Origin of the sequence: Massilia sp. CFBP9026 (genome assembly GCF_034045165.1) — a bacterium.
Taxonomy (GTDB): domain Bacteria; phylum Pseudomonadota; class Gammaproteobacteria; order Burkholderiales; family Burkholderiaceae_D; genus Telluria; species Telluria arenae.
Map to the genome: position 1 here is coordinate 1 of NZ_JAXCWH010000016.1, position 57,378 is coordinate 57,378.

At 66.2% G+C, this 57,378-nt stretch carries 47 protein-coding genes and 2 pseudogenes (1 of these 49 only partly in view); 29 read left to right on the forward strand and 20 right to left on the reverse strand.

All coding sequences use genetic code 11. The annotated features are described in order from the left end of the window. Window positions 1-286: 286 nt before the first annotated feature. The 4 genes from SOM28_RS25470 to SOM28_RS25485 form a co-directional block, all read right to left on the reverse strand. Window positions 287-628, reverse strand: a complete 342-nt coding sequence (locus SOM28_RS25470; RefSeq protein WP_320469877.1) for a DUF1840 domain-containing protein — start codon at window positions 626-628, stop codon at window positions 287-289. A gap of 76 nt (window positions 629-704) precedes the next feature. After that, window positions 705-2,252, reverse strand: coding sequence for a putative ABC transporter permease subunit (locus tag SOM28_RS25475; RefSeq protein WP_320469878.1), 1,548 nt, complete (start codon window positions 2,250-2,252; stop codon window positions 705-707). Then, entirely contained in the window at window positions 2,249-2,983 is a 735-nt protein-coding gene (locus SOM28_RS25480; protein ID WP_320469879.1) for an ABC transporter ATP-binding protein, read from the reverse strand. The genes SOM28_RS25475 and SOM28_RS25480 overlap by 4 nt, the downstream gene beginning before the upstream one ends. Before the next feature lie 7 nt (window positions 2,984-2,990). Next, window positions 2,991-3,485 carry a hypothetical protein gene (locus SOM28_RS25485; protein WP_320469880.1) on the reverse strand — a complete coding sequence of 165 codons (495 nt, stop codon included), beginning with the start codon at window positions 3,483-3,485 and terminating at the stop codon, window positions 2,991-2,993. A 217-nt stretch (window positions 3,486-3,702) separates the two neighbouring features. Between SOM28_RS25485 and SOM28_RS25490 the strand changes: the two genes are divergently transcribed. The 4 genes and pseudogenes from SOM28_RS25490 (at window position 3,703) to SOM28_RS25505 (ending at window position 8,698) form a co-directional block, all read left to right on the forward strand. Further along, window positions 3,703-4,167, forward strand: a complete 465-nt coding sequence (locus tag SOM28_RS25490) for a (2Fe-2S)-binding protein (protein WP_123070496.1) — start codon at window positions 3,703-3,705, stop codon at window positions 4,165-4,167. Continuing rightward, the gene (locus tag SOM28_RS25495) at window positions 4,160-6,316 is read left to right on the forward strand and encodes a xanthine dehydrogenase family protein molybdopterin-binding subunit (protein WP_320469881.1); all 2,157 of its coding nucleotides are present in this window, start codon (window positions 4,160-4,162) and stop codon (window positions 6,314-6,316) included. Before SOM28_RS25490 ends, SOM28_RS25495 begins: the two co-directional genes overlap by 8 nt. Window positions 6,317-6,447: 131 nt before the next feature. Beyond that, on the forward strand, window positions 6,448-7,401 hold the full coding sequence (locus tag SOM28_RS25500) for a GlxA family transcriptional regulator (protein WP_320469882.1): 954 nt from the start codon (window positions 6,448-6,450) through the stop codon (window positions 7,399-7,401). A 200-nt stretch (window positions 7,402-7,601) separates the two neighbouring features. After that, window positions 7,602-8,698, forward strand: a pseudogene (locus SOM28_RS25505) (MFS transporter). 2 nt (window positions 8,699-8,700) lie between these two features. On the opposite strand, the gene SOM28_RS25510 reads toward SOM28_RS25505, so the two are convergent. Then, on the reverse strand, window positions 8,701-10,218 hold the full coding sequence (locus SOM28_RS25510; RefSeq protein ID WP_320469883.1) for a YifB family Mg chelatase-like AAA ATPase: 1,518 nt from the start codon (window positions 10,216-10,218) through the stop codon (window positions 8,701-8,703). A gap of 238 nt (window positions 10,219-10,456) precedes the next feature. Here SOM28_RS25510 and SOM28_RS25515 point away from each other — a divergent pair, with 238 nt between their 5' ends. The 4 genes from SOM28_RS25515 to SOM28_RS25530 all read left to right on the forward strand — a co-directional run bounded on the left by SOM28_RS25515 (window position 10,457) and on the right by SOM28_RS25530 (window position 16,587). After that, a complete protein-coding gene (locus SOM28_RS25515) occupies window positions 10,457-11,374 on the forward strand; it encodes an ABC transporter ATP-binding protein (protein ID WP_320469884.1) in 918 nt (305 codons plus the stop codon). Between the two features lie 10 nt (window positions 11,375-11,384). After that, window positions 11,385-14,966 carry a M1 family aminopeptidase gene (locus SOM28_RS25520; RefSeq protein WP_320469885.1) on the forward strand — a complete coding sequence of 1,194 codons (3,582 nt, stop codon included), beginning with the start codon at window positions 11,385-11,387 and terminating at the stop codon, window positions 14,964-14,966. Window positions 14,967-15,046: 80 nt separating this feature from the next. Further along, window positions 15,047-15,421, forward strand: coding sequence for a YfeK family protein (locus SOM28_RS25525; RefSeq protein WP_183407558.1), 375 nt, complete (start codon window positions 15,047-15,049; stop codon window positions 15,419-15,421). A gap of 167 nt (window positions 15,422-15,588) precedes the next feature. Continuing rightward, window positions 15,589-16,587, forward strand: a complete 999-nt coding sequence (locus tag SOM28_RS25530; RefSeq protein WP_320469886.1) for a tetratricopeptide repeat protein — start codon at window positions 15,589-15,591, stop codon at window positions 16,585-16,587. A 21-nt stretch (window positions 16,588-16,608) separates the two neighbouring features. Here SOM28_RS25530 and SOM28_RS25535 read toward each other — a convergent pair whose 3' ends face one another. The 3 genes and pseudogenes from SOM28_RS25535 to SOM28_RS25545 all read right to left on the reverse strand — a co-directional run. Continuing rightward, on the reverse strand, window positions 16,609-16,989 hold the full coding sequence (locus tag SOM28_RS25535; RefSeq protein ID WP_320469887.1) for a SirB2 family protein: 381 nt from the start codon (window positions 16,987-16,989) through the stop codon (window positions 16,609-16,611). A gap of 82 nt (window positions 16,990-17,071) precedes the next feature. Continuing rightward, window positions 17,072-19,546 (reverse strand): adenosylcobalamin-dependent ribonucleoside-diphosphate reductase, encoded by a 2,475-nt coding sequence (locus tag SOM28_RS25540; protein WP_320469888.1) that lies wholly within the window; start codon window positions 19,544-19,546, stop codon window positions 17,072-17,074. A 191-nt stretch (window positions 19,547-19,737) separates the two neighbouring features. After that, window positions 19,738-19,968 (reverse strand): annotated as a pseudogene (locus SOM28_RS25545) (accessory factor UbiK family protein); the annotation flags it as partial. Between the two features lie 254 nt (window positions 19,969-20,222). Between SOM28_RS25545 and SOM28_RS25550 the strand changes: the two are divergent. From SOM28_RS25550 to gshA, 4 genes are all read left to right on the forward strand, one after another. Further along, entirely contained in the window at window positions 20,223-20,957 is a 735-nt protein-coding gene (locus SOM28_RS25550; RefSeq protein ID WP_147936626.1) for a TorF family putative porin, read from the forward strand. 19 nt (window positions 20,958-20,976) lie between these two features. Then, on the forward strand, window positions 20,977-21,315 hold the full coding sequence (gene glnK / locus SOM28_RS25555) for a P-II family nitrogen regulator (protein WP_109345130.1): 339 nt from the start codon (window positions 20,977-20,979) through the stop codon (window positions 21,313-21,315). A 14-nt stretch (window positions 21,316-21,329) separates the two neighbouring features. Continuing rightward, the gene (amt, locus tag SOM28_RS25560; RefSeq protein WP_123071210.1) at window positions 21,330-22,730 is read left to right on the forward strand and encodes an ammonium transporter; all 1,401 of its coding nucleotides are present in this window, start codon (window positions 21,330-21,332) and stop codon (window positions 22,728-22,730) included. Between the two features lie 257 nt (window positions 22,731-22,987). Next, window positions 22,988-24,289, forward strand: coding sequence for a glutamate--cysteine ligase (gene gshA, locus SOM28_RS25565; RefSeq protein WP_123070764.1), 1,302 nt, complete (start codon window positions 22,988-22,990; stop codon window positions 24,287-24,289). A 73-nt stretch (window positions 24,290-24,362) separates the two neighbouring features. Here gshA and SOM28_RS25570 read toward each other — a convergent pair whose 3' ends face one another. After that, on the reverse strand, window positions 24,363-25,076 hold the full coding sequence (locus SOM28_RS25570; RefSeq protein ID WP_320469889.1) for a class I SAM-dependent methyltransferase: 714 nt from the start codon (window positions 25,074-25,076) through the stop codon (window positions 24,363-24,365). Between the two features lie 170 nt (window positions 25,077-25,246). On the opposite strand from SOM28_RS25570, the gene gshB reads away from it, so the two are divergent. The 8 genes from gshB (at window position 25,247) to SOM28_RS25610 (ending at window position 32,552) form a co-directional block, all read left to right on the forward strand. Continuing rightward, complete coding sequence (gshB, locus tag SOM28_RS25575; protein WP_313171585.1) at window positions 25,247-26,191, forward strand: glutathione synthase; 945 nt, start codon at window positions 25,247-25,249, stop codon at window positions 26,189-26,191. 4 nt (window positions 26,192-26,195) lie between these two features. After that, window positions 26,196-26,597, forward strand: coding sequence for a PTS sugar transporter subunit IIA (locus SOM28_RS25580; RefSeq protein WP_005667799.1), 402 nt, complete (start codon window positions 26,196-26,198; stop codon window positions 26,595-26,597). Between the two features lie 81 nt (window positions 26,598-26,678). Further along, window positions 26,679-26,948 (forward strand): HPr family phosphocarrier protein, encoded by a 270-nt coding sequence (locus SOM28_RS25585; RefSeq protein WP_005667800.1) that lies wholly within the window; start codon window positions 26,679-26,681, stop codon window positions 26,946-26,948. 38 nt (window positions 26,949-26,986) lie between these two features. Further along, on the forward strand, window positions 26,987-28,756 hold the full coding sequence (ptsP, locus tag SOM28_RS25590; protein ID WP_320469890.1) for a phosphoenolpyruvate--protein phosphotransferase: 1,770 nt from the start codon (window positions 26,987-26,989) through the stop codon (window positions 28,754-28,756). A 73-nt stretch (window positions 28,757-28,829) separates the two neighbouring features. Further along, complete coding sequence (gene metX, locus SOM28_RS25595) at window positions 28,830-29,966, forward strand: homoserine O-succinyltransferase MetX (protein ID WP_320469891.1); 1,137 nt, start codon at window positions 28,830-28,832, stop codon at window positions 29,964-29,966. After that, window positions 29,963-30,580, forward strand: coding sequence for a methionine biosynthesis protein MetW (metW, locus tag SOM28_RS25600; RefSeq protein WP_123070759.1), 618 nt, complete (start codon window positions 29,963-29,965; stop codon window positions 30,578-30,580). The genes metX and metW overlap by 4 nt, the downstream gene beginning before the upstream one ends. 138 nt (window positions 30,581-30,718) lie before the next feature. Next, window positions 30,719-31,603: a M48 family metallopeptidase gene (locus SOM28_RS25605; protein WP_123070758.1), complete on the forward strand. Its 885-nt coding sequence runs from the start codon at window positions 30,719-30,721 to the stop codon at window positions 31,601-31,603. A 7-nt stretch (window positions 31,604-31,610) separates the two neighbouring features. Further along, window positions 31,611-32,552: a pseudouridine synthase gene (locus tag SOM28_RS25610; protein WP_320469892.1), complete on the forward strand. Its 942-nt coding sequence runs from the start codon at window positions 31,611-31,613 to the stop codon at window positions 32,550-32,552. Here SOM28_RS25610 and SOM28_RS25615 read toward each other — a convergent pair. Next, window positions 32,549-33,319 carry an exodeoxyribonuclease III gene (locus SOM28_RS25615; RefSeq protein WP_123070756.1) on the reverse strand — a complete coding sequence of 257 codons (771 nt, stop codon included), beginning with the start codon at window positions 33,317-33,319 and terminating at the stop codon, window positions 32,549-32,551. The genes SOM28_RS25610 and SOM28_RS25615 overlap by 4 nt on opposite strands. A 216-nt stretch (window positions 33,320-33,535) precedes the next feature. Here SOM28_RS25615 and SOM28_RS25620 point away from each other — a divergent pair, with 216 nt between their 5' ends. Then, entirely contained in the window at window positions 33,536-35,503 is a 1,968-nt protein-coding gene (locus tag SOM28_RS25620) for a hybrid sensor histidine kinase/response regulator (protein WP_320469893.1), read from the forward strand. Window positions 35,504-35,536: 33 nt separating this feature from the next. Continuing rightward, complete coding sequence (pyrE, locus tag SOM28_RS25625; RefSeq protein ID WP_320469894.1) at window positions 35,537-36,211, forward strand: orotate phosphoribosyltransferase; 675 nt, start codon at window positions 35,537-35,539, stop codon at window positions 36,209-36,211. 482 nt (window positions 36,212-36,693) lie between these two features. On the opposite strand, the gene gatB is transcribed toward pyrE, so the two are convergent. The 3 genes from gatB to gatC all read right to left on the reverse strand — a co-directional run bounded on the left by gatB (window position 36,694) and on the right by gatC (window position 40,060). Beyond that, complete coding sequence (gene gatB, locus SOM28_RS25630; RefSeq protein ID WP_320469908.1) at window positions 36,694-38,157, reverse strand: Asp-tRNA(Asn)/Glu-tRNA(Gln) amidotransferase subunit GatB; 1,464 nt, start codon at window positions 38,155-38,157, stop codon at window positions 36,694-36,696. A gap of 88 nt (window positions 38,158-38,245) precedes the next feature. Then, window positions 38,246-39,721: an Asp-tRNA(Asn)/Glu-tRNA(Gln) amidotransferase subunit GatA gene (gene gatA, locus SOM28_RS25635; RefSeq protein WP_320469895.1), complete on the reverse strand. Its 1,476-nt coding sequence runs from the start codon at window positions 39,719-39,721 to the stop codon at window positions 38,246-38,248. Window positions 39,722-39,760: 39 nt separating this feature from the next. Further along, window positions 39,761-40,060, reverse strand: coding sequence for an Asp-tRNA(Asn)/Glu-tRNA(Gln) amidotransferase subunit GatC (gene gatC / locus SOM28_RS25640; protein WP_147936597.1), 300 nt, complete (start codon window positions 40,058-40,060; stop codon window positions 39,761-39,763). A gap of 315 nt (window positions 40,061-40,375) precedes the next feature. Here gatC and SOM28_RS25645 point away from each other — a divergent pair, with 315 nt between their 5' ends. From SOM28_RS25645 to SOM28_RS25670, 6 genes are all read left to right on the forward strand, one after another. Further along, window positions 40,376-41,419, forward strand: a complete 1,044-nt coding sequence (locus SOM28_RS25645; protein WP_005667820.1) for a rod shape-determining protein — start codon at window positions 40,376-40,378, stop codon at window positions 41,417-41,419. A gap of 100 nt (window positions 41,420-41,519) precedes the next feature. Beyond that, the gene (mreC, locus tag SOM28_RS25650; protein WP_320469896.1) at window positions 41,520-42,617 is read left to right on the forward strand and encodes a rod shape-determining protein MreC; all 1,098 of its coding nucleotides are present in this window, start codon (window positions 41,520-41,522) and stop codon (window positions 42,615-42,617) included. 6 nt (window positions 42,618-42,623) lie between these two features. Next, the gene (gene mreD, locus SOM28_RS25655; protein ID WP_123070366.1) at window positions 42,624-43,142 is read left to right on the forward strand and encodes a rod shape-determining protein MreD; all 519 of its coding nucleotides are present in this window, start codon (window positions 42,624-42,626) and stop codon (window positions 43,140-43,142) included. Between the two features lie 28 nt (window positions 43,143-43,170). After that, entirely contained in the window at window positions 43,171-45,117 is a 1,947-nt protein-coding gene (mrdA, locus tag SOM28_RS25660) for a penicillin-binding protein 2 (protein ID WP_123070365.1), read from the forward strand. Window positions 45,118-45,120: 3 nt separating this feature from the next. Then, window positions 45,121-46,239: a rod shape-determining protein RodA gene (rodA, locus tag SOM28_RS25665; RefSeq protein ID WP_123070364.1), complete on the forward strand. Its 1,119-nt coding sequence runs from the start codon at window positions 45,121-45,123 to the stop codon at window positions 46,237-46,239. A 201-nt stretch (window positions 46,240-46,440) separates the two neighbouring features. Then, entirely contained in the window at window positions 46,441-47,475 is a 1,035-nt protein-coding gene (locus SOM28_RS25670) for a septal ring lytic transglycosylase RlpA family protein (RefSeq protein WP_123070363.1), read from the forward strand. Window positions 47,476-47,539: 64 nt separating this feature from the next. Here SOM28_RS25670 and SOM28_RS25675 read toward each other — a convergent pair whose 3' ends face one another. Both SOM28_RS25675 and SOM28_RS25680 read right to left on the reverse strand, forming a co-directional pair. Beyond that, on the reverse strand, window positions 47,540-48,508 hold the full coding sequence (locus tag SOM28_RS25675) for an IS1595 family transposase (protein ID WP_320469897.1): 969 nt from the start codon (window positions 48,506-48,508) through the stop codon (window positions 47,540-47,542). Window positions 48,509-48,646: 138 nt separating this feature from the next. Next, a complete protein-coding gene (locus SOM28_RS25680) occupies window positions 48,647-49,432 on the reverse strand; it encodes a PEP-CTERM sorting domain-containing protein (protein ID WP_123071007.1) in 786 nt (261 codons plus the stop codon). Window positions 49,433-49,681: 249 nt separating this feature from the next. Between SOM28_RS25680 and SOM28_RS25685 the strand changes: the two genes are divergently transcribed. After that, entirely contained in the window at window positions 49,682-53,956 is a 4,275-nt protein-coding gene (locus SOM28_RS25685) for a DUF3857 domain-containing protein (RefSeq protein ID WP_320469898.1), read from the forward strand. On the opposite strand, the gene SOM28_RS25690 is transcribed toward SOM28_RS25685, so the two are convergent. The 5 genes in view from SOM28_RS25690 to SOM28_RS25710 are tightly spaced (at most 7 nt apart) and all read right to left on the reverse strand, a layout consistent with a single transcriptional unit that may run on beyond the window. Beyond that, window positions 53,953-54,687, reverse strand: a complete 735-nt coding sequence (locus SOM28_RS25690; RefSeq protein WP_320469899.1) for an SPOR domain-containing protein — start codon at window positions 54,685-54,687, stop codon at window positions 53,953-53,955. The genes SOM28_RS25685 and SOM28_RS25690 overlap by 4 nt on opposite strands. Next, complete coding sequence (locus tag SOM28_RS25695) at window positions 54,681-55,424, reverse strand: type III pantothenate kinase (RefSeq protein WP_320469900.1); 744 nt, start codon at window positions 55,422-55,424, stop codon at window positions 54,681-54,683. Before SOM28_RS25695 ends, SOM28_RS25690 begins: the two co-directional genes overlap by 7 nt. Next, window positions 55,421-56,185 carry a biotin--[acetyl-CoA-carboxylase] ligase gene (locus tag SOM28_RS25700; RefSeq protein ID WP_320469901.1) on the reverse strand — a complete coding sequence of 255 codons (765 nt, stop codon included), beginning with the start codon at window positions 56,183-56,185 and terminating at the stop codon, window positions 55,421-55,423. Before SOM28_RS25700 ends, SOM28_RS25695 begins: the two co-directional genes overlap by 4 nt. Next, a complete protein-coding gene (locus SOM28_RS25705) occupies window positions 56,182-56,964 on the reverse strand; it encodes an SDR family oxidoreductase (RefSeq protein WP_320469902.1) in 783 nt (260 codons plus the stop codon). The genes SOM28_RS25700 and SOM28_RS25705 overlap by 4 nt, the downstream gene beginning before the upstream one ends. Before the next feature lie 7 nt (window positions 56,965-56,971). Beyond that, window positions 56,972-57,378, reverse strand: partial view of an SPOR domain-containing protein gene (locus tag SOM28_RS25710; protein ID WP_123070797.1) — the 3' portion only. Its footprint extends 262 nt past the window's final position; the window shows 407 of its 669 coding nt (coding positions 263-669); its start codon lies beyond the right edge, outside the window — the gene reads right to left on this strand; it ends in the stop codon at window positions 56,972-56,974.

Sequence of the window (57,378 nt, forward strand, 5' to 3'; positions counted from 1 at the left end):
CGAACAGGACCGTGAAACGACTTTGCGCCGATGATAGTGCTGCAACCAGTGTGAAAGTAGGTTATCGTCAGGCTAGTTATAAGAAAAACCCCCACCGGCCTACGCGCGCTCAAGATCGCGCGTAGTGCAGGCGGGGGTTTTTTGCTTTCTGGCTCGGAAGATCGTCGTGGATCCCATGCAGATGGGTCACTCATCGAATAGTTGGACGCGTGGATGGCAGAGCCATCCACCCTACGGCGCGATCAGGTATCGGATCGGCCTTGGCCAGCGTCAGATCGCGAGAACGTCAAACACCCCACAAGATATCGGTTTTGTTATCTCGCGCCGAGCGCATCATTTCCAGCAGCGGATACATCCGTGCCGAGAACGTGACCACCTCGATCGGCTGATGCTCGTGGTCATCTTCATCGCGATGGTGCGCGTGGACATCTTGCGCCACCTGTTCGGTCGCCTGGTGCTTGCGGCTCTCTTCGATCTCGGCCTCGAGCCGTGGGATCACTTGTTCCGCTTCTGCTGCGGTGATGACACCGCGTTCCGATTCCTTGTGCAACAGGTCGAGGATGCGCTTGGCATGCTCCTGGTACATCAAGACCTCTGGGTAGGATCTGCATTTAAAGGTAATTAACATGGCTATCTCTTGGTTTTGTTAGTGTCTAAACGATAGCACGACTGACGCAAGCTCACAGTGCGCTCGCTCGCACAACTCAGGTACGTTTTACTCTCAGGAGCCAGGCCGCCCCAAGCACGACGACGGCCAGCGAACCGCTCCCTACCACCGCCAGCGCGCCCGCATCCGACAAAGGCGCGCGCGTTGCCCCGGACAGGAACCAGCCCAGCGCTCCCCAGGCCAGGCTGTTGAACAGCTCGAGCATATTCATCACGAAGCCGCCCTTGCCGCGGCCCTTGAAATTGCTGCGCACGCCAGGTCGGCCGCACCAGAACACGATCAACCCGGCGCCCAGCACGGCGCCGCATACGGCGAAACAGACGATCAGCCCCGCAGCCGGCATACGAACGGTCAGCCACAGCAGCGGGATGGCTACCAGCGCGAGCACCGGCATGATGGCCGCGGCCAGCTTGGCGCGCCGCACCGTGCGCTGCGACGCGGGCGACACCAGCAGCAGGTCCGGCGCGTCCTCGGCCGACAAGGCGACCCAGGCCAGCGCGCCGGTCAGCGAGCCGCACAGCAGCGTCAGCCCGGCGTCCAGCGCCTGCACCTGCAAGTCGGCGCGCTGGAAAACAAGGAAGAACAAGGGCAGCAGGAACAGCAGCTGCAACAGTACCTGCGACAGCAGATGCGGATCGCGCACGATCAGGCGCCACTCCTTGACCACGACGGTATGGAACAGGCTGCGGCCGAAGCGCAAAGTCAGCGGCGCGGTGCGCGCCGTGCCCGCGCGCGCCGCCGACGCCGCCAACTGCAGGCCGTGCGCAAAAAAGCGGTGGGTACGCCGCGCCGTCAGCACGAATACCACGGCAGCCAACGCGGCCAGCAGCAGCATCGGCAGCGGCTCACCCAGCATGGCGCGCGCCGGCAGCAGCAAAGGGAGATCGCCCACGCCATCCTTGCGCAGCAGCCCGTCCAGCATCTCGCGCACGCGGCCTTGCGTATCCCTGGACGACAGCGCATGCAGCTGGGATGCGATGACCAGCAGGGCGCCAGCCAGCGCCCCCATCACCTGCGCCACCACGCGGGTGCGGCGCGCACCGAGCACACGCACCAGCCCGAGCGTGAGCAGCATCGCAAGACAGCTGCACAGCACCGCGACCGAAATCACGCCCGGATAGATGCCGAGCCAGCGCCACTGCCCCTGCAGAAGGCCGGCATGGGCGAACGGCGCCAGGAAGAACAGGTACACGGCGGCGGTGCTGGCCGCCACGCCGGCCAGGCGCACGGTAAAAATGCTGTGCGAGGGCAGGGGCGACGACAGCAGCAGATCGAGGTCGCTGCGCTCGAACAGCACCAGCACGCTCGACTTGATTGCCGACGACAGCATGAAGGTCGCGCCGCCTGCCAGCACGGCCGAGATGGCGAGCAGGATGCGCGGATCGTCGCCCGCCAAGCCGGCGAGATCGCGCACGGCCACCCACGCCAGCAGGTGCAGCGCGGCCCAGCCGACCAGCGCCAGGCCGATCGCCGCATTGGCGGGCCGCCGCTTGCCGCCGCCTTCCTTGCCGCCCGAGGCATTGAACCAGGCCAGCCGCAGCTCGTGCCGCAGCAGCCAGCCGACGCTGCCCGGCGCGGTCATCATGGCGCGGCTGTGAGTTGCAGGAACACGTCTTCCAGGCTGCCGCCCCGGGTGCGGGCGCGCAGCTCGTCCAGCGTGCCTTCGGCGATCAGGCGGCCCTGGCGGATGATCCCGATGCGCTGCGCCAGCCGCTCCGCCACTTCGAGGATGTGCGTGGTCAGGATCACCGTGCCGCCCTTGGCGACGTGGGCCAGCAGCAGGTCTTTTACCTGGCGCGCCGCGACCGCATCCAGGCCGGTGAGCGGTTCGTCCAGGATTAATAATTCCGGTTCGTGGATTAGGGCCCCTGCCAGGGCGAGCTTCTGCTTCATCCCGCGCGAGAATCCTTCGGTCAGCTCGTGCGCATGCTGGCTCAGGTCGAGCCAGTCGAGCAGTTCACGCGCGCGCGGTTCGGCGTCTTGCGCGCGCACGCCCCACAGCCCGGCCACGAATTCCAGGTACTCGAAGGGCTTGAGTTTCCCGTACAACATCGGCTCGTCCGGCAGGTAGGCCATCCTGGCCTTGGCCGCGTCAGGCGCGCCGGCCAGGTCGATGCCGAGCACCTCGATGCTGCCGGCGTCCGGCGCCAGCAGGCCGCTGACCAGCCGCAGCGTGGTGGTCTTGCCGGCGCCGTTGGGGCCGAGCAGGGCATAGAACTCGCCGCGCCGCACGAGCAGGTCGAGGCCATCGACGGCGGGGCGGCCGAAATCCTTGCGCAGGCCGGCCAGGCGCAGGGCGGGGGGATGCTCAATCATGACGGTCTCACTGGGGCGCGAACGAGGACAGGAACTGGTCGACCTGCTCGGGCGGCGCCGCGTTCGCCGGGCCCAGCACGATGACCTGGTAGAAGCGCTCGCCGCGCGTCTCGAAGCGGCCATGCAGGTGCATCGGCTTGCCGTTGGCGGCGCCCGTCGCCTCCACGCGCAGGCCGTCCTGCGGCGCAGGCGCCGCATCGTCGTCGGCGCCGATATTGCGCAGCAGGGCCTGGCGCATCGCCGGCAGCGCGGCGCGGGCGCGCACGGCATCGGGCGCCATGGCGGCGCCGACGGCGAAGGTGGCGCCGTCGACTTCGGCCGCCGTCATGGTCATCTGCACCCGCAGGCCGTCCAGGTCCACCGCGCGCGTGAAGGTGGCCGGCTTGGCCGGGAACAGGATCTTGTAGTGTCCCTCCTGGCTCGTGTGTTCGCGCCAGTTATAGGTGGGATTGCAGCCGCCCAGCAGGCTGGCCGCCAGCAAGGCCGGGACGAGGATGCGCAAGCGCGCTCGGAGCGGATTGGTTGGTCGCATTGTCGGGTGCATAGCGCGATAGTAGCAGCAGTGTCTATCTCCTTTGCCGTTTTTTGGGGGAGGGCGGCAACGGTATTCTTTGGACATGGCGGCATGGCCAGATGTCCTGAATCGTGGGGTTTACGTCCGCTCCAGGCGGGCCAGTTCTGCGACCATTCGCCAAATAAACCAAGTCCAGGGGGATGGCATGAAGGTCAACGGAAAGAACCACGAGGTGGACGTCGACGGCGACACGCCGGTGCTGTGGGTGCTGCGCGACGTGCTGGGCATGACGGGGACGAAATTCGGCTGCGGCATGGGCTTGTGCGGCGCTTGTACCGTGCACGTGGACGGCGTGCCGACCCGCTCCTGCCTCACCAGCGTCGAGGCGGTGGGCAAGGCCGACGTCGCGACCATCGAGACGCTCGGCGCCTCGCGCATCGGCGCCGCGCTGCAGAAGGCCTGGCTCGACCAGGAGGTGGTCCAGTGCGGCTACTGTCAATCGGGCCAGCTGATGTCGGCCGCGGCCCTGCTCAAGTCCAATGCCAAGCCCACCGACGAAGACATCGACGCCGCCATGAGCGGCAATATCTGCCGCTGCGGCACCTATCCGCGCATCCGCGCCGGCATCAAGGCCGCCGCGCTCACGCTGGCAGGAGGCCGCCATGCGTAACGATCTGCCCAACCTGCCGCGCCGCGCTTTCCTGGTGGCCGGCGCCGCCGCCGGTGGCGGCCTGCTGCTGGGCGTCGTCCTCGATGGCGCCAGCCGTCCGGCGATGGCCGCGACCGCCCGCACATTCGAGCCGAACGCCTTCGTGCTGATCGGCGCCGATGGCCTGGTCACCATCACCATGCCCTATATCGAGATGGGCCAGGGCACCTATACCTCGATCCCGATGCTGGTGGCCGAAGAGCTCGAGGTGGGACTGGAACAGGTGCGGGTCAGGCATGCCGGCGCCGACGACAAGCTGTATGGCAACCCGCTGCTCGGCCTGCAGATCACGGGCGGCTCGACGTCCATGCGCGCCGCCTGGCTGCCGATGCGCCAGGCCGGCGCCGCCGCGCGCATGATGCTGGTGCAGGCCGCGGCCAGCCAGTGGAAGGTCAGCCCGTCCGAGTGCCAGGCCCGCAACGGTGAAGTTGTGCACCGCCCCAGCGGGCGGCGCCTGAAGTATGGCGCACTGGCGGCGCAGGCGGCCGCCTTGCCGGTCCCGGCGCCGGCGGACGTCAAGCTCAAGGAGGCCGACTTCGTCCTGATCGGCAAGCCGGGCAAGCGTCTCGACACTCCCTTGAAGGTCAACGGCAGCGCCAGATACGGCATCGACGCCATGGTGCCGGGCATGAAATTCGCGGCGCTGGCGCAGTCGCCCGCCTTTGGCGGCAGCCTCAAAAGCGTCGACGAGCGCCGCGCGCTGGCGGTGAAAGGCGTGCGCCAGGTGGTCAAGCTCGACGACTGCGTGGCCGTGATCGCCGACCACACCGGCGCCGCGCGCAAGGGACTGGCGGCGCTCGAGATCGTCTGGGACGACGGCCCCAACGCCAAGGTCGACAGCGCGGCCTTGTCGACCGCGCTGGCCAGGGCGGCCGAAGGCCCGGCGGCGAAGGTGCGGCAGGAGGGTGAGCCGGCCAAGGCGGGCGGCAAGCGCATCGCGGCGACGTATGAGCAGCCCTACCTGATTCACGCCGCCATGGAGCCGCTCAACTGCACCGTGCACGTGAAGGACGGCAGTTGCGAGCTGTGGCTCGGCACCCAGGTGATGACCCTGAGCCGCGCGGCGGCGGCCAGGGCGGCGGGTCTCGAACCGGACCGAGTGACGGTCCACAACCACTACCTGGGCGGGGGCTTCGGCCGCCGCCTGGAGGTCGACATGGTGACACGCGCGGTGCAGATCGCGCGCCACGTGAAAGGCCCGGTGAAAGTCACCTGGAGCCGCGAGGAAGATACCCAGCACGACATCTACCGCGGGGGCTTTTACGACCGGATCGAGGCGCGCGTCGACGGCGAGGGCATGCCCCTGGCCTGGAGCCACCGCATCACCGGCCCGTCGACGATCAAGCGCTTCTTCCCGGCCGGCTACGTCAACGGCTTCGACGAAGAGGTGGTCGAGGGCGCCATGCATCCGCCGTATGCCTTCCCCAGCATGCTGGTCGAGTACGTGAACCACGAGCCGCCGGTGCCGACCGGCTTCTGGCGCGGCGTCGGCCCGGCGCACAACCTGTTCGTGGTCGAGAGCTTCATCGATGAGCTGGCGGCCACCGCCGGCAAGGATCCGGTCGCCTATCGCAGCGCGCTCCTGAAGGACAATCCACGTGCGCTCGCGGTGCTGCGCCTGGCCGCCGACAAGGCCGGCTGGGGCAAGCCGCTGCAGCAGGGATCAGGCCAGGGCCGCGGCGTCTCGCTGCAGCACGTATTCGGCACCTATCTGGCGCTGGTGACCGACGTTGCGGTGAGCAAGGAAGGCAAGGTCGCGGTCAAGCGCGTGGTCGCGGCGGTCGATACCGGCGTCGCGATCAATCCCGATACCATCCGCGCCCAGCTCGAGAGCGGCATCAACTTCGGCATCTCGGCCGCGCTGTGGGGCAAGGCGACCGTGGCGGGAGGCCGCATCCAGCAGTCGAACTTCCACGATGTGCGGGTCTTGCGCATCAACGAGGCGCCCGTGATCGAGACCCATATCGTGGCCAGCCGCGAAGCGCCGGGCGGCATCGGCGAGCCGGGCACCGCCGCGCTGTTCCCGTCGCTCGCCAATGCCGTGTTCGCGGCCACCGGCAAGCGCGTGCGCACGCTGCCGATCGGGCCCGAACAGCTGCAGGGTGCATGAGCACCGCCTGAGCCCAGCCGCAACGGGATGGTCGCGCCGCGCGCGCCGGTCTCCTTCGAAAGATGGAGGACTTCGGCCCGCCCGGCGCTTCTTGGCGTATTATTTTCCATGTTGCGCATTCTAGGACCATCATGAAACGCAGAATCGGATTCCTGTTCCCGCCCGGCTTCCAGGCGCTCGACCTCATGGCCACCACCGTATTCGAGATCGCCAACGGTCTCGATGGAGGGCCGTTCTATGACATGACCATGCTGTCGGAGCACGGCGGCGTGCTCGCCAGCTCGTCCGGCGTCGGCGTGTTCACCGAAGCCTTCGACCGGCGCGACTACGACACCATGATCGTGGCCGGCATCATGACCCCGGTCGGCTTCAAGTCGAGCGCGCCCTTCCTGGGCTTCCTGCGCGAAGCCAGCGATGCCTCGCGCCGCACCGCCAGCATCTGCACCGGCGCCTTCATCCTGGCCGAGGCCGGCCTGATCGACGGCCGCCGCGCGACCACCCACTGGGCGCTGGCGCGCGACCTGCAGCGCGCCTATCCGAAGTCGCGCATCGAGGAAGACCGCATCTACATCAACGACGGCCGCGTCTGGACCTCGGCCGGCATGACCGCCTGTATCGACCTGTGCCTGGCGATGGTGGAAGAAGATCTTGGCAAGGACGCGTCGAAGCACATCGCGCGCCAGATGGTGGTCTACCACCGCCGCAGCGGCGGCCAGTCGCAGTTCTCGGCCCTGCTCGAGCTGGAGCCGAAATCGGACCGCATCCAGCAGGCGCTCACCTACGCCAAGAGCCACCTGCGGCGGCCGCTGTCGGTCGACGAGCTGGCCGAGGCGGCCAACCTGAGCACGCGCCAGTTCAGCCGCAGCTTCCGCCTCGAGACCGGGCAATCGCCGGCGCGCGCGATCGAGGTGCTGCGGGTCGAGGCGGCGCGCGCCATGATCGAGACCAGCAACCACTCGATCGACGTGGTCGCGCGCGAGACCGGCTTCGCCGACCCCGAGCGCATGCGGCGCGCCTTCCTGCGCGCCTTTGGCCAGCCGCCGCAGGCGATCAAGCGCGCGGCGCGCGAGCAGGCGCTGGCCTAGCAGTCTGCCTCGCCGTCACGGCTGTCCGGAATCGAGGGATCCCCGTCCCACGACGCGGCGATGCTTCTGCAAAGATGTCTTATCGCGCCAATGGCGCAGACATCGCAGGAGCACCCATGGACCATCCTCAGCGCCCACTACCGACCGCCATTCTCTATCTGCTGGCGCTGGGCATGTTCGCCATCGGCACCGAAAGCTTCATGATCGCCGGCCTGCTGCCGGGCATCGCCAGCGACCTGGGCGTCGGCGAGGCCTCGGCCGGCCAGCTGGTGACGGCGTTCGCCCTGACCTATGCGCTGGGCGGTCCGGTGCTGGCGATCGTTACCGCCAACCTGCCACGCCGCGCGCTGCTGGTGATTGCGATGGCGGCATTCGCGCTCGGGAACGCGCTGGCCTGGGCCAGCCACAGCTATGCTGGCCTGATGAGCGCGCGCATCCTGCCGGCCTGTATGCGCCGGCCGCAATGGCGCTGGCCGGCACGCTGGCCGCGCCGGCACAGCGGGGGCGTGCGCTGGCCATGGTGAGCGGCGGGATGACGGTGGCGATCGTGCTCGGCGTGCCGCTCGGTACGCTGCTCGGCAATGCCCTGGGCTGGCGCGCGATCTTCGGCGCGGTGGCGCTGCTGTCGCTGGCGGCGACGGCCGGGCTGGCCATCGGGCTGCCGCGGTCCCTCGGCGCGGGCACGGCGCCACCCGGCCTGCGCGCGCGCATCGACGCGGCGCGCCTGCCTGGCGTGCTGCCGACCCTGCTGGTGACGCTGGCCTGGGGCACCGGGACTTATGCCACCTTGACCTATCTCGCTCCCTACCTGGAACAGGTGAGCCATCTGCCGCCCGAGCGCATGAGCGCCGTCATGCTGGTGTGGGGCGTCTCGGCCGCGATCGGCCTGGCCCTGGGCGGGCGCGCCAGCGATCGCTTCGGCGCGCGGCGGGTGGTGCTGTTCTCGCTGGCGCTGCTGGCGCTGTCCTTCGCCTACCTCGGCATGCTGGCCGGGCTCGGCCACTGGGGCATGGCGGCGGTGGCGCCCGGCATCGTCATGTGGGGCATGAGCACCTGGGGTTTCTTTCCCGCCCAGCAGAGCAGCCTGGTGGCGCGCAGCGGCGTGGGCCTGGCGCCGGTGGTGCTGTCGCTGAACGCATCGGTGCAGTACGCCGGCTTCGCGCTGGGCGCCATGCTCGGCGGCCTGGCCGTGGCGCGCTGGTCGGCCGGGCAGGTGGGCTGGGTCGGCAGCGGCTTCGAAGTGCTCGCCCTGCTGCTGGCGCTGGCCGCCGGCGGCCGCGCGGTTGCGCGCAAGTGACTTCAGTCGTCACGCAGCGCGCGCCGATAGCCGATCGCCTCTGCCACCTGCTTCGACCGCACCGCGTCCACGTCCGCCAGGTCGGCGATCGTGCGCGCCACCTTGAGCACGCGGTGATAGGCCCGCGCCGACCAGTGCAGATGCCGGGCCGCGTCGTGCAGCAACCGGCGCCCGGCCTCGTCCGGAGCGCAATGGCGGTCGATCTCGCCCGGCCCCAGCTGGCTGTTGGGCCGACCCTGGCGCGCTAACTGACGCGCATGGGCCTGCGCCACCCGCTGCGCGATCGCGGCGCTCGGTTCGCCGTCGGCTTGCGCGCCCATGCCGTCGGGCGCCATGGCCGCCACCGGCAGCTGGATGTCGATGCGGTCGAGCAGCGGGCCCGATATGCGTCCCTGGTAGCGCAGCACGGCGTCCGGCGTGCAGCGGCACTTGCCGCTGGCGTGACCCAGCCAGCCGCAGGGGCAGGGATTCATCGCCGCGATCAGCTGGAAGCGGGCCGGGAAGTCGGCCTGGTGGGCCGCGCGCGAGATCGTGATCGATCCCGATTCCAGCGGCTCGCGCAATACTTCCAGCACGCGGCGCTCGAACTCGGGCAGCTCGTCGAGGAACAGCACCCCGTGATGGGCCAGCGATACTTCTCCCGGCCGCGGCAGGTTGCCGCCGCCGACCAGGGCCACGCCGGACGTCGTATGGTGCGGACTGCGAAACGGCCGCTGGCGCCAGCGTTCGGGTGCGAAGCCGCCGGCTAGCGACTGCACGGCGGCCGATTCGAGCGCCTCGCCCTCGCTCATCGGCGGCAGCAAGCCTGGCAGGCGCGCCGCCAGCATGCTCTTGCCGGCGCCTGGCGGGCCGACCAGCAGGACGGAGTGGGACCCCGCCGCCGCCACCTCGAGCGCACGCTTGGCGTGCTGCTGGCCCTTGACCTCGGCGAAGTCGGGGTAACGCGGCGCGTGCGACATACCGGGGCCATGGTGGCGCGCCAGCGTCGGCGCATCGGGCGTGTTGGCGAAGTGGGCGCAGACCTCGAGCAGGGTACGCGCGGGAAGGATCGCGGCCGCTTCGACCAGCGCCGCTTCGTCGGCATTGGCCAGCGGCAGGATGAAGGCGCGGGTTTCCTCATCACCGTCGCGCGCCATCGCGAACGCCATCGCCAGCGCGCCGCGCACCGGCCGCAATTCTCCCGACAGCGACAGCTCACCCGCAAATTCGTAGCGGTGCAGCGCATCGTCGCGGATCTGGCGCGAGGCGGCCAGGATGCCCAGTGCGATCGGCAGGTCGAAGCGGCCGGACTCTTTCGGCAGGTCGGCCGGCGCCAGGTTGATCGTGATGCGGCGCGCCGGGAGGTCGAAGCCGGAATTCTGCAGCGCCGCGCGCACGCGGTCTTTCGCTTCGCGTACCTCGGTATCTGGCAGGCCGACGATCGCGATGCCCGGGAGACCGTTGGCCAGGTGGACTTCGACGTTGACGGCGGGCGCTTCCATGCCGGCCAGGGCGCGGCTTCTCAGGACGGCCAGACTCATAGTATTCCTTCCGCATGAACGCTGGGAAGGCCCTATCGTACGGCGCGCGCGGCGGCATCTGTTGCGTGCGGACAGGCAGGCGTATTCGAGCTGCATGACTTACGCATATGCCCCCGAATTCGTCGTCCATTCCGGCTTTTCTACCGCCTGTCACAAAAAACTGACATCGCATTCCACTAACGCTACATTATCTGTAAGGAAAGATCCGTTACCATTTACAGACCAGGAGTCACCGCCGATGTTATCGATCAAGCAGCTCAACAAGACGTATGCCAACGGCGTCAAAGCCATCAACGATGTCAGCCTCGAGATCCCGAACGGCATGTTCGGCCTGCTCGGCCCGAACGGCGCCGGCAAGTCCTCCTTGATGCGCACCATCGCCACCTTGCAGGACCCGGACAGCGGCAGCATCCACTTCGACGGCCTCGACGTCCTTGCGAACAAAGAGAGCCTGCGCCGCCAGCTCGGCTACCTGCCGCAGGACTTCGGCGTCTACCCGAAGGTCAGCGCCGAAAAGCTGCTGAACCACTTCGCGGTCCTGAAAGGCCTGACTGCGAAGGGCGAGCGCAAGGAGATCGTCGAAGCCCTGCTGCACCAGACCAATCTGTGGGAAGCGCGCAAGCGCGGCCTGGGCACCTATTCGGGCGGCATGCGCCAGCGCTTCGGCATCGCCCAGGCGCTGCTCGGCGCGCCGCGCCTGGTGATCGTCGACGAGCCGACCGCCGGCCTCGATCCCGACGAGCGCAACCGCTTCCTGAACCTGCTGGCCAAGATCGGCGAGCAGGTGGTCGTCATCCTGTCGACCCACATCGTCGAGGACGTGACCGACCTGTGCCCGCGCATGGCCATGATCGCCAAGGGAACGGTGCTGCTGCAGGGCGAGCCGCAGGCCGCGATCGACACCCTGAAAAGCCGCGTGTGGCGCCGCACCGTCAGCCAGGAAGCCCTGCCCGAATACCAGGAGCGCTTCAACGTGCTGTCCACCCGCCTGGTGGCGGGCCGGCCGCAGATCAATGTGTATGCCGAGTCGCAGCCGGACGATGGTTTCGTCAGCGTCGAGCCGGACCTGGAAGACGTCTACTTCCTGCAGATCCGCAATGCAGGCCGCGCGGCCGGCCAGGCGGCGTCCGCCCAGGCTGCGCCGGTGACGGCGTAAGGAGGGCGGCATGCTGAGAGAATTCTTCAAGTTCGAGCTGGACTTCCAGCTGCGCCAGCCCCTGCTGTGGGTGTGCGCGCTGATCTTCGGCGCGCTGGCCTTCGGCGCCACCACCAGCGATGCGATCCAGGTCGGCGGCAGCATCGGCAACGTCAACCGCAATGCGCCGACCGTGGTCGCGCAGATGCTCGGCATCTTCAGCCTGATGTCGATGTTCGTCGTCACCATCTTCATCGCCGGCGGCGTGCTGCGCGACGGCGAAGTGGGCATTTCCGACATGCTGTTCGCCACGCCGATGAAAAAGCACGACTACCTGATCGGCCGCTTTGCCGCCGGCCTGGTGGCCTGCCTGCTCATCTTCGCCATGATCGTGCTCGGCACGATGCTCGGTCCCGTGATGCCCTGGGTCGATGCCCAGCGCGTGGGCCCTTTCCCCGGCGCGGCCTACCTGTGGGCGCTGGGCGTGCTGGTCCTGCCCAACCTGTTCTTCATCGGCGCCCTGCTGATGCTGCTGGCCGCCACCACGCGCTCGATCATGATGGTGTACGTCGGCGTGATGGCCTTCTTCGTGCTGTGGATCGTCGCCGGCAGCTTTACGTCGAACATCGACAATGAATGGATCGCCGTGCTGGCCGATCCCTTCGGCCTGCGCGCCCTTGGCCGCGCCACGCGCTACTTCTCGACCGCCGAAGCGAATGCCGGCCTGCCTGACTTCAAGGGCTACATGCTGGCCAACCGCCTGCTGTGGAGCGTCATCGCGCTGGTGCTGGTCGGCCTGACCCTGGCCCTGTTCAAGCCGCAGCGCGCCGGCACCGGCAAGCGCCTGTTCGGCAAGGCCAAGGCGCAGGCCGCGCCGGCCTTCGTGCCGGTAGCGGTCGCGCTGCCGCGCGTCGCGCCACGCTTCACGGGCGCCACGCGCTGGGCCCAGTGCTGGCACATCTTCGCCTTCGATGCCGTCGCGGTGTTCAAGAGCGTGCCCTTCCTCGTCATGCTGCTGTTCGGCGTGCTGAACATGGTCGGCAGTGCGAGCGTGCTGGACGAGATGTTCGGCACCGACGTCTACCCGCGTACGCACCTGATGATCGACCTGCTGAAAGGCTCGTTCAACTTCCTCCTGATTATCATCGTCACCTTCTACGCGGGCGAGTTGATCTTCAAGGAACGCCAGGCCAGGATCGCCGACGTGAGCGACGCCATGCCGATGCCGAACTGGGCGCCGCTGGTCGCCAAGAGCCTGGCGCTGGTGGGTGTGGTGCTGGTCTTCCTGTTCGCCGGGATCCTGACCGCGATCGCCATCCAGCTGTTCCGGGGCGGTGCGCCGGTCGAATTCGGGGTGTACCTCGAGGGCGTGTTCATGGCCGGCCTGCCGTTCGTGCTCATGGCGCTGATCGCCATCGTGCTCCAGGTCGTCACCAACAACAAGTTCATCGGCTACCTGCTGGTGATCGTCCTGATGATCGCGCAGATCGTCCTGTCCGTGATGCACTTCGATCACAACCTGTACAACATCGCGCTGCTGCCCGAGACGCCGTATTCGGACATGAACGGCTTCGGCCACTTCGTCACGGGCTGGTCCTGGTTCGCGCTGTACTGGACCCTGTTCTGCCTGGCGGCGCTGATCGTGGCCCAGGCCTTCTGGGTGCGCGGCCTGTCGGTCGAGTGGCGTGCGCGCGTGCGCGAAGCGGGCCGTCGCCTGCGGGGCGGCGCGGGCGTGGCGCTGGCGCTGTGCACGATCGCCTTCGCCCTGGTCGGCGGCTGGATCTTCCATAACACCGTGACCCTGGGCCGCTACGAAGCCAAGAACGTCAGCATGGACAGGCAGGCCCGGTACGAGAAGGACTACCGCCAGTACAAGGACCTGCCGCATCCGAAGGTCATCGACGTGCGCGCCGCGGTCGACATCTATCCGGAACAGCGCCGCGTGACCGTCAAGGGCAGCTATGTCCTGGAGAACAAGACGGACAAGCCGCTCGATACCCTGCGCCTGCAGTTCAACACCCACGTGGTCACCACCCTGGGCAAGCTGCCGCCGCACCAGGTGGTGCTGGACGATACGGACACCGGTTTCAGGATCCTGAAACTGGCCGAGCCCCTGGCGCCGGGCGCGCGCCTGCCGCTCGACTTCACGATCGATGCGCATCGCGAGGGCTTCTCGAATTCGGGCAAGGCCGACACCTTCAACCTGAACGGCACCTTCTTCAATAACCACGAGTTCTTCCCGCTGCTCGGCTACCAGGCCGACTACGAGCTGAAGGACCGCAACGAGCGCCGCAAGCGCGGGCTGGGCGAGCCGGAGCGCATGGCCAAGCTCGAGAACGAGGCGGCGCGCGCCGATTCGATGTTCGGGGGCGGCGCGGACTGGATCGGCTTCGAGACCACGGTGTCGACCAGCGGCGACCAGATCGCGCTGGCGCCGGGTTACCTGCAACGGTCGTGGAAGGAGAATGGCCGCAACTACTACCACTACAAGATGGACCAGAAGATGATGCCGTTCTTCGCCTACCTGTCGGCCCGCTGGCAGGTGAAGAAGGGCGACTGGAACGGCATCCCGATCGAGATCTATTACGACGCCAAGCACGGCTACAACGTGGACCGGATGATCGAGGCCACCCGCAAGTCGCTGGACTACTTCACCACCGAGTTCACGCCTTACCAGCACAAGCAGGTGCGCATCCTGGAGTTCCCCAACTACCAGAGCTTCGCCCAGTCGTTCGCCAATACCATCCCGTTCTCGGAGTCGATCGGCTTCATCGCCGACCTGCGCGACAAGGAAGACATCGACTACGTGTTCTACGTGACGGCCCACGAGATGGCGCACCAGTGGTGGGGCCACCAGGTCACCGCCGCCAACGTGCAGGGCGCGAGCATGCTGATCGAATCGCTGTCGCAGTACTCGGCGCTGATGGTGATGGAGAAGGAATACGGACGCCACCAGATGCGCCGCTTCCTGCGCTACGAGCTCGATCGCTACCTGCGTTCGCGCGGCGGCGAGATGATCGAAGAGCTGCCTTTGAATCGCGTGGAAAACCAGGATTACATCCACTACCGCAAGGGCAGCCTGATCTTCTATCGCCTGCGCGACGAGATCGGCGAACAGGCGCTGAACCGCGCGCTCAAGCGCTTCCTTGAAGACAAGGGCTACCAGGAGTCGCCGTTCACCACCTCGAAGGAGCTGCTCGACTACATCCGCGCCGAGGCGCCGGCCGACAAGCACGCCCTGATCTCGGACATGTTCGAGAAAATCGTGTTCTACGATAACCGGGTAATGGAAGCGTCAGCGAAGAAGCGCCCGGACGGCCAGTGGGACGTGACGATGAAGCTGCACCTGGCCAAGATGGAAGCCGACGGCAAGGGCAAGGAAACCGCGCGCGCCTACGACGAGCCGGTGGAGATCGGCGTATTCTCCCGTGCCACGGGGGCCAAGGAAGCCGACGAAAAAGTGCTGCTCCTCGAAAAGAGGGTGCTGTCCGGCGACAATCCGGTGGTGACGGTCACGGTGAAGGAGCAGCCGTTCGAGGTGGGCGTCGATCCCTATAACAAGATGATCGACCGCGTGTCGCGCGACAACCGCAAGGAGGTCGCTATCGAGTGATCCGCGGCGGGCATGGCGGGGTGGGGCGACACGCAGGCGCCAAACGCGGCATACTGGCGCTTCTTCGTCCTTCGCCGCTCATGATGAAACTTGTTGTCGCTGCCTCCGTGCTCGCCATCCTGCCGCTGCTGTCCCTGGCTGCGCCGGCCCCCGCCGCGCGCCAGGAAATCGCCCACCTGATCAGCTACCTGACCACATCCGGCTGCAGCTTCCAGCGCAACGGCAGCTGGCACGACGCCGCGCAGGCGGCAAAACACCTCCAGCGCAAGTATGACTACCTGCTCAAGCGCGACCTGGTCGCATCGAGCGAGGATTTCATCGCGCGCGCCGCCACCGAAAGCAGCCTCAGCGGCAAACCCTACCAGGTCCGCTGCGGTGGCAATGCGCCGGTCGCCAGCGTCGCCTGGCTCAAGGCCGAGCTGGCGAAGTATCGTGGCGCGCGTCCATCCCGCTGAGTTTGCGCATCCGGTAGCGCAATTCCCGTCGTAGGTATCCCCTCTGCATTGACTCTTGCATGAATTCCATGTGAGGATTTGCTCTATATTAAATAACAACAATATCTGACCGCGGAAGCGGGACTGGCCGCCACGGAAAAGGCCGGGTCCGGACGAGAGGGAATGCAATGCTTGCTAAAAGCTTGGCATGGTGGGTGCCGGTGTTGCTATTGGGCGTATGGAATGGCGCTGCACATGCTGTCCAGATCGACCCGATTGCACAGCTGGTGCACCAGGCGCGCTTTGGAGAGGCGAGCAGTGCGATCGAGGCCAGGCTGGCGCGCAATGCCACCGATCCGACGGCACTGGCCGCGTCGGTCGACGTGCGCATCGCCCGGGACGAGCCGGACGACTTGCCGCAGGCGCGCGCCGCGGCCGAACGCTGCGTTCACGCCAATCCGGACAGCAGTGCCTGCGCCGAAGCGCTGGGGAACGTCATGCTGGCGCAGTCGCGCGCCGGCGGCCTGTTCGCGTTCGTGCGCAATGCGCATGCCACGCGCGACACCCTGGAGCGCGCGATCCGCTTCGATCCGATGAATTACCGCGCCCGCGTGACCTTGATGGGCTTTTATCTCGATGCCCCGTTCTTCCTGGGGGGCAGCGAGGTGCGCGCGCGCGAACTGGCGACCGAAGCGCGGCGTCTCGACCCCGACCTGACCCGCCTGATGCGCGCCCTGTGCGCTTTCGACGAGGGGAGACTGGACGAGGCCGAGCAGCACATCCTTGCGGCCGACCTGACGCAGTATGAACTGGTACAGGGCAGCCAGCGCGAGTTGCTGCTGACCCTGGCCAGCGCCCACCTCGACGCCGGCCGCTATGCGCAGAGCGGCCGGCTGTTCGAGGAACTGAGCCGCCGGCTGCCGTCCAGCGAGCATGGACCCTACGGACTGGCGCAGGTGGCGCGCGCCCAGGGACGCCTGGCCGAAGCCGCTCTGCAGCTGGAGAGGGCGGCGGCGATCGCCCCCAGGCCCTATGTCTACAAGACGCTGGGCGAAGTCCATGAAGCGCGCCATGACCGGCCGCGCGCGATCGCGGCCTACCAGGCGGCGCTGGCGGGCGTTCCACCGCTCGCGCGGCGCGAACGCAAGCAGGTGACGGCGCACCTGTCGCAGTTGAAGCGGCGTTGATGCCGGGCCGGGAGCGGTGTGTCAGGCCGCGATCAGCGGATTCTTGGTGACCGCCACCGCCAGGATGTAGGCGAAGCAGGCCAATGCGCCGACGAAGGCCAGGGCGCGCACCTGGCGCGTGCGGCCGCGCTTGAGCGCCACCGTGCCCAGGCCGATATAGGCGACCAGGGCCACCAGCTTGGCGGTCAGCCACGGCGATTGGCCCGGGTACTGGCTGCTCCATACCGCAAGGCCGATGGCGCTGCCCAGCAGCAGCGTGTCGATCACGTGCGGCGCGATCCTGACCCAGCGCTGCTCCAGGCGCCGCGAATCGGCCAGCATCCACAGGCCGCGGACGAGGAACAGGGCGCCGCTCAACACGGCGAAGGTCATGTGGATGTGCTTGAGGGCGTAGTAACTCATCGTTCAGGCGTGCAGGCGGTTGGTTGCGACCCCGGCAGTATGCCTGAGCCGGCCCCGCGGACGCCTCTTTTCAAAGGCCCGGTCAGCCGCACTCGCCGACGTAGTGGCACGACGCGCAGCGCGAGCAGCCATCGACCTTGCGCAGCGCCAGCGCGCCGCATTCCGGGCATTTGGCGCCGTTCAGCACGGGCAGGGGCTCGGCCGGCGTCTCGGCCTGCAAGCGCGGCCCTGGCATGGCGTCGGGCATGCGCTGTTCGAAGTTGCGCGCGAGCGCGTCTACCGGCACCTGGTTGCCCTGCTCGTCGAGGAAGCCGCGCCGGATCAGCATCCGCTGCAGCATGAAGGCGATCGCCGCGACTTCGGAGTCGTGGTACACCGGCACCTGAACGCCGTCGTCGCGCACGATGTGGCCGCAGCGCACCGCGCCTTTTTCCCACACCACCTCGCGCATGTCGGCCAGCGCCCGCGCGATCGGGCCGCCGGCGCGCGCCACCATCGACAGCAGCCGCATCGAGGCCGTGATCCACTGGTGGCCGCCGGTGCGCTGGTTGGCCGGCATGAAGAATTCGAAGGGACGCTCGACCGTGACCTGGCGGCCTTCCCATGTTCCTTCAGCGCGCAGGAAGCTCACCGTCAGGTAGGCGGTCTTGCGGCCTTCCTGGGTCGAGTACTCGATCTTCGACGTCACCGATTCCAGTTCGCCCAGCGGACGGTGTTCGAAGCGCTTGCGCAGCGGATCGTCGTCCGTCGCCAGAGGCGCGGCAGATGCGACGTCCTCCGCTGGCGCGACGGATAAGACACTCCCCAGCACCGCGTTCGGCCGATAGGTCGCCAGTCCCTTGAGGCCGGCGCGCCAGGCTTCCAGGTACAGGTCGCGGAAATCCTCGTAGGGATAATCCTCGGGCACGTTGACAGTCTTCGAAATCGCGGTGTCGATGAAGGGCTGGACCGCCTCCACCATGCGCAGGTGGTCCAGCGCGCGCATCTCGAGCGCGGTGACGAATGCTGGCGGCAAGGGGGCGTCGCCATGCAGCTGGCGGTACAGGCGCCAGGCGTGGTCGCATACCTCGTAGCTGCGCGTGCCGCCGTCGGCCGTGCGCTTCCTGCGCTGGTAGGTCCAGGAATAGGGCGGCTCGATGCCGTTCGAGGCATTGTCGGCGAAGGCCAGCGAGATGGTGCCGGTCGGCGCGATCGACAGCAGGTGCGAGTTGCGCAGGCCATGGGCGCGGATGCCGTCGCGCAGCGCTTGCGGCAGGCGTTCGACGAACTGTCCGCGCAGGTATTTGTCGGCGTCGAACAGCGGGAAGGCGCCTTTTTCGCGCGCCAGCTCGATCGAGGCAGCATAGGCCGCGTCGCGCAGCTCGGTCGCGATGCGCGCCGCCATGGCCCGGCCTTCGTCGGCGTCATAGCGCAGGCCCAGCATCGCCAGCGCGCTGCCCAGGCCCAGGAAGCCCAGCCCGATGCGGCGCTTGGCGCGCGCCTCTTCGGCCTGCTGCGGCAGCGGCCATCGGGTGGCGTCCAGCACCAGGTCGAGCATGCGCACCGCTACCGTGGCCACCGCGCGCAGGCGTTCGAAGTCCAGCCGTGCATCGGGGGTGAACGGCGCATCGACGAAGGCGGTGAGGTTGAGCGAGCCGAGATCGCAGCAGCCATACGGCGGCAGCGGCTGCTCGCCGCAGGGATTGGTGGCGCGCAGTTCTTCGGCATACCAGAGATTGTTCTCGGCATTCATGCGGTCGATGAACAGCACGCCCGGTTCGGCATGGTCGTAGGTCGAGACCATGATGCGTTCCCAAAGATCGCGCGCGCGCAGGCTGTGGTAGACCCACAGGCCGTCTTCCCTGCGGTGGCCGCCGGCGGCCTGGTCCTCGTCGCCCGGTTCGGCCGCGTGCACCAGCGCGAACGACTCATCCGCCTCGACGGCGCGCATGAAGCCATCGGTCACGCCGACCGAGATATTGAAATTGGTGAGACGGCCCGTGTCCTTGGCCGCGATGAAGCGTTCGATGTCGGGATGGTCAATGCGCAGCACGCCCATCTGGGCGCCGCGCCGGGCGCCGGCCGATTCGACCGTGCGGCAGGAGGCGTCGAATACTTCCATGTACGACACCGGGCCGGAAGCGCGCGAGGCGGTGCCGGCCACCTTGCTGCCCAGCGGGCGGATCGCGGAAAAATCGTAGCCGACCCCGCCGCCGCGGCGCATGGTCTCGGCGGCTTCGCTGAGCGCGGTATAGATGCCGGGCAGGCCGTCGCTGGTGCCGGAGATCGAGTCGCCGACCGGCTGGACGAAACAGTTGATGAGGGTGGCCGAGAGGCCGAGGCCGGCGGCGGATGCAATCCGGCCGGCGGGAACGAAGCCCTGTTGCTGGGCCCAGAGGAAGCGTCGCTCCCATTCGGCGCGCTGCGGCAGCGGCTCGAGGGCGGCCAGGGCGCGGGCGATGCGCTGCTGCACGTCCTCGATCGTGCGCTCGTCGCCGCGCGCGTATTTTTCGCGCAGCACGTCCAGCGACACTTCCTGCGCGGGCAGGGCGCCGGCCGGTGATTCTCGTGCATTCATGCCGGTTGCCCTGTCCATGAATGCACCCGTCATCAGGGTTTGTTGATCGGCGTGTCGCCCGATTTGTCGAGACTCGGCGGCAGCACGATGGTCGGATCTTCGGGCTGGGCCGGGAAGGGGGCGGTGGCAGACGGCGCCGCGCCCGCTGGCGGGGTGGCCGATGCCGACGAGGTGGGCGATGCGCCGGACCCCAGGCGGGCTTCGAGTTCGATCACGCGCAGCTCGAGCGCTTCCAGCTTGGCGCGGGTCTTGGCCAGCACCTGGGCCTGGATGTCGAATTCCTCGCGCGTGACCAGGTCGAGCTTGGCGAAGCCCGAGGTCATCGCCGCCTTGACGTTGCGCTCGATGTCCTTGGCCGGGCCACTTTCCAGTGCCTGGTTGATCTTGCCTTGCAAATCGCTGAAGAAGTTGCTGTTGTTCATGGTCCCTATCCCTTTCTGCCGGGGTTGTATGCACCAAGTAGGTGCAATACAGCCTGATTTGGTGCGTCGCGCTACACGGCGGACGCCGTTCGCGGTCGATTGTATTGAAGCAAGTCGTATCTGGGGCACGTTTACCAAAAAAACAAGGCCATTTTCATCGCTTTTATGAGCTGGCACACATCCTGCTAAATGAAGGGAGAGATAACGCACGAAAAAAGGATTCCAAACGCAGTAACTGTCCAAGGGGGTTTGTCATGAAGTGCAATGCAAAAATCAACGCAATCAGCCTGGCGATTCTGGCTTTCACCAGCATCCCGGCCATGGCACAGGAACAACCCGCCGAACACCAGGTGAGTTACAACGTGGCACTCACCAGCGACTACCGTTACCGCGGCCTGTCGCAAACCGATTCCGACCCCGCCCTGTCCGGCGGCGTCGACTACGTACACAGCCCAACCGGCTTTTACGTAGGTACCTGGCTCTCCACCATCAAGTGGACGAAGGATCTGGGTGGCGACGGCAATATTGAATGGGATGTGTATGCCGGCAAGCGTGGCCAGTTGACCGACGAGATCAGCTACGACGTTGGCGGCCTGTATTACTGGTATCCGGATAACAGCCTGGATCCGAATGCAAATACTTTTGAACTCTACGGCAAGCTCGGCTTCGGTCCTGCGTATATCAAGTATTCGCACTCGACGACCAATCTGTTCGGCACCGCCGACAGCAAGCGCAGCGGTTACCTGGACTTGGGCGCCGATATCGATGTCAGCAACGGCTTTCTGCTGAACCTGCAAGTCGGCCGCCAGCGCGTGAAGAACAATAGCCCGGCGTCCTACACGCACTACAAGATCGGCGTGACGAAGGACTTTGGGGTTGCCACCGTGGCCCTGGCCTGGCACAAGGCGAATACCGACGCCTACCTGAGTCCGGAAGGCAAGAACCTGGGCAAGTCAGCCGCCGTGCTGTCCGTGTCAAAAACTTTTTGATAGCAAAAGAGGCAATACCATGAAAATGATTACCGCCATCATCAAGCCCTTCAAGCTCGACGAAGTGCGTGAAGCGCTGTCGGAAATCAACGTGCAAGGCATGACGGTGACCGAAGTGAAGGGTTTCGGTCGCCAGAAGGGTCACACCGAGCTGTACCGTGGCGCCGAGTACGTTGTCGATTTCCTGCCCAAGATCAAGATCGAAGCCGCCGTCGACGATGCCATCGTCGACCAGGTGATCGATGCGATCCAGGGCGCCGCCCGCACCGGCAAGATCGGTGACGGCAAGATCTTCGTGGCCGACCTGACCCAGGTCATCCGTATCCGTACCGGCGAGACCGGCAACGACGCACTGTAAGAAGGAAAGTGTTCATGAAGCATATAACGACAAAAATCCTGACCGCCATGCTGGGCCTGGGCCTGGCCCTCCCGGCCATGGCGGCGCCGTCCATCAACAAAGGGGATACCGCCTGGATGTTCGTTGCCACCCTGCTGGTCATCATGATGGTGATCCCGGGCCTGGCGCTGTTCTACGGCGGTATGGTGCGTGCCAAGAACATGCTGTCGGTGCTGATGCAGGTCATGATGGTGTTTTCGCTGATCATCGTGCTGTGGTGCCTGTACGGCTACTCGCTGGCGTTCACCTCGGGTAACGCCTTCATCGGCGGCTTCGACCGCGCCTTCCTGCAAGGCATCTGGGACCCGGTCGCCGGCACCTTCTCGATGGGCGCCACCTTCACCAAAGAGGTGATGATCCCCGAGTTCATCTTCGTCGCCTTCCAGGGCACCTTCGCCGCCATCACCTGCGCGCTGATCGTCGGCTCGTTCGCCGAGCGCGCACGCTTCGCGGCGGTGCTGGCCTTCGTGGTGATCTGGTTCACCTTCGCCTACTTGCCGATGGCGCACATGGTCTGGTTCTGGGCCGGTCCTGACGCGATCACCGACGCCGCTTCGCTGGCCACCGTCAGCGCCGGCGCCGGCTACCTGTGGCAGCAGGGCGCGCTCGACTTCGCGGGCGGCACCGTGGTGCACATCAATTCCGCGGTTGCCGGCCTGGTCGGCGCTTACGTGATCGGCAAGCGTGTCGGCTACGGCAAGGAATCGATGGCCCCGCACTCGCTGCCGATGACCATGGTCGGCGCCTCGCTGCTGTGGGTCGGCTGGTTCGGCTTCAACGCCGGTTCGGCGCTCGAAGCGGGCGACATCGCGGCGCTGGCCTTCATCAACACCCTGCTGGCGACCGCCGCCGCCACCGTGGCGTGGGCGGCCGGCGAATGGCTCTTCAAGCGCAAGCCGTCGATGCTGGGCGCCGCCTCCGGCGCCATCTCGGGCCTGGTGGCAATCACCCCGGGCGCCGGTTTCGTCGGTCCGATGGGCGCCTTGGTCATGGGCCTGCTGGCTGGTATCATCTGCCTGTGGGGCGTGACCGGCCTGAAGCGCATGCTGCGCGCCGACGATTCGCTCGACGTGTTCGGCGTGCACGGCGTGGGCGGCATCCTGGGTGCGCTGCTGACCGGCGTGTTCGCGGCGCCGTCGCTGGGCGGCCAGGGCGTGTGGGACTACACCACCAATGCCATGGCCACCGGCTACTCGATCGGCAGCCAGGTACTGGTGCAGGCGCACGGCGTGGTCGTGACCATCGTCTGGTCGGGCATCGTCGCCTTCATCGCCTTCAAGCTGGTCGATATCGTGATCGGCCTGCGCGTGCCTGAAGACGAAGAGCGCGAAGGCCTGGACATCACCAGCCACGGCGAATCGGCGTACCGTTACTGATATAGCCCAGCAGCACTAGCACGTTAGCAGCAAGCACGTCGTCCCCGCGCAGGCGGGGACCCAAGTTGCCAGCATGGCGGCTACGTTATAACGTAGTGCCAGTGCAAATAACCTTGGGTCCCCGCCTGCGCGGGGATGACGTTTTGCGTTTCTGGCAACACCTCTTTAAAAAGGGCAGGTGCACCCCATATGACAGATCCAACTTAACAAATAACAAACGGCGCAAGAAGTCGCGCATAACAGGGAAAGCCACATACATGGTTCCGCACCTCGCCACCGCCCAGACCGGTCCTTTGCTCGACCTGGAAAAGAAAATCCTCGAAGCCACCCCCGCCATCGAGCGCTGGTTCCGGCTCGAGTGGCAGGAGCATACGCCGCCGTTCTATTGCTCGGTCGACCTGCGCAATGCGGGTTACAAGCTGGCGCCGGTCGACACCAACCTGTTCCCGGGCGGTTTCAATAACCTGCCAACCGAGATGCTGCCGCTGACGGTGCAGGCCGCCATGGCTGCGATCGACAAGTATTGCCCGGATGCGCGCAACCTGATCCTGGTGCCCGAGACGCATACGCGCAACCCGATGTACCTGCAGAACGTGGCGCGCCTGATGCAGATTTTCCGCCAGACCGGCCTGCACGTACGCCTGGGTTCGTTCTCGCCGGACGTCACCGAACCGACGCCGCTGGCCCTGCCTGACGGCAATATGCTGGTGGTCGAGCCGCTGGTGCGCTCGGCCAACGGGCGCCGCGTCGGCCTGGCCGATTTCGATCCCTGCACCATCCTGCTCAACAACGACCTGTCGGCCGGGATCCCGGCCATCCTCGAGAATGTGCACGAGCAGTCGCTGCTGCCGCCGCTGCATGCCGGCTGGGCGCTGCGCCGCAAGAGCAACCACCTGAAGGCCTTCGACGAGGTGGCCAAGAAGTTCGGCAAGCTGATCGACATCGATCCGTGGCTGGTCAATCCGCTGCACAGCAAGTGCGGCGAAGTCGACCTGCGCGAGAACGTCGGCACCGAGGAGCTGGCCGACAACGTCTCGGCGCTGTTCTCGAAGATCAAGAAGAAATACAAGGAATACGGCATGAAGGAGCGCAAGCCCTTCGTGATCCTGAAGCCCGACGCCGGCACCTACGGCATGGGCGTGATGACGATCAAGGATGCGAGCGAAGTGCGCGACCTGACCCCGGCCCAGCGCGCCCGCATGTCGGTGATCAAGGATGGCGTGGCGGTGACCGACCTGATCATCCAGGAAGGCGTGCCCACATTTGAATCGATCGACGACGCAGTGGCCGAGCCGGTGGTGTACATGATCGACCGCTACGTGGTGGGCGGCTTCTACCGCGTGCACGCCGAGCGCGGCATCGACCAGAACCTGAATTCGCCCGGCTCGCAATACGTGCCGCTGGCCTTCGCCCAGCAGCATGCGGTGCCGGACCTGAAGGCCAAGCCGGGCACGGCGGCGCCGAACCGCTTCTATGTGTATGGCGTGGTGGCGCGGCTGGGCATGCTGGCGGCGTCGCTGGAAATGGAACGCACGGATCCGAATCCGGAAGTCTATTAAGCGAATCGGCGCGTTCAACCGAAGCACGCACTGCTGCATTGCGTCTGTAGGGTGGACGGCTCTGCCGTCCACCCTACGCCTCCTTGCGCACCACGTACATGAAGTGCGAACGCAACACGGGCGCCAGCGCCGTCAGCAATTCGGACACCATATACGGCGCCACGGCCAGCAGGCGGTGGATCGGCGGCGCCAGCACCAGGCTGCGGTAGCGCTGCCCGCTCCCCGGCCACCATTCCTGCAGCTCGCCCCGGGTGACCTTGCGCACATTGCGGTTGCGCGGGTTGTCGTAGCGAAAATCAAACACCAGGCACCAGCCTCCCGGGCGCAGCGCGCGCCACATCTGGGCGGCCAGCTCGCGCCGCAGGGCCGGATCGAGCACCGAAGAAAATACCGTCAGCGCGGTGACCAGGTCGTAGCTCGCCGGCGGCAGCGCGTCGAGCGTGCCCAGGTGCCAGCGCACGCCGTGCGCCGTACATCGGCGTGCATGGTCGAGCCGGTCTTTTTGCAGTTCGGTGCCGGTGAGATTGGCCGGAGAGGCGCCCCAGTCGATCATCTGGCGCAGGAAGCCGCCGGTGCCGCAGCCGACGTCCAGCACTTGCACGCTTGATAAATCCGGGCCGACCGTGCAGGACAGCAGGTCGGCGAAGCCGCGCGCGCGCGCCGCCACCTGCTGCAGGATCTCGGGCCGATGCCAGGCATAGCGCGCCAGCGCCGCCCCGCCATGCCAGTTGCGGTAGACGTCTTCGATGCGCTCCTGCTCGGCCTGTTGGCTTGGTTGGGTATCCATGCCCTCATGTTCTCGCGCGATTGTATTGACACGATTGAGCTGTCTCAGTCGCGTTGCGTGATACCTGACAAATTGCTGCAGTGTGTTTCCGGGTGTGAGTGGATGAGGGTCCGGTCCGCGAGTTTCTACAATTCGGGCTAAAATCAGGCATTACTTCGAATGGACGCCCCATGAAAATCGCCTTTCTCGCCGACCCTCTGTCCGGATTCAAGATCTACAAGGATTCGACCTTCGCCATGATGCGCGAGGCGGCGCGGCGCGGCCATGCCATCTACCACTTCGAGCAGCGCGATATGGTGCTCGAGGAAGGCGTCGTCAGCGCGCGCGTGGCGCAGATCCACCTCACCGGCGACGCCGACGCGTGGTACCGACTTGACCCGGCCGTCGACGTGAACCTGGGCGAATTCGACGCCATCCTCGAACGCAAGGATCCGCCGTTCGACATGGAATATGTGTATGGCACCTATCTGCTGGAACTGGCCGAGCGCCAGGGTGCGTGCGTGATCAACAGCCCGCGCGCGATCCGCGACCACAACGAGAAGATGGCAATCGGCCAGTTCAGCGAACACACTTCGCCGACCCTGGTCACGTCCGACGCGGCGCGCCTGCGCGCCTTCCACGCCAAGCACACCGACGTGATCTTCAAGCCGCTGGACGGCATGGGCGGCGCCGGCATCTTCCGCGTGAAAAGCGATGGCCTGAACCTGGGGGCGATCATCGAGACCCTCACCGACAACGGCCGCAACACCATCATGGCCCAGAAGTTCATTCCGGCCATCGAGAAGGGCGACAAGCGGGTGCTGGTCATCGGCGGCAAGCCGGTGCCTTTCGTGCTGGCGCGCATCCCGCAAGGCGGCGAAGTGCGCGGCAACCTGGCCGCCGGCGGCCTGGGCGTGGCCCAGCCGATCAGCCCGCGCGAGCGCGAGATCGCCGAGGCCCTGGGCCCGGTGCTGGCCGAGCGCGGCCTGTTGCTGGTAGGATTAGACGTGATCGGCGACTTCCTCACCGAAGTCAACGTGACCAGCCCAACCTGTTTCCAGGAAATCCAGGACCAGACCGGCTTCGACGTGGCCGCGATGTTCATCGACGCGGTCGAACAAAAGGTAAACAAATAACATCATGGTAGGCATCCTGCTCCTGACCCACGCGCCGCTGGGCCAGGCATTCATCGCGGCAGTGGCGCACGTGTTCCGCGGTCCGACCGAGCGCTTCGAGGCGATCGACGTGGCCGCCGACCAGGATATCGGCGAGGTCAATGGCCTCGCGCGAGAGGCGATCGCGCGCCTCGATGAAGGCGACGGTGTGCTGGTGATCACCGACGTCAAGGGCGGCACGCCGTCCAACTGCTGCAACTCGCTGGCCGACGCCGGCCACGTGGAAGTCATCGCCGGCATCAGCCTGCCGATGCTGCTGCGGGCGATCACGTACCGGCGCGACACGCTCGACGTGGTGGTCGAGATGGCGCTGGCGGGCGCCCAGAACGGCGCGGTGCGGGTGGATAACCGGATCAGGGTAGGGTAGGGAATGCCGTTGCGGTAGCGGTAGAGGTAGCGGTGCAGGCGCCGAGGGGCGCGATTCGACAAGTACAACGATAAAGCGAATATGATTCAACAAGAACTCGAGATCATCAACAAGCTGGGCCTGCATGCCCGCGCATCCGCCAAGTTCACGCAGCTGGCCGCCAAGTACCAGAGCGACGTCTGGCTGACCCGCAACGGTCGCCGCATCAACGCCAAGTCGATCATGGGCGTCATGATGCTGGCCGCGGGCAAGGGCGCCAAGGTGACCCTGGAAGCCGACGGCAAGGACGAGGAAGCCGCGGTCGCGGCCCTGTCCGCCCTGGTCAACGACAAGTTCGGCGAAGGCGAGTAATGCCGCGTGAAGCGGCATCTCGTTCAGGAGACGTCAGCATGGCCTCCTTCCTTCTCCATGGCATACCGGTCTCGCGCGGGATCGCGATCGGCCGCGCCCATCTGCTCACCCCCGCCGCGCTCGACGTCAAGCACTACCTGGTCGCCGACGACCAGGTAGAAAACGAAGTGCGCCGCCTGCAGGACGCGATCGCCGCCGTGCACCGCAACCTGCAGGAACTGTGGACCGACCTGCCCAAGGACGCCCCCACCGAGCTGGGCGCCTTCATCGACGTCCATGCCCTGATCCTGTCCGATCCGATGGTGTCGGAAGCGCCGCTCGACATCATCCGCGCGCGCCACTACAACGCCGAATGGGCGCTGGTGACCCAGATCGACGACCTGTCGGCCCAGTTCGACGAGATCGAAGACGAATACCTGCGCGAACGCAAGTACGACATCCAGCAGGTGGCCGAGCGGGTATTGAAAGTCCTGACCGGCACCGCGCTGAACGTGCCGCCGATCGTGCTCGACGACGACCAGCCGCCGCCGCAGATGATCGTGGTGGCCCACGACATCTCGCCGGCCGACATGCTGGCCTTCCGCGATCGCGATGGCGGACCGCGCACCTTCATCGGTTTCGTCACCGACGTCGGCGGCCAGAACTCGCACACCGCGATCGTCGCGCGCAGCCTCGACATCCCGGCCGTGGTGGGCATGGACCAGGCCTCGCGCCTGGTCGAGCAGGATGACTGGGTGATCGTCGACGGCGACGCCGGCGTGGTGATCTGCAATCCGAGCCAGCTGGTGCTGGAGCAGTACCGCGAGCGCCAGACGGCGCTGGCCAAGGCAAGAAAACGCCTGCTCAAGCTCAAGAAGACCCCGGCCGTCACCCAGGACGGCACCGCCATCACGCTGCTGGCCAATATCGAACTGCCCGACGATTGCCCGGCCGCGCTGGAGGCAGGCGCCCATGGCGTCGGCCTGTTCCGCTCCGAGTTCCTGTTCATGGGCCGCGGCGCCGAGGGCCTCAGGATTCCCGGCGAAGACGAGCAGTTCGAGCAGTACCGCAAGGCGGTGCTGGCGATGAAGGGCCGTCCGGTGACGATCCGCACGCTCGACGTCGGCGCCGACAAGCCGCTCGACCAGACCGACCAGACCGCGCTTAACCCGGCGCTGGGCCTGCGCGCGATCCGCTACTGCCTGGCCGAGCCGCAGCTGTTCCTGACCCAGTTGCGGGCCATCCTGCGCGCATCCGCTTTCGGCAAGGTGAGAATACTGATCCCGATGCTGGCGCATGCCTTCGAGATCGACCAGACGCTGAACATGATCGAGCAGGCCAAGGCCCAGCTGCGCGCCGAGGACGTCAAGTACGACGAGGGCATCGAGGTCGGCGCCATGATCGAGATCCCGGCCGCCGCGCTGGCGCTGCCGCTGTTCGTGCGGCGCATGGATTTCCTGTCGATCGGCACCAATGACCTCATCCAGTATCTGCTGGCGATCGACAGGGTCGATTACGAGGTGGCGCACCTGTATAATCCGCTGCACCCGGCCGTCTTGCAGCTGATCGCCTCGACCATCGCCACCGGCCACAAGGCCGGCCTGGACGTGGCGGTGTGCGGCGAGATGGCGGGCGACGTCAAGCTCACCCGCCTGTTGCTGGGCATGGGCTTGCGCGAATTCTCGATGCATCCGGCGCAGCTGCTGGCGGTGAAACAAGAAATATTGAATACCGACCTGGGCGCGGTCACCACCCGTACCCGGCGCATCCTGCGCGCGATGGAGCCGGGCGAGATCGCCAGCGCGGTCGAGCAGCTGCAAGCCCTCTGACGTTTTGGCGACGGCCCGCCCCCGGCCGTCGCAAGTAACACCACCGCACCACCCAACACTTTTGAATACCTCCATGGGATCTCTTGGACTAGTCACACCGCAGGCGATGCATTTCGCCGAGCCCTTGCTGCTGCAAAGCGGCGCCCAGCTCGGCGACTACACGCTGATGTATGAAACCTATGGCACGCTCAACGCCGACAAGTCGAACGCGGTGCTGATCTGCCACGCGCTCAACGCCTCGCACCACGTGGCCGGCCACTACGCCACGCCCAAGAGCGCCGGCTGGTGGGACAATATGGTGGGACCGGGCAAACCGGTCGACACCGACCGCTTCTTCGTCATCGGCATCAACAACCTCGGCTCCTGCTTCGGCTCGACCGGCCCGATGCATGTGAACCCCGCCACCGGCAAGCCGTATGGCGCCGCCTTCCCCCTGGTGACGGTGGAAGACTGGGTGGCGGCCCAGGCGCGCCTGGCCGACCGCCTCGGCATCGAGCAGTTCGCCGCCGTGATGGGCGGTTCGCTGGGCGGCATGCAGGCGCTGTCGTGGGCCATCATGTACCCGGATCGCCTGCGCCACTGCATCGTGATCGCCTCGACGCCGAAGCTGTCGGCCCAGAACATCGCCTTCAACGACGTCGCGCGCCAGGCGATCCTGACCGATCCGGACTACCACGGCGGCGACTTCTACGAGCACGATGTGGTGCCGAAGAACGGCCTCAAGGTCGCGCGCATGATCGGCCACATCACGTATCTGTCGAACGACGACATGGCGGAAAAATTCGGGCGCAAGCTGCGCAACGCGGCCGAAACGAATGACTACAACTTCGACTTCGGCATCGACTTCGAGATCGAATCCTATCTGCGCTACCAGGGTGACAAGTTTTCGGAATACTTCGACGCCAACACCTATCTGTTGATCACCAAGGCGCTCGATTACTTCGACCCGGCGCGCGAGCATGGCGGCGACCTGACGAAGGCGCTGGCCGGCACCAAAGCCCAGTTCCTGGTCGCCTCGTTCACCACCGACTGGCGCTTCTCGCCCGAGCGCAGCCGCGAGATCGTCGAAGCTTTGATCAGCAACCGCCGTCGCGTGAGCTATGCCGAGATCGACGCGCCGCACGGCCACGACGCCTTCCTGCTCGAAGACGCGCGCTATATGAACGTGGTGCGCGCCTATTACAACCGCATTGCGCTGGAGGTCGCATGAACTTCGACGACCTGAATACCTTGCGGCCCGACCTGGCCTTTATCGCCCACTGGGTGGGCGAGGGCGCCCACGTGCTGGACGTCGGCTGCGGCGACGGCGCCATGCTGCGCTACCTGGAATCGGGCAAGCGCTGCAGCGGCTACGGCATCGAGATCGCCGACGACAAGGTGTTGGAAAGCACCGCGCGTGGTATCAATGTGATCCAGCACGACATGGAAAAGGGCCTCGGCCTTTTCGGCGACAATACCTTCGACACCGTGCTGTGCTTGAATTCGCTGCAGATGATGCAGCACGTCGAGGCGCTGCTGCGCGATATCGTGCGGGTGGGCAGCGAGGCGATCGTCTCCTTCCCCAACTTCGCCCACTGGCCGCACCGGCTGGCGCTGCTCAAGGGCCGCATGCCGATGTCGCGTTCGCTGCCCTATAAATGGTATGACACGCCCAATGTGCGGTATGCGACGATCTACGATTTCCAGGAATTGGCGGTGTCGTGCGGCCTCGAAGTGCTGGAGTGCGTGGCGCTGGCCGATGGCGAGGTCATTAAATTCTTGCCGAATCTGCGCGGCAGCCTCGCGGTATTCCGCCTGCGCAAGAAGGCGACGCCAGCATTGTAATGACGCTTATGTGCGTTCGCGGCTTGAGCGGGGGCGGCAAATGGGCCATGATCCACGGCAATCCTGCGCGGGCGTGTTGCCCATTTTGAACAATTTCTGAGAGGATGGCGCTGCTAACAACAGCCTGTCGGTGACGAGATGATAAAACTGAAACGCCTTGCCCTTTGCCTTACCCTGATGAGCGCCACCGGCCTGGGGCTTGCCCAGGATGGCAAGCAAGTAGTCCAGGACGGTATCGCGGTCAAGCCGCTGTCGCGCATGCGCGTGCTGGCCCCGGAAGAGCAGGTCAACGAGGCCGCACGCCAGCAGTACACCGAAATGGTGGGCGAGGCCAAGCAGAAGGGCGTGCTGGCGCCGGAAGGCGACCCGCAGCTCAAGCGCCTGCGCGTGATCGCCCAGCGCATCATCCCGCAGACCACGCGCTGGAATCCAGCCGCGAGCAAGTGGGAATGGCAGGTCAACCTGTTCAAGTCCGACCAGGTGAACGCTTTCTGCATGCCGGGCGGGCGCATCGGCTTCTATACCGGCATCATCGAGCAGCTGAACCTGAACGACGACGAAGTGGCGGCCGTGATGGGCCACGAGATCGCGCACGCGCTGCGCGAACACGGGCGCGAGCGCCTGGCCAAGACCAATGTCACCGCGCTCGGCGCCCGCGTCGGCGGCGCGCTGCTGTCGGGGATCTTCGGCGTCGACCCCAACCTGACGGGCACCGCCGCCAACTACGCCGGCCAGTTCCTGGTGCTGAAATTCTCGCGCGACGAAGAACGCGAGGCCGACCTGGTGGGCCTGGACATCTCGTCGCGCGCCGGCTACGACCCGCGCGCCGGCATCGCGCTGTGGCGCAAGATGGCGGCGCTGAACCAGAGCGCGCCGCTCGAGATCTTCTCGACCCACCCGGGCGGCGAGACCCGCATCAAGGACATGGAAGCGCACATGAACGTGCTGCTGCCGCTGTACGCGCGTGCGAAAAACACGAGCGTCGCCAGGCTGCCGGCTTACCAGAGCACCGCCCTGAAGTGATGGCTTGATGGGTCGTGTCGTCGTCAAGGGCCGGCAGGCCGAAGCCAATGCCCATGTGCCGCTGCCGGTCCGCGACGGCGTCTCGCCCAGCTACCTGTGGCTGACCGAGACCCGCGCCGGGGGCATGCTGCGTTTTCTCTGTGAGCGATTCCCTGATGTGAGCCGCGAGGCCTGGGCCGCGCGATTGAACCGCGGCGAGATCGTCGATGCCACGGGAGCTGCCCTGGGCGTCGATAGTCACGTGCGCCAAGGCATGCGCATCTGGTATTACCGCGAGCTGGAACAGGCCGAGACGCCGATTCCGTTCCACGAGAAAGTGCTGTTCCGGGATGAGCACATCCTGGTGGCCGACAAGCCGCACTTCCTGCCGACCATCCCGACCGGGCGCTTTCTGAAAGAGACGCTGCTGGTGCGTCTCAAGCGCACCCACGTTCTGCCGCACCTGGTGCCGATCCACCGGCTCGACCGCGAGACGGCGGGCGTAGTGATCTTCTCGCACAATCCTGATTCACGCGGGGCGTATCAGTCGATGTTCCAGAAGCGGGTGGTGAGCAAGACCTACGAGGCGCTGGCGCCGACGATGCCGGGACGCGAGTTTCCGTTTACCTACCGCAGCCGCATGCAGGATGCGGAGCAGTTCTTCGTCAGCGAAGAAGTGGAGGGCGAGCCGAATTCGGAGACGCTGATCGAGGTGATCGAGCAGCGTGGCGACCTGGCACGCTATCGCCTGCATCCGCACACGGGCCGCAAGCATCAGCTGCGGCTGCATCTGTCGCGGCTCGGCGCGCCGATCGTAAACGACGCCTTTTATCCGGTGGCGCTGCCGTGCAAGGGCGACGATTTTCGATCGCCGCTGCAGCTGCTGGCGCGCTCGATCGCCTTCGACGATCCCTTGTGCGGCCAGCGGCGCAGCTTCGACAGCCAGTTCAGCCTGGACTGGCCTGACTAGCGTTCGTAGTCGATGATCAGCGGCGCGTGGTCGGAGAACTTGACGTCCTTGTAGACCGACACGGTCTTGGCGCACTTGGCGATGCCCGGGGTGGCGACGTGGTAGTCGATGCGCCAGCCCACGTTCTTGGCATAGGCCTGGCCGCGGTTGCTCCACCAGGTGTATTGCTCGGGACGCGGGTCCAGGCCGCGGTGCACGTCGACCAGGCCCAGCTCATCGAAGATGCGCGTCATCCAGGCGCGCTCCTCGGGCAGGAAGCCCGAGTTCTTCAGGTTGCCCTTCCAGTTCTTGAGGTCGATCTCCTGGTGGGCGATGTTCCAGTCGCCGCAGATCACGATTTCGCGGCCCTCGGCCTGCAGCTCCTGCAGGTGCGGCAGGAAGACTTCCATGAAGCGGAACTTGGCCAGCTGGCGCTCGGGCGACGAGGAGCCCGACGGCGCATACAGCGAGATCACGGTCAGGTCGCCGAAGTCGCAGCGCGTATAGCGGCCCTCGGCATCGAACTCGACGCAGCCGAAACCGATGCGGTGCTTGTCCGGGGCGGTGCGGCTGTAGACGCCGGTGCCCGAATAGCCCTTCTTCTCGGCGTAGTGGAAGTGGCCGTGGTAGCCGTGCGGGCGCAGGAAGTCCTCGGTCATGTCGGCTTCCTGGGCCTTGAGCTCTTGGACGCAGATATAGTCGGCATCTTGCGTGGCGAGCCACTCGAAGAAGCCCTTCTTGTGGGCGGAACGGATGCCGTTCAGGTTCGCGGAAATAATTCGTGGCATGGTGATGGTAAGACTGTCATGGATCAGCGGACTTCAATAGACATCCGGCAACTAGCTGGACAGTGTAGCGCGTTTTTGAACCGGTCGTCATGCCTGAGAACTGTTGCGTATATGCAGTAGGGGCCGTGATGAGAGGCAACGATCTGTTACACTAGGCATTCTCCTCCATCGCACGCCGCGCCATTCCTGACGCTGGATTGCCACCTTCCCAAGTCCATGAACACTGACAAACCGCTACTCGCGGGCATCGTCGATTCCGGCGCCTGCCTGCACGCCGCATCGAACGCCGAGCTGGCCGACTTCGTGGAAAATGCCGTCGAGGGCCTGCACCGGGTGGGCCCGGACGGCACCATCCTGTGGGCCAACCGCGCCGAATTGCAGCTGCTCGGCTATGCGTGGGACGAATACGTCGGCCACCACATTGCCGACTTCCACGCCGATCCGGCCACGATCGACTACATCCTGACCACCCTGCTGTCGGGCGGGGCGCTGTACGACCAGCCGGCGCGGCTGCGCTGCAAGGACGGCTCGATCAAGCACGTGCTGATCCACTCGAACGGGCATTTCGAGAATGGCCAGCTGCGCTACACCCGCTGCTTCACGCGCGACGCGACCGAGCGGCACGAGCGCGACGTGGCGTTGGCCCAGCGCGACGCGATGCTGCTGAACGCGCCGGTGGCGGCGGCCCTCTTGATGGGGCCCGAGCTGCGCTTCCACCTCGTCAATCGCCGCTACTGTGAGCTGGTCGGCTGCGACAAGTTGGTCGGACGCACCTTCGGCGAGGCTTTCCCGCGCCTGGCCGGCAGCGGCGTGGCCGAGCGCATCGCACACGTGTTCGCCACCGGCGAGCCGTATCACGCGGAAGAACTGGCCTTGAGCCGCCTTGACCTCCGGGGCCAGCCCGAAGAGCGCTACTTCAAGTTCAGCCTGGAGCCGTTGACCGGCGTGGATGGCCGGCCGGATGGCGTGATCGTGGTCGCGGTCGAGGTGACGGAACACGTGCGCAGCCGCCAGGCGATCGAGCGCGCCCACCGCGAGCGTGAGCAGCTGCTGGTGGACCTGGGCGCGGCCAGCCAGGCCAAGGACGAGTTCCTGGCCATGCTCGGCCACGAGCTGCGTAATCCGCTGTCGCCGATCGTCACCGCGCTGCAGCTGATGCGCATGCGCGGCGATGGCGCGCACGGCCGGGAGGGCGAGATCATCCAGCGCCAGGTGGACCACCTGGTGCGGCTGGTGGACGACCTGCTCGACGTCTCGCGCGTCACGCGCGGCAAGATCGAGCTCAAGATCGAGCGGGTCGAGCTGGCGCGGGTGATCGACAAGGCGGTCGAGATGGCGAGCCTGCTGATCGAGCAGCGCCGCCATCAATTGCAGGTCGAGATCGAGCCCGGCCTGGTGTGGGAAGGCGATCCGGTGCGGCTGGCGCAGGTGGTGTCGAACCTGCTGACCAATGCGGCGCGCTATACCGAGCCGGGTGGCAGGCTGTGGCTGCGCGTACGGCGCATACTGCACGACGGTCTCGATGCGGTCGAGATCAGCGTGCGCGACACCGGCATCGGCCTCGCGCCCGAGGTGCGCGAGCAGGTGTTCGAGCTGTTCTTTCAGGGCAAGCGCAGCATCGACCGCGCCGAAGGCGGGCTTGGGATCGGGCTGGCGCTGGTGAAGAACATCGTCGAGCTGCATGGCGGCAGCGTCCATGCGCACAGCGAGGGACGAGGCCTGGGCAGCGAGTTCGTGGTGCGCCTGCCGCTATGCAGCGCAGTCCTGACGCCGGCGCCAGCCGAACCGGCGCCGGCGGCGCTGCCGGGCGTTGCGCCGCAGCGCGTGCTGCTGGTGGACGACAATGCCGACGGCGCCGACACGCTGGGCCGCCTGCTGCGCGCGCACGGCCACACGGTCGAGGTGTACCACGACCCGGTCGGCGCGCTGGCGGCGGTCGATCGCTTCCGGCCAGACCTGACCTTGCTCGACATCGGCCTGCCGGTGCTGGACGGCTACCAGCTCGCCGCGCGTATCCGCGCCCTGCCTGGAGGACAAGGCTGCCGCCTGGTGGCGCTGAGCGGCTACGGGCTGGCGGCCGACCATGCGCGCAGTGAAGCCGCTGGCTTCGAGCGTCATCTGGTCAAGCCGGTCAATCCGGACGAGGTAGCGCGGGTGGTCGCCGCCGACGCCGCGACGGATTAAAATAGCCGCTTTCGACATTCAGGGGAGAAGTATATGAGCGAACTGCGGAGCGACCTGCGCCAGCAATTCATCGGTTTTTCGGTCGAGGCCGAAGTATTGAGGTTCGGCCAATTCACGACCAAGGCCGGCCGTCTGTCGCCGTACTTCTTCAACGCCGGCCTGTTCCACGACGGCGCCACGCTGGGCAAGCTGTCCCAGTTCTACGCCCAGACCCTGCTCGACTCCGGCGTCGAATTCGACATGCTGTTCGGTCCGGCCTACAAGGGCATCACCCTGGCCAGCGCCACGGCCGTGGCCCTGGCCGCGAAGGGCCGCGATACCTCGTTCGCCTACAACCGCAAGGAAGCGAAGGACCACGGCGAGGGCGGCACCATCGTCGGCGCCAAACTGCAGGGCAAGGTCGTCATCATCGACGACGTGATCTCGGCCGGCACCTCGGTGCGCGAATCCGTAACGATGATCCGCGCCGCCGGCGCCGAACCGGCCGCCGTCCTGATCGCCCTGGACCGCATGGAGCGTTCCGGCAAGGACGACGACTTATCCGAACTGTCCGCAGTCCAGGAAGTCTCGCGCGAATTCAACATCCCCGTGATCTCGATCGCCAACCTCGAAGACCTGTTCACCTACCTCAACACCCACACCCAGGACCCTAGCCTGTCCCAGCACAAAGACGCCGTCGCCGCCTACCGCACCCGCTACGGCATCTAAAACAATTACCCAACAATTAGGGTCAGAGTAGATTTATTGGGCAATTCCTCAAAGTTGTCAAACAATTCGACTCTGACCCTAATTTAGATTTGCAGAAAGTCTTGCAAATTAATTAGGGTCAGAGTCGATTTATTGAGCAATTTTCTAGAGTTGCCAAACAATTCGACTCTGACCCTAATTATTTATTTGCTCCGCGGACTCGATTTAATTTCCTGATTCTACAAAAAGCGGGAGTCGTCTGAGCGCTTGAGGACTACGCCTAAAAAGCGTTGAGTCCAGAGAAATTCGAACCGTCTGAATAATGAGGGTCAGAGTCGAATTATTGAGCAATTTCTCGCGTGAGCTCAATAAGTGGGGACAGAGTGCGAGACCTGGGCAATTTCTTGCGCTTGAAAACAATGAGGGTCAGAGTCGAATTACTGGCAATTTTGGGAAATTGCTCAACAATTCTACTCTGACCCTCATTGTCGATGGGCTAGGGATTAGCCGGCGAGTTTTTGTTTTAGCAGTTCGGTGACTTGGGCGGGATTGGCTTTGCCTTTCGACGCCTTCATCGCTTGACCGATCAGGGCGTTGATGGCGGCTTCTTTGCCGGCGCGGTATTGTTCGACCGACTTGGCGTTGGCGGCCAGGACTTCGTCGACGATCGCTTCCAGCGCGCCGGTGTCGGAGATCTGCTTCAGGCCCTTCTGGTCGATCACGGTGTCGGCCAGCGCTTCATCGGTCGATTTGGCTTCCCACATCGCGGCGAAGACTTCCTTGCCGGCCTTGTTCGAGATCGTGCCGTCGGCGATGCGCTTGAGCAGGAGCGCCAGTTGCGCCGCGGTCACCGGGGCGTCGCCGATGTCCACGCCTTCGCGGTTCAGGGTCGACGAGACGTCGCCCATCATCCAGTTGGCGGCTGCCTTGGCGTTTTCCTTGCCGGCCTTCGCCACCACGGCTTCGTAGTAGCCAGCCATCGCCTTCGACGAGGTCAGGACCAGGCTGTCGTACTCCGGCAGGCCGTACTCGCCCGTGAAGCGCGCGCGCAGGGCGCCCGGCAGTTCGGGCATCTCGGCCTTCACGCGGTCGATCCAGTCCTGGCCGATCACGAGCGGCGGCAGGTCGGGGTCGGGGAAGTAGCGGTAATCCTGCGCGTCTTCCTTGGTGCGCATCGAGCGCGTCTCCTTGCGGTCCGGGTCCCACAGGCGCGTCGCCTGGATTACCTTGCCGCCGTCCTCGATCAGCTCGATCTGGCGCCGCACTTCGTAGTGGATCGCCTCTTCCATGAAGCGGAACGAGTTCAGGTTCTTGATCTCGCAGCGGGTGCCGAATTCCTTCTGGCCGACCGGGCGCACCGAGACGTTGACGTCGCAGCGGAACGACCCCTCCTGCATATTGCCGTCGCAGACGCCCAGCCACATCACCAGCGAGTGGAGGGCCTTGGCATACGCCACCGCCTCGTTCGCGCTGCGCATCTCGGGCTCGGACACGATCTCGAGCAGCGGCGTGCCAGCGCGATTCAGGTCGATGCCGCTCATGCCGGCATAGTCTTCATGCAGCGATTTGCCCGCGTCTTCCTCGAGGTGGGCGCGGGTCAGGTTGACGGTCTTGGTCTCGAGCTTGCCGTCCTTCTCGTAGGCGAAGCTGACCGTGCCGCCCTGGACCACCGGATCCTCGAACTGGCTGATCTGGTAACCCTTCGGCAGGTCGGGATAAAAGTAGTTCTTGCGCGCGAAGACCGACTGCGGCGCGATTTTTGCGCCGACCGCCAGGCCGAAACGGATCGCGCGTTCGACCGCGCCGCGGTTCAGCACCGGCAGCACACCCGGCAGCGCCAGGTCGACCGGGCTGGCTTGCGTGTTCGGCTCGGCGCCGAAACGGATCGAGCTGCCGCTGAAGATTTTCGATTGGGTCGTGAGCTGGACGTGATTCTCAAGACCGATGACGACTTCCCATTGCATAATAATTCTCTCTATTCTGTGCTAGCAGTGGCTGGACGCGTGGACGGCAGAGCCGACTCGGCGTCCCCGTCCATCCTACGGTGGGTGCGCGTCACACGCCTTCGGGCGTACGCTGGTGCCAGTCGGTCGCCTGCTGGTACTGGTGCGCGATGTTCAGCAGCTTCGCCTCGGCGAAGTAGTTGCCGATGATTTGCAGGCCCACCGGGCGCTTGCCGTTCTTGTCGCCTTCTCCGAAACCGCAGGGGATCGACATGCCGGGCAGGCCGGCCAGGCTGGTCGACAGCGTGAAGATGTCGGCCAGGTAGTTCGCCACCGGGTCGTTGGCCTTGGAGCCCAGGTCCCATGCCACCGTCGGCGCCACCGGTCCCATGATCACATCGCACTTGTCGGCGAAGGCGGCCTGGAAGTCGTCGGCGATCAGGCGCCGGATCTTTTGCGCCTGCACGTAATAGGCGTCGTAGTAGCCGTGGCACAGCACATAGGTGCCGACCAGGATGCGGCGCTTCACCTCGCTGCCGAAGCCTTCGGCGCGGGTTTTGCGGTACATGTCCTGCAAATCCTTGTACTCCGCAGCGCGGTGGCCGTAGCGTACGCCGTCGAAGCGCGACAGGTTCGACGAGGCTTCGGCCGGCGCGATGATGTAATAGGTCGGGATCGACAGCGCCGTCTTGGGCAGCGAGATGTCGACCAGGACAGCGCCCAGTTTCACGAACTGCTCGAGCGCCGCGCGCACCGCGCCTTCGACGTCGCTAGCCAGGCCTTCGCCGAAGTATTCCGACGGCACGCCGATGCGCAGGCCGGCCAGAGGCTTGTTCAGGTCGCGCGTATAGTCTTCGCGCAGATTGCCCTGTTCGACCGTGAGGCTGGTCGAATCGCGTTCGTCGAAGCCGATCATTTCGTTGAGCAGCAGCGCGCAATCCTCGGCGGTTTGGGCGATCGGGCCGCCCTGGTCCAGCGACGAGGCGAAGGCGATCATGCCGAAGCGCGACACGCGGCCATAGGTCGGCTTGATGCCGGTGACGCCGCAGAAGGCGGCCGGCTGGCGGATCGAGCCGCCGGTGTCGGTCGCGGTGGCGGCCGGCGCCAGGCGCGCGGCGATCGCCGCGGCCGAGCCGCCCGACGAACCGCCCGGCACGGCGCTGGCGTCCCACGGGTTCTTCACCGCGCCATAGGCCGAGTTCTCGTTGGCCGATCCCATCGCGAATTCGTCCAGGTTGACCTTGCCCAGGGTGACCATGCCGGCCGCCTTGAAGCGGTCGACGACGGTCGCGTCGAAGGGGCTGACGTAACCGTCCAGCATCTTCGAGCCGGCCGTGGTGCGCCAGCCGCGGGTGACGAAAATGTCCTTGTGCGCGATCGGCACGCCGGTCAGCGGGCCGGCCGTGCCCTGGGCCAGGCGGTCGTCGGCCGCCGCGGCCTGGGCCAGCGTCAGTTCGTGGTCCACGTGCAGGAAGGCGTTATGCCCGCTCGCGTCGATGCGGCCGAGGTAGTGGCGCGCCAGCTCGGTCGCGGACACCTGTTTCGAGTGCAGGAGCGCGGACAGCTCCTTGATGGTCTTGTTATGCATGTGCGGTTCGATCTTTAAGCGATTCGTGAAAGCGGCGGTTTACTCGATGACCTTCGGCACCAGGTACAGGCCGTCCTGCGCCTTCGGCGCCGGCGCCTGGTAGTCCTCGCGGCGGTTCTCTTCGGTCACCGCATCGTCGCGCAGGCGCAGCGGCAGGGCCAGGATGGCCGACAGCGGCTGGGCCAGCGGCGCCACGCCGGTGGTGTCGACCGCCTGCATCTGCTCGGCCAGCGCGAAGATGCCGTTCAGCTCGGCCAGCGCGGTCTCGGCATGGGCTTCGTCCATGTCGAGCTGGGCCAGATTGGCGATGCGTTTTACGTCGGAAAGGGTCAGGGACATGGCTATATGGCACGCCATCAGCGCGCAAAAAGTGATTCGGCGAATAATGAATGTTAGCAAGTTGTCAGCGAACGGCATCTTAAAGGCGATAAAACCCTGCAAACACCGTCCAAATCGCTTGCAATTCGGTGGGGAAAACCACCTGTATTCAGCATGTAAACGACAAATTATAAGGTAGAATGGCGGGCTAATGCGTTGTCGTGCCGAAAGCCCGGCGCCCGCGCATGTGAAGTCCGCGGTGCCCATTGCTTGGCAGGTGCGGCACAGAATCCCCGATCAATGTTTAGGCGCACATTGATGCGCATCAGGACACCCATGTTTGGTTTTTTACGCAGCTACTTCTCGAATGACCTGGCGATCGACCTCGGCACCGCCAACACGCTGATCTACGTCCGCGGCCTGGGCATCGTCCTGGACGAGCCGTCGGTGGTCGCGATCCGCCAGGAAGGTGGCCCGAACGGCAAGAAGACCATCCAGGCAGTCGGCAAGGAAGCCAAGCAGATGCTCGGCAAGGTACCCGGCAATATCGAAGCGATCCGCCCGATGAAGGATGGCGTGATCGCCGACTTCACCGTCACCGAACAGATGCTCAAGCAGTTCATCCGCATGGTGCACGACTCGAAATTCTTCCGTCCGTCGCCGCGCATCATCATCTGCGTGCCATGCGGCTCGACCCAGGTCGAGCGCCGCGCGATCCGCGAATCGGCGCTGGGCGCCGGAGCCTCGCAGGTCTACCTGATCGAAGAGCCGATGGCGGCCGCGATCGGCGCCGGCCTGCCGGTCTCGGAAGCGACCGGCTCGATGGTGGTCGACATCGGCGGCGGCACCACCGAAGTGGGCATCATCTCGCTGGGCGGCATGGTCTATAAAGGCTCGGTGCGCGTGGGCGGCGACAAGTTCGACGAAGCCATCGTCAACTACATCCGCCGCAACTACGGCATGCTGATCGGCGAACAGACCGCCGAAGCGATCAAGAAGGCGATCGGCTCGGCGTTCCCGGGTTCCGAAGTCAAGGAAATGGAAGTCAAGGGCCGCAACCTGTCCGAAGGCATCCCGCGTTCGTTCACCATTTCGAGCAACGAGATCCTGGAAGCCCTCACCGATCCGCTCAACCAGATCGTGTCGGCCGTGAAGAACGCGCTGGAACAGGCGCCGCCGGAACTGGGCGCCGACATCGCCGAAAAAGGCATGATGCTGACCGGCGGCGGCGCGCTTCTGCGCGACCTGGACCGCCTCCTGATGGAAGAAACCGGCCTGCCGGTGCTGGCCGCAGAAGATCCGCTCACCTGCGTGGTGCGCGGCTCGGGCATGGCCCTCGAGCGCATGGACAAGCTTGGTTCGATCTTCTCGTACGAATAAGACGCACGTGATCGACGGGGGCGGGCAGGGCGTGCGGTCACAAGCTGCGCGCGTCTGCCCGCCTTGGTATTGATCGCCCGCGTTATCACCAACGGACGTCATGGAATACAGTCCTCCGCCGCTGTTCAAACAAGGCGCCCCAGCACGAGTCAAGGCGACGGTCTGCGCACTGATCGCCATCGTATTGCTGTTCGTCGACGCCCGCATGGGAGTGCTGTCCGGCGTGCGCCAGGTCGCGGCCACCGTGCTCTATCCGATGCAGATGGCGGCCCTGATGCCACGCGAGGCGCTGGCCAATATGGGCGATTATTTCTCGTCGCTGTCGACCTTGCAGAAGGAAGTGCAGGCCCTCAAGCACCAGGAGCTGGCGCGCGCCCAGCTGCTGCAGCAGGCCCAGTTCCAGATGGCCGAGAACGCGCATCTGCGACGCCTGATGGAAGGCAAGCAGCAGTTGCCGGTGCAGTCGCAGATGGCCGAGATCCTGTATGACGCACGCGACCCGTCCACCCGCCGCATCGTGATCAACCGCGGTTCGCGCGACGACGTGTCGCTCGGCCTGCCGGTGATCGACCACGCCGGCGTGGTCGGCCAGGTCACCCGCGTGTTCCCGTTCACCTCCGAAGTCACGCTGCTGACCGACAAGGACCAGGCCATTCCGGTGCAGGTACTGCGCAGCGGCTTGCGCAGCATCGTCTATGGCCGCGGCAATACGGGCCTGCTCGACCTGCGCTTCGTGGCCCAGGACGCCGACATCCAGGTCGGCGACGTGCTGGTGACCTCGGGCCTGGACGGCATATACCCGGCCGGCCTGGCGGTGGCGCGCGTGACCCAGGTCGAAAAGGCCGCCGGCTCGTTCGGCCGCGTGGTCGGCCAGCCGCTGGCCGGCATCGACCGCAATCGCCAGGTGCTGGTGATCATGTCGCACAATGCCTTGCCGCCGCGCCCGGGGCCGGAGGCGCCGCCTGCTGCCAGCCGACGCAATATGCCGAAGATGGCGCCGGTGCCGCCGCTGCCGCTGCCGGCCTCGCCGCTGCCGGCGGCCGGCGCGCCCGCCGCCCCGGCCCCCACCAATGGCGCGCCGACGCCGGCCAGCCAGCCTGCGGCGACTCCGCCGGCCACGCCACGTCCGGCGACGCCTGCCGCCACGCCACCTGCAACGACCGCGACCGCGCCTGCGCCGGCCGCCCGAACGGAGTAAGCCGCCATGCCCGGTCGCCGTCCGCATTACATCCTGCTGCCCGTCAGCCCGCTGTTCATCGCCTTCAGCCTGGTGTGCGCCTTCATGCTCAACCTGATGCCCTGGGGCCGCTGGGTCGGGGCGCCCGACTTCGTCGCGCTGGTGCTGGTGTTCTGGGGCATCCACCAGCCGCGCAAGGTCGGCATCGGCGTCGCCTTCTGCATGGGCCTGTTGATGGACGTGCACGACGCCAGCCTGCTGGGCGAGAACGCGCTCGCCTACACCGTGCTGTCCTACCTGGCCATCATGATCCACCGCCGCGTGCTGTGGTTCCCGCTGCTGACCCAGGCCATGCACGTGTTCCCGCTGCTGCTGCTGGCCCAGGCCATCCAGCTGGTCGTGCACATGATCGTTTCCGGCCGCTTCCCCGGCCTGCTGCCGTTCGTCGAGAGCGTGGTGGCGGTGGCCATGTGGCCGGTGATCACCTGGCTGCTGCTGGCGCCGCAGCGGCGCGCCGTCGACCGCGACCATACCCGCCCGATCTGAACGGGCGACCCGACCAGGCTTATCGAGAATGACCGAGTTCAAGGACAGCGACCGCGAGATCCACCAGTTCCGGATGCGCCTCACGGCGCTGGTGGCGCTCGTCTTCATCTGCTTCGGCCTCTTGGTTGCGCGCGTGGTCTGGCTGCAGGTGCTGCACCACGACCAGTACGCGGCGCAGGCCGAGGACAATCGCATCGCGCTGGTGCCGATCGTGCCCAACCGGGGCCTGATCGTGGACCGCAACGGCGTGGTCCTGGCGCGCAACTATTCCGCCTACACGCTCGAGATCACGCCGTCCAAGCTGCAGGCCGACATGGAATCGGTGATCGACGAGCTGGCCAAGCTGGTGGCGATCGATGCGCGCGACCGGCGCCGCTTCAAGCGCCTGCGCGAAGAGTCGCGCAGCTTCGCCAGCGTGCCGCTGCGCACCCGACTGACCGACGACGAAGTGGCGCGCTTCACCGCCCAGCGTTTCCGTTTTCCCGGCGTCGAGGTGCAGGCGCGCCTGTTCCGCCAGTACCCGATGGGCGAGGTGGCCTCGCACGTGATCGGCTACATCGGCCGCATCAACGCCAAGGAAGCCGCCGCGATTGAGGAGGGCGACGACGCCGCCAACTACAACGGCACCGACCACATCGGCAAGGAAGGCGTCGAGAAGCGCTACGAGCGCCAGCTGCACGGCGTCACGGGCTACGAGCAGGTCGAGCGCTCGGCCGGCGGCCGCGCGATCCGTACGCTCAAGCGCACGGCGCCGGTCCCGGGCAGCAACCTGATCCTGTCGATCGACATCGAACTGCAGAAGGTCGCCGAGGAAGCCTTCGGCGACCACCGCGGCGCGCTGGTGGCGATCGAACCGTCGACCGGCGACGTGCTGGCCTACGTCTCGCGGCCCGGCTTCGATCCGAACCTGTTCGTCGACGGCATCGACTACCAGAGCTGGAACGAGTTGAACACCTCGCTCGACCGGCCGCTGATGAACCGTCCGCTGTCGGGCACCTATCCGCCCGGTTCGACCTTCAAGCCCTTCATGTCGCTGGCGGCGCTCGAGATGGGCTACCGCCGTCCGCAGGACGCGATCCGCGACCCCGGTTTCTTCATGCTGGGCGGGCACCGCTTCAACGACGACAAGCCGGGCGGCCACGGCATCGTCAATATGTACCACTCGATCGCCCACTCCTGCGACACCTATTACTACCAGCTGGGCAACGAGATGGGGATCGACAACATCTCCAAGTTCATGCGCGAATTCGGTTTCGGCCAGCCGACCGGGATCGACCTCGATCATGAAAAAGTCGGCGTGCTGCCGTCGAAGGAATGGAAGGCCGAGCGCTTCAAGCGCAACCGCGCGGCCCAGAAATGGGTGGGCGGCGACACCATCTCGATCTCGATCGGCCAGGGCTTCAACCACTACACCATGCTGCAGCTGGCGCATGCGACCGCGATCCTGGCCAATGACGGCGTGGTGATGAAGCCGCACCTGGTCAAGATGGTCGAGGACGGCATCACCCGCGAGCGCACCCTGACCGTGCCCAAGGAAACCCGGCGCCTGGCGATGAAGCAGGAGCACCTCGACTTCATCAAGGATGCGATGGCCGGCGTGATGCGCGAAGGCACCGGACAACGCGCCTTCTCCACCGCCGCGTACACCTCGGCCGGCAAGACCGGCACCGCGCAGGTGATCGGCCTGCGCGGCAAGAAATACGATGCCAACGCGATCGACGAACGCCATCGCGACAACGCGCTGTTCACCGCCTTCGCGCCGGTCGAGCAGCCGCGTATCGCGCTGGCGATGGTGGTCGAGAATGCCGGCTTCGGCGGCGTCGTGGCGGCGCCGATCGCGCGCAAGGTGCTCGACTACGCGCTCCTCGGCAAGCGTCCGGCGCCACCGCCGGCACCGAAGGAAGGCGCCCGTCCCGTCACCGTCAAGAAGGCGGCGCCGGCTGCGGCCCCCGTCATCGCCACCCGAACCGAGTAAGCCATGGCCCATATTCCAGAACGGCGCTCGCTGCGCCGCCGCCTGCGCCCGTATTTCACGGTGTTCGATCTGCCGCTGACCCTGATCCTGGCCATGCTGGTGACGATCAGCATGGTCACCATGATGTCGGCCGGCGCCGATTTTCCGGACCGCGTCGAGCACCAGATCCGCAACTTCCTGCTGTCGTTCGCGGTGATGTGGGTAGCCGCGAACATCGCGCCGCAAACCCTGATGCGGCTGGCGGTGCCGGTCTACGCGATCGGCGTGGCCCTGCTGGTCGCGGTCGCGATGTTTGGCCTGATCAAGAAGGGCGCGCAGCGCTGGCTGCACATTGGCGTCATCGACATCCAGCCGTCCGAGATCATGAAGATCGGCCTGCCGCTGATGCTGGCCTGGTACTTCCAGACCCGGGCCCAGGTGGCCGGCTGGCGGCACTATATCGTGGCCGCCGTGATCCTGATGATCCCGGTCGCCCTCATCATGGAGCAACCCGACCTCGGCACCTCGCTGCTGGTCGCGTCGTCGGGCCTGTACGTGATCTTCCTGGCCGGCCTGTCGTGGAAGGCGATCGTCGCGGTGGCGGTGAGCGTGCTGGCCTTCCTGCCGATCGGCTGGTCGATGATGCACGACTACCAGCGCCAGCGGGTGATGACCCTGATCGACCCGACCTCCGACCCGCTGGGCAAGGGCTTCCACATCATCCAGTCGATCATCGCGATCGGCTCGGGCGGCCTGACCGGCAAGGGCTATATGCAGGGCACCCAGGGCTACCTGGAATTCGTGCCGGAACGCACCACCGACTTCGTGTTCTCGGTGTATTCCGAGGAATTCGGCCTGGTCGGCAACCTGTTCCTGCTGTTCGTCTACCTGCTCCTGATCGGACGTGGCCTGATGATCGCGGCCAATGCGCCGAACACCTTCGGCCGCCTGCTGGCCGGTTCGATCGCGATGATTTTCTTTACTTATGCCTTCGTCAATATGGGCATGGTCGCCGGGATATTGCCTGTCGTGGGGGTGCCGCTACCCTTCATGAGTTACGGCGGCACGGCCTTTATCACGCTCGGCCTTGGCGCCGGCATATTGATGAGTATTCAAAGACATCGTAAACTGGTGCAGACGTAGGGTGAACGGGTCCCCCGTCCACGCAGTGATGGTTGGCTGTCAGGATATCCGGCGCTAAACCGGAGCCCGCGGTTGGCCACCGGATCATCCCGCCCCGTGATAAAACAGGCATCAATTCGTCCCGACTTGATGCCTGTATATTGATGAGTACGACAAGACATCGTAGACTGGGTGTCGTTCCAACACGATAAAGGACAGCCAATGGGCGTTCGTACAAGCTTCCTGGCGGTCATACCGGTTGCCATTTTAGTATCAGCCTGCAGCAGCACCGGAGAACACAAACGGCTCAATCCTTTCCCCTGGCCACATAAACCGACCGCCAAGCATGGCAAGGCGCCCCAGCTACCGGCCGCCAAGTCGGGCCGCGGCGGTTACTACAAGGACGACGGCCCCGGCGACAACATTCCCGACGGCCTGCTCGACGTGCCGGACGCCGTGGTCAAGGCCGAGCCCTTCAACAAGTGGACCAGCCGTCCCTACACGGTGCTGGGCAAGACCTATACGCCGCTGGGGAATGACGTGCCGTACAGCGCGCGTGGCGTCAGCACCTGGTATGGCGTCAAGTTTCATGGCCAGCGCACGGCGTCCGGCGAACTGTACGATATGTACAAGATGACGGCCGCGCATCCGACCCTGCCGATTCCATCCTATGTGCGCGTGACCAGCCTCGATACCGGCAATTCGGTCGTGGTGCGCATCAACGACCGCGGTCCCTTCCACGCCAGCCGCATCATCGACGTTTCGTATACGGCGGCGCTCAAGCTCGGCCTGCTGGGCAAGGGGAGCCACGAGGTCGAGATCGAACGCTTGTTCCCGGGCGATCCGATCATCCCGCCGGCGCAGATCGCGGCCGCGCGCCGCGAAGTCGCATCGATCGCGCAATCGGCGCCGCCCGAGATCGAGGCGCTGATGCTGGAAGACCGGATCCATTCCGACAGCGCGGCGCTGGTGAGGCAGGCGGAGCCGGCTGCTGCCGAGTCCGCTCCCGCTTCGGCTCCCACCAGCGCCGGACGTTATTTCATCCAGTTCGGCGCCTATGGCCGGGCCGGCACCGCCGAGGCGATGGGCGAAAAGATCACCAATGCCGGCGTCGAGCTGGGCAAGCTGGAGGTGGTGAAGGTGGGTTCCCTGAACCGCCTGTATGGCGGCCCCTACGCCAGCCGCGCCGAGGCGCTGGAAGCCATGCGCGCGCTGCCGGCCAGCCTTGGCTTCAAGCCGATCGTGGTCCAGCGCTGATTCGTCCGGCCATGGACGGCCCATGGCCAACGGCGACAGCGCCATGAAAAAGGCGCTGTCACCGTTATCTGTTGATGACCCCGAATGCAATACGCAGCAATTGTTCGACAGAAGTGACCCGCCCGCCATCGAGCGTCCACTGCCAGCCCAGGTAGTTGGGTAACCAGCGTGACGCCACGCCATGGAAACGTGCCAGCCATTCCTTGAAGCGCCGGTGATAGGCGTTGACATTTTGAACGTGGATGGCGCCCTCGGCGCCGTTGCGGACGCGTTCGCCGGCACTGAGATTGACGGCCTGGTGGGCGACGCCATGGGCACGGGCGAAGGCGGGATAGGCGGCGTTGGCATCGGTGACCAACAGCGCCTGGGGATCGAGTTTCGGCAGCAAGTGTCTGACCAGCTGGGCCACCTTCAAGGCGCTGCGACCGGTCACGGCGTCGATGGTCTGGCCGCTGCGGTCGCGCGCCACCAGGATGCAGTCGAGGTGGTGCGAAATGCCGCGCAAGGCGGCTCTGCCGCCACGCTTGCGCGGCTTGCGATCGAGCTTGCGTGACCCCTTCTGCGATTCGAGCAGGAACATTTCATCGGCCTCGACGATGCCGACAAGGCGCTCGGGCCGGTCGTCCTTGACCCGGTCGAGAAAGCGATGGCGCCAGCGGAAGGTGGTGTTGGGGTGCACGCCGACCCGCTTGGCCGCAGAGCGGACCGTGCGGGAATCGAGCACCGTGTCCAGATAATCGAGCCACCTGCCCTTGTGCCTGAGCCGCGCCAGTGGTGTACCGGTCAGGTCGTTGAACGTGCGGCCGCACGCGCAACAGCGAAAGCGTTGCAGGTCGTTAGCGTGACCATGCCGATGGCAACGCTCGCAGCCGCAATCCGGGCAGCAGCGCCCCTTTGACCGGATCTCGTCGATGAGGGCGACCACCCGGTCGAGCCCGGCTGCTGGATGCAGGGCGGCGAGCACCTGCTGACGCTGCGGCTGGTTCAGTTGAGGCAGTTGGGCGAACAGCTTCTCGAACTTCGGCGCTTTCATCGTGCGCTCCCGATCGATGACGACCAGGATTGGACCGCGGGTCAGCTCAGCAGTTCAATGCTCATCCATATCTAACGATGACAGCGCCATGAAAAATGGCCGGCGAACCGGCCATTTCTTCGAGCGGAAGGAAACCGCTTATGCCTGTGCGGCGTTGCGGCGACGACGCAGGAAGCCGATGGCGGCCAGTCCGGCGGCGCCGAGCAGCAGGCTCGCTGGTTCAGGCACTTCGGCCGGGGTCTCGATCTGCGTGTAGTCGAGCGAGACCTTGCTGCCGGTCAGCATCAGGTCGCCGCCGATCGCGAGGTTCAGCGACAGTGCGCCATGTTCGAGTATCTGCTGGATCAGCGACTTTTCGGTGATCGTGCCGGTCAGCTCGAAGCCGCCCTTGTAGTCGTTCTTGACCAGGACATCGGTGTTGGTCACGACCGATTTGTAGTAAGTGCACTTCTCCTTGTGTTTCTGCTTCTTGCACTCCGCCCCGTCGTAGTGGAGGTAGGAGTACGAACCGGTCGTTTCCTGCGTCGTCAACAGCTTCGTCGCGCCGCTGCCGAGCACCAGATCGCCGAACATCAGCATGGCGCTCTCCTGCTCGGACGTCTTGGTGGTCGTATTGGTCACGCCGACTTCGCGGTACTTCCAGTTGGTCCACGGGTGCGGCTGGTAATTGCCAATGGTCGTCGTGGTCTTGGTCGATTTGCTCCAGGTATCCGTGCCATCGTCCAGGAAGGTGAAGGAGAACGACAGGCTGTTGACCTCGTAGTTTCCGGTCAGGTTGGACAGTCCGCCGTAGACGGGATTGTAGCTACCGTTCGACAGCTTTCCAGGACCAAACGTGCTGTCCATGTCCAGGATTGCGGCAGAGGCCGAGGTCGAGATCGCGCAAGCAACAGCCAGCAGTGCAGTACCAAAGATCTTTTTCATGATTTCCCCAGAGTAATTTATATTTTATGAAAACAACTTGTTTTGATAATAAGCAACTGCCGTGCCAGCTCGATAAGTCTTTGATTTGATTAACTTAAGTTTTATGGCATAAGTATTGATGTAAAGATTTTCGACACCTCGAAGGTCGGCCCTTCTCATTTTCGCTACAGTCGCGCGACGATCCACGCAGGACCCTTGCAAGGCGGAAAGCCCATGGTTACTCTTCAGTAAATACTGAAAACTATCCTCATGCGTTACGCTCCCATTGCCCTTGCCACGCTGCTGGCGTGCTCGAATGTCTCCTCCGTCCTTGCCGCCCCTTCCGGGCACGCTGCCGCTGCCAAGCCAGGCAAGCCAGGCAAGCCAGGCAAGCCAGGCTGGCAGCGCGCGGCGCCATTGCCGGGCTGGGCCCAGCCGCTGGCCGACATACCGCGCACCGAACGCCTCGATGCCGTGGTGTTGCGCCTCGACGAGACGCAGGCGCTCGTCGCCGACCAGCCCGCCTATCTCGTCAACCGCGCGATCCAGGTCAACGACCGCAGCGCGCTGCCGGCGATCGGGCAGGTGAGCCTGAGCTACCACGCCGACTACCAGACCCTGAACCTGCACCGCGTCGCAATTCTGCGCGATGGAAAGGTGCTGGACCGCACCGCGACCGTCGATGCGCGCGTCCTGCAGCGCGAGGAGGCGCTCGGACAGGGCATGTACGGCGGCGCCAGCACCGTCCAGTTGCTGCTGGAAGACGTGAGGATCGGCGATACCTTGTGGCTGACCTATAGCGTGGCGGGCGCCAACCCGGTGTTCGGGAAACAGTGGTTCGGCGAGTATGCGTGGGACCGCGCGTCGCCGGTCGAGCGGCGCCGGCTGACCGTGCTCTACCCGAAGGGGCGCAAGCCGGCCTGGCGCCAGCTTGGCGACTACCGCAGCGTCCCGATCGCGCCCCGCAGCATCCAGGGCGGGGCGCTCGACATGCTGGTCTTCGAGGGCAGCGGCATCGATGCGATCGAGTCCGAGCCTTCCGTTGCCCGCGATTATTTGCCGGCCAGGACGCTGCAGTTGTCCGAATTCCCCGACTGGGCTTCGGTGGCGCGCTGGGCCAGCGGGTTGTTCCCGCCAGCGGACAGCAGTCCCGCGCTCAAGTCACTGGCCAACCGGTTCCGCAGCCAGGGCACGCCCTCGGCGCAGGCGGCGGCCGCCCTGCAATGGGTGCAGGACGAGGTCCGCTACTTCAGCGTCGCGATCGGCGAGAACTCGCACAAGCCGCAAGCCCCCGCCACGGTGCTCCAGCGCCGTTTCGGGGATTGCAAGGACAAGAGCTACCTGCTGGTCGCGCTGCTGGGGGAGCTTGGAATCGCGGCGCGGCCGGTGCTGCTGTCGGCCAGCGCGCCGCAACTGCCGGCCAAGGGCGGGCCGTCGCCGGGCTGGTTCGACCACGTCATCGTGGAGTTGCAGGTCGATGGCAAACGCTATTACGTCGACCCGACCGGCGCCGGCCAGCAGGCGCCGCTCGCGAAGCTGTCGGCGCCGTTCCCCGGTGCCGCAGGCTTGCCGGTCGATCCTTCCGCCACCGCGTTGATCGTGCTGCCGGAACAGGATGGACAGGTCCCCGAATACGAGGTCGTGGAAACCATCACGGTCGCGGACTACGAGGGCGACGCCGCGCTGGCAACGCGCGAGATCTTCCGCGCCGGGATGGCCGAGCGTGCGCGCCCGGGCTTTGCCGCGCTCTCTCCGCTGGAGCTGAAGAAGACCGCGCTGAGGGATTACGAGAAGCGCTATCCCGGCGTCGTCCTGCTCGAAGCGCCCGCGGTGGTCGACGACAAACAGGCCAACCAGCTGGAGCTGCGCGCACGTTTTCGCCTGCCCAAGGCGGTCAAGCCGGTCGATGGCGCGCATGCAATCGACTACCGCGTGCGTCCGCTCGATGGCGTGCTGACGCTGCCGGACAACCTGGTGCGGCAGTTTCCGCTCGAGATGCCGGCGGCGCGCTTCCATGGGCGCTATCGTCTCGACATCGTCTGGCCGGACGACGTGCGCGCCAGGCAGGCGCCATGGTCGCGCCATATCGACAACCGCTATTTCCAGGCCCAGGAAAGCTACGTCTTCCGCGGCAACCAGGTCAACCACATGGTCGACTATCGGGCCAAGGCGCTCACCATCCCGGCCGCCGACGTGCCGGAGCTGCACGCGCAAGGCAAGCAGCTCGACGAGCTGGCATATGGCCGCTACAGCCTGCGAGCGAGCGACAAGATCGGCGTCCAGGCGCTTGGCTACAGCGCCCGCGACGTCGACCTGGTGCGCATGGCTGCGGTGGCCGGCGAGCTGGTGCTGGAGATGGACAAGCTCGACGACGGCAAGATCGCGCGCGCCGATGCCTGCCTGCTGGTGAGATTGGCGCGCGATACCAGGGGGCTGCTGGAGGAGCCCACCCTGACCATGCTGGCGCGCGCGCAGCGCATCGTCAGGGACGACGCCAGCGATCCGGATGCGCGGGCCTGCCGCGCGGCGCTGGCCTTCGAGGCCGGCGACCACGCGTCCAGTGTCCGCCTGTACCGCCAGCTCGACGGCGAGCTGGCCGCCAGGGATGCCACCGGACTGCGTAACCTGGCCTGGGCGCTCATGGAGCAGGGCGAGGTCGACCAGGCGCTGGCAGCCATGGGGCGCTATCTGGACGCGCAGGCCAAGGCCGACCCGTCGGCCGGCGCCGAACTCGACATCATCGACCAACTCGCCTTGTTGCAGCGCGGCCGACGCCCGCTGCCGCCTGGCGCCTTGCAGCGCGCCGCGAGCGCGCCGGATGCTCCGTGGCCCCGGCCGCTGCTGGCGATGCAGGCGGGGCTGATCGGCCAGGACGCGCTGCTGGCGCAGGTCGACGCGATGCCCGAGCATTCCCGCGCCCATGCGTTGACGGAAGCGCTGTTCTACGTCGGGCAGCAGCGGCTGGCGGCCGGCGACAAGGCGGGCGCCGTGGCGGCATTCAGGCGCCTGGAGGAAACCGGCATCCGCAGCTCCACCCTGTACTTCCAGGCCATGGCCGAGCTGAGGAAGCAGTTCAACGCGAGCAGCAACGCGCAAGAGCCGTCCCTTCCCGACAATCCCGATGTGCGCCAGTTGACCGGGCGCGCGGAGCGCGGCGATGCACAGGCCCAGTTCAGGCTCGGATGGGCGTATGAAAACGGTCGCGGCGTCCCCGCCGACCTGGCCGCGGCGGCGCAGTGGTACCGCAGGGCTGCCGACAACGGCGATGCCACGGCTTATTTCGCGCTGTCCGAGTTCTACCGGCTCGGGCAGGGGTTGCCGAAGGATGAGCAAAAGGCGGTGGCGCTGCTGCGCACCAGTGCCGAACTGGGCAATCCGTACGCGATGGCCATGGTGGGTTGGCGCTACTTCGATGGCGAGGGCTATCCGAAGGATCCCGCTTATGCGATTTTCTGGTACGGGCGTGCGGCAGCGCGCGGCGTGGCCAATGCCGCTTATGCCCTGGGACGGGCGCTGTACGAGGGGCGCGGGGTGGCGCGCGACCTGCCTGCGGCGGCGGCGCTGTATCGCGCCGCGGCAGACCAGGGCAGCGCCACGGCCCAACTCGACCTGGGTTATATGTACGAAAATGGGGAGGGGCTGAGCAAGGACATGAAGCAGGCCGTCGCCTGGTATCGCAAGTCGGCCGAACAGGGCAATGCGATCGCACAGCATAACCTGGGCCTGCGTTACGAGTATGGCGACGGCGTCGCGGCCGATGAACGGACGGCTGTCGCCTGGTATCGCAAGTCTGCCGAGCAGGGCTATGTGAGGGCGATGACCAAGTATGGCTACTTCCTGGAAAACGCGAAGGGCTTGGCGCGCGACCCCGTGCAGGCGCATGGCTGGTACCTGAAGGCCGCCGGATTGGACGACGTGACCGCGCAATACAACTTGGCCCAGCAGTACAACTTCGGTCGCGGCGTGGCCGCGAATCCCGCCGAGGCTTACCGGTGGTACCTGAAAGCCGCCGACAACGGCGACCTCGATGCGATGACCGAGGTTGCCAGCACCCTGCAGGATGGCGAAATCGTGCCCAGGGACATGGCGCAAGCCGTGCGCTGGATGACGGCGGCGGCTGACGGCGGTGAGCCCCTTGGCATTTTGCGGCTCGGGATCATGTATTTCAAGGGCAATGGCGTGCCACGCGACTACGACCGTGCCCATGCCTTGTTCGACAAGGCCAGGGCGGCCGGCCAGCCGATCGCCAATTATTGGCTTGGCCTGATCCACGAGGGCGGACTGGGCCGCGCCAGCGATCACGCAAAGGCGCGCGCGCTGTACGCGCTGGCGCCGGACCTGGTCGAAGCCAATGTCCGTCTTGCCGCCATGCAGGCCGAAGGCAAGGGCGGTCCGCGCGACATGGCGTATTTCAGGGATTTGCTGGAACAATGGGCGCGCGAGGGCGAGACCGAATGGCTGGAACAGCTGGCGAGCGCTTTCGATGACGACACGCTGGCGCAGCAGGTGCGTGCACGCCTGCGCCAGTTAGGCAACCGAGGCTAACGGCAATCGCCCAGCGTCGCGCCTGGATAATTGCTGGCGATACCGGATAGCCGCGTACGCAGCGACGGTTCGATCGCGCGGTACTGGAACGCCGTACGCGTACCCTGCGGACCGCGCGGCAAGACCTGCACGCCGCGCACGCCCTGGCGCTGCAATTGGGCCACCAGCTTCTGGGCCGCGCTGTCGGTCTTGAACACACCGAGCGAGATGGCCCAGCGCAGCGGCGAGTCGCCCTGCATGATGTAAAAATTCTCGACACCGCGTTCCTTGAGCTCGGCCGAGCGGCGCTGGGCGCCTTCGCGGCCGCCGTTCGGCGGCAGGTAGACCAGGCGGCTGGTCACTTCCTGGAAGGGAACCTCGACCCGCGACTGGCGCGCCGCGAGATCCAGGCTCGCCACCCGCGTTTCGAAACGGCGTGCGTCAGCCGCGCTGAAAGGTCCGGCCTGGACGCAGGCGACCAGGTTGGCCGCGACGGCCACCGGCGCCGTGGGCGGAGGTAAAGGCGAGGCGGCCTCCTGCGGCGCGGCCTCTCCGGCTTCTTCCTGCTCGGCCTCATCCAGCGCGCGCTTGGCCTCGACCGCCGTCAGCTGTGTGATGCGTTCGGGCGCCAGCTGGTTCTTCAGCCGCGCCGGCTCGCGTTCGCCGGCCCCGGGCTGGCCGAGGACGCCCTGGCCATAGGCCAGCAGCGCCGCGTTCGCGGCCAGCAGCGCCCAGAATACGAATTTCAGCAAGGCGTTTCCCCTTTCGTCGATGCGGCCGCCGCTTGCAGGCCGACCAGCACGATATTATCGACCACCTGGTGCGCGACCTTGAGCGCCGGCGCGATATACGGCGCCGCCCCGCCCGAGACGATGCAGGCCGAGGCGCGGTGGCCGGCGACGGCGCGCTCGATCGCGCCGGCCTGGGCCGACAGCACGCCGGAGAGAATCGCGTCGTTGGTGTTGTCGCCGAATAGCGCGGGCAGGGCGCCCGGCGCCACCTGCGGCAGTTGCGCCGTATTCGTGGCCAGGCTGGACGCCATCAGCGCCAGGCCGGGCAGGATCATGCCGCCCACGAACAAGCCATCCGCCGTGACCGCGTCGACCGTGGTCGCAGTGCCGCAGGTGGCGACGACCAGGTCCTGGCCGGGCGCCAGTGCGCGCGCGCCGATGGCGGCGGCGAAGCGGTCGCAGCCCAGCCGGCCCGGCTCGCGGTAGCCGTTGCGCAGGCCGGCGCGCTCAAAAGTGGAGGCGAACCATTCGACCTCGATCCCCGTCGGCAGCAGGGCCGCGATGCGCGCGGCCAGCTGCGGACCGGCCACGTTCGACACCAGTGCCCGCGTGACCCCGGCGGCCGTCCATTCGGCCGCCGCTTCGTCGAGCTGCGCATGCAGGACGGCGCCGTGGGAGCGCCACCCACCGGGAGCGGCGTCGGCATCGGCCAGCGCCCACTTGACGCGGGTATTACCCGCGTCGACCAGCAGCATCATGTCTTCACCCGCAGCGAGACGTCGCCGGCCATCACCGTGATCCGGCCCTCCGCCGTGTCGAGCAGCAGGCGGCCGCTGTCGTCGACGCCGGCTGCACGGCCCTCGTGCCGCACCGTGCCCTGGTCGAGCAAGACCACGGTTTCTCCCTGCCAGGCGTGGCGCAGGTTCCAGCGCGCGGCGAAGGCCGCGAAGCCGCGCGCGGCAAACTCCGTCAGCGCCGCGGCCAGGCCGTCGAGCAGGGCCGCTATCAGGACGTCGCGCTCCATGCGCGCCAGCCAGGGCACGCCGGCGGCGCTGCGTCCCAGTTGCGCTTCCATCTCGTCCGGCATCAGGAGGTTCAGGCCGATGCCGATCACGGTCCAGGTGCCGCCGCCCGGCGCGGACTGGGTCTCGACCAGGATGCCGGCCAGCTTGTCGCCATCCTTGAGCAGGTCGTTCGGCCATTTCAGCTGGACCTGCTGGCCCAGCGCGCCGAGCGTTTCGGCCAGCGCCACGCCGATCGCCAGCGGCAGGCCGACCAGCGCCTGCGGGCCGCCGTCGAATTTCCAGGCCAGCGAAAAAGTCAGCGAACCTTCGGGCGAAGACAGCCAGCTGCGGCCGGCGCGGCCGCGGCCGGCGGTCTGGTGTTCGGCCACCAGCAGCAGCGGCGCGGGTAGCGTCGCGGCGCGCGCCAGCAGGTCGGCATTGGTGGAGCCGGTCTGCGCCACGACTTCGACCGCTACGCCGGCCTTCGACAGCGCGCGGATGCCGTCGGCGTTCATGCCTCCCCCTGGCGCTGTTTGGTCGGCGCGCGCGCGAACAGGCGGTCGAACAGGAAGTTGGGCAGCAGGCGCAGCAGCTTGGCCACGACGCCCATCTGCCAGGGCAATACGCGGTAGCTGTCGCCGCGCGCGATCACGGCGGCGGCTTGCGCCGCGAAGCGGTCGGCGGGCATCAGGAAGGGCATGGGAAAACGGTTCTTGCTGGTCATGGGGGTATCGATATAACCGGGGGCGATCGTCACCACCCGGATGTTGGTGGCGCGCAGCTCGAGCCGCAGCGCTTCGCAGTAGCTGTGCACGGCGGCCTTGCTGGCGCAATAGGCGCCGGCGCCGCGCATGCCGCGCACTCCGGCCACGCTGCCGATGCCCACCAGGCGGCAGGGCGTCGCCTGCTGCCGCATGGCGGGGATGAACGGGGCGAAGGTGGCGACCGTCGCGTTGACGTTGGTGGCGAACACCGCGTCGAACACGGCCAGGTCGGCCGGGCGGTCGGTGAGCGTGCCGTGCGAGATGCCGGCGCTGGCGATGACGACGTCGGCGCCGCCATTCGTGGCGAGGAAGTCGTGCGCGGCGGCGGCCAGGCCGTCGCGGTCGAGCACGTCGACCGCATAGATGTGATGCCGTTCGGGGTGGGGCAGCGAGGCGGCCAGCGCGACCAGGTGGTCGCGCCGCCGCGCCAGCAGGCCGAGCGTGGCGCCGCGCGCGGCGTATTCGCGCGCCAGGGCGGCGCCGATGCCGCTCGAGGCGCCGGTGATGAAGACGCGCTCCGTCCGCGTCATCGTGGGATCAGCGCTGGTTGCGCACGATGGCGACGTCGATGCCGCTGTCGAGCAGCTTGGCGCGCGCCTTGTTGACGGCTTCGACTTGCGAGTAGGGGCCGACCCGCACCCGGTGCAGCACGCCGCTGTCGGTCGTGCGGTCGCTGATCGCGGCCTCGAAGCCGAGCAGGGCCAGCTTGGCGCGGGTGTTCTCGGCATCCGACATCTCGCGGAAGGCGCCGGCCTGCAGGTAATAGATATAGCCGTCGGTCACGGCCGCGGCGCCGGGGGCGGGAGCGGCGGTGTTGACCGGGGCCGGCGGCGGTGGCGGCGCGCTCGGGCGCGGCTCCTGCATGCCGGCGATGGCGGCGCCCAGCGGGTCGGAATCGGGCTGCTGCTGCGGCGCCTTCGGCACGGTTGCCGGCGCGCTCGGCT

Bases quoted from the DNA above. Each gene is read 5' to 3' on its own strand.
- gshB (WP_313171585.1), top strand. From the start codon at position 25,247: ATGAAAATCGCCTTTCTCGCCGACCCTCTGTCCGGATTCAAGATCTAC.
- SOM28_RS25530 (WP_320469886.1), top strand. From the start codon at position 15,589: ATGCTTGCTAAAAGCTTGGCATGGTGGGTGCCGGTGTTGCTATTGGGC.
- glnK (WP_109345130.1), top strand. From the start codon at position 20,977: ATGAAAATGATTACCGCCATCATCAAGCCCTTCAAGCTCGACGAAGTG.
- mreD (WP_123070366.1), top strand. From the start codon at position 42,624: ATGCCCGGTCGCCGTCCGCATTACATCCTGCTGCCCGTCAGCCCGCTG.
- SOM28_RS25685 (WP_320469898.1), top strand. From the start codon at position 49,682: ATGCGTTACGCTCCCATTGCCCTTGCCACGCTGCTGGCGTGCTCGAAT.
- SOM28_RS25495 (WP_320469881.1), top strand. From the start codon at position 4,160: ATGCGTAACGATCTGCCCAACCTGCCGCGCCGCGCTTTCCTGGTGGCC.
- SOM28_RS25535 (WP_320469887.1), bottom strand. From the start codon at position 16,989: ATGAGTTACTACGCCCTCAAGCACATCCACATGACCTTCGCCGTGTTG.
- rodA (WP_123070364.1), top strand. From the start codon at position 45,121: ATGGCCCATATTCCAGAACGGCGCTCGCTGCGCCGCCGCCTGCGCCCG.
- SOM28_RS25670 (WP_123070363.1), top strand. From the start codon at position 46,441: ATGGGCGTTCGTACAAGCTTCCTGGCGGTCATACCGGTTGCCATTTTA.
- SOM28_RS25480 (WP_320469879.1), bottom strand. From the start codon at position 2,983: ATGATTGAGCATCCCCCCGCCCTGCGCCTGGCCGGCCTGCGCAAGGAT.
- SOM28_RS25475 (WP_320469878.1), bottom strand. From the start codon at position 2,252: ATGATGACCGCGCCGGGCAGCGTCGGCTGGCTGCTGCGGCACGAGCTG.
- SOM28_RS25500 (WP_320469882.1), top strand. From the start codon at position 6,448: ATGAAACGCAGAATCGGATTCCTGTTCCCGCCCGGCTTCCAGGCGCTC.
- SOM28_RS25540 (WP_320469888.1), bottom strand. From the start codon at position 19,546: ATGAATGCACGAGAATCACCGGCCGGCGCCCTGCCCGCGCAGGAAGTG.
- SOM28_RS25510 (WP_320469883.1), bottom strand. From the start codon at position 10,218: ATGAGTCTGGCCGTCCTGAGAAGCCGCGCCCTGGCCGGCATGGAAGCG.
- SOM28_RS25550 (WP_147936626.1), top strand. From the start codon at position 20,223: ATGAAGTGCAATGCAAAAATCAACGCAATCAGCCTGGCGATTCTGGCT.
- gshA (WP_123070764.1), top strand. From the start codon at position 22,988: ATGGTTCCGCACCTCGCCACCGCCCAGACCGGTCCTTTGCTCGACCTG.
- SOM28_RS25490 (WP_123070496.1), top strand. From the start codon at position 3,703: ATGAAGGTCAACGGAAAGAACCACGAGGTGGACGTCGACGGCGACACG.
- SOM28_RS25705 (WP_320469902.1), bottom strand. From the start codon at position 56,964: ATGACGCGGACGGAGCGCGTCTTCATCACCGGCGCCTCGAGCGGCATC.
- metX (WP_320469891.1), top strand. From the start codon at position 28,830: ATGGGATCTCTTGGACTAGTCACACCGCAGGCGATGCATTTCGCCGAG.
- SOM28_RS25695 (WP_320469900.1), bottom strand. From the start codon at position 55,424: ATGATGCTGCTGGTCGACGCGGGTAATACCCGCGTCAAGTGGGCGCTG.
- gatA (WP_320469895.1), bottom strand. From the start codon at position 39,721: ATGCATAACAAGACCATCAAGGAGCTGTCCGCGCTCCTGCACTCGAAA.
- amt (WP_123071210.1), top strand. From the start codon at position 21,330: ATGAAGCATATAACGACAAAAATCCTGACCGCCATGCTGGGCCTGGGC.
- SOM28_RS25580 (WP_005667799.1), top strand. From the start codon at position 26,196: ATGGTAGGCATCCTGCTCCTGACCCACGCGCCGCTGGGCCAGGCATTC.
- SOM28_RS25470 (WP_320469877.1), bottom strand. From the start codon at position 628: ATGTTAATTACCTTTAAATGCAGATCCTACCCAGAGGTCTTGATGTAC.
- SOM28_RS25570 (WP_320469889.1), bottom strand. From the start codon at position 25,076: ATGGATACCCAACCAAGCCAACAGGCCGAGCAGGAGCGCATCGAAGAC.
- gatC (WP_147936597.1), bottom strand. From the start codon at position 40,060: ATGTCCCTGACCCTTTCCGACGTAAAACGCATCGCCAATCTGGCCCAG.
- SOM28_RS25525 (WP_183407558.1), top strand. From the start codon at position 15,047: ATGATGAAACTTGTTGTCGCTGCCTCCGTGCTCGCCATCCTGCCGCTG.
- mreC (WP_320469896.1), top strand. From the start codon at position 41,520: ATGGAATACAGTCCTCCGCCGCTGTTCAAACAAGGCGCCCCAGCACGA.
- SOM28_RS25520 (WP_320469885.1), top strand. From the start codon at position 11,385: ATGCTGAGAGAATTCTTCAAGTTCGAGCTGGACTTCCAGCTGCGCCAG.
- pyrE (WP_320469894.1), top strand. From the start codon at position 35,537: ATGAGCGAACTGCGGAGCGACCTGCGCCAGCAATTCATCGGTTTTTCG.
- SOM28_RS25675 (WP_320469897.1), bottom strand. From the start codon at position 48,508: ATGAAAGCGCCGAAGTTCGAGAAGCTGTTCGCCCAACTGCCTCAACTG.
- SOM28_RS25645 (WP_005667820.1), top strand. From the start codon at position 40,376: ATGTTTGGTTTTTTACGCAGCTACTTCTCGAATGACCTGGCGATCGAC.
- SOM28_RS25680 (WP_123071007.1), bottom strand. From the start codon at position 49,432: ATGAAAAAGATCTTTGGTACTGCACTGCTGGCTGTTGCTTGCGCGATC.
- SOM28_RS25615 (WP_123070756.1), bottom strand. From the start codon at position 33,319: ATGCCACGAATTATTTCCGCGAACCTGAACGGCATCCGTTCCGCCCAC.
- SOM28_RS25605 (WP_123070758.1), top strand. From the start codon at position 30,719: ATGATAAAACTGAAACGCCTTGCCCTTTGCCTTACCCTGATGAGCGCC.
- SOM28_RS25585 (WP_005667800.1), top strand. From the start codon at position 26,679: ATGATTCAACAAGAACTCGAGATCATCAACAAGCTGGGCCTGCATGCC.
- SOM28_RS25700 (WP_320469901.1), bottom strand. From the start codon at position 56,185: ATGAACGCCGACGGCATCCGCGCGCTGTCGAAGGCCGGCGTAGCGGTC.
- SOM28_RS25515 (WP_320469884.1), top strand. From the start codon at position 10,457: ATGTTATCGATCAAGCAGCTCAACAAGACGTATGCCAACGGCGTCAAA.
- metW (WP_123070759.1), top strand. From the start codon at position 29,963: ATGAACTTCGACGACCTGAATACCTTGCGGCCCGACCTGGCCTTTATC.
- SOM28_RS25610 (WP_320469892.1), top strand. From the start codon at position 31,611: ATGGGTCGTGTCGTCGTCAAGGGCCGGCAGGCCGAAGCCAATGCCCAT.
- SOM28_RS25620 (WP_320469893.1), top strand. From the start codon at position 33,536: ATGAACACTGACAAACCGCTACTCGCGGGCATCGTCGATTCCGGCGCC.
- mrdA (WP_123070365.1), top strand. From the start codon at position 43,171: ATGACCGAGTTCAAGGACAGCGACCGCGAGATCCACCAGTTCCGGATG.
- ptsP (WP_320469890.1), top strand. From the start codon at position 26,987: ATGGCCTCCTTCCTTCTCCATGGCATACCGGTCTCGCGCGGGATCGCG.